The sequence below is a fragment of the Lysobacter sp. A286 genome (assembly GCF_054052105.1).
The window spans coordinates 227,228-283,808 of the sequence record NZ_JBSVRJ010000001.1 but is presented as its reverse complement, the minus strand read 5'-3'; the positions used below and the strand labels follow the sequence as shown (position 1 = coordinate 283,808).

Here is a 56,581-nt window from a genome sequence, read left to right as displayed (position 1 = left end):
CCGATGCGGGTGCCCGGAGCAAACTAGAAGCCATCATCCATCCACGGGTACGCGCCTGGCTGCATGCGCTATGCGAGGCTGCCGACGGGCCCTATGCGATTGCCGCGATCCCGTTGCTGGCCGAAGGCGGCGGGCGCACGGCGTATCCCTGGCTGGACCGGATCCTGGTGGTGGACGCGCCGGTGCAGGTACAGCGCGAGCGCCTCATCAAACGCGATGGCGTGGACCTGGCGCTGGCCGAGTCGATGATTGCGGCGCAGGCCACCAGGGCCCAGCGGTTGGCGATTGCCGATGACGTGATCATCAACGACGGACCGCTGGACGCACTAGACGCGCATGTGGAAGCGCTGGACCGACGCTATCGAGTGCTGGCAGCCGAGAGATAGCCGATGGTGTAATTGCGGGGCGGCGCATTGTTAATGCGCCATGGCACAGCCGACCGGCGCTAAACGGTTCCCGTCGGCCAAAACGCGCGGATGGCGGCGATGCCCTGGGCGCCGTGTAGGCGGGCGGCGGCGAGGTCATCGGGGCCGAGGCCGCCGATGCCGTACAGCGGCAGGCTGACGTGCTCGCGCAGGCGGGCAAAGCCGTCCCAACCGATGCCTGCGGCGCCGGGATGGCTGGCGGTGGGCTTGATGCTGCCAAGGACGGCGAAGTCGCAACCGAGTACTTCGGCGGCGCGGAGGTCTTCAATGGTGTGGCAGGACGCGGCGAGAAGGGCGCCGTCGGCGACCGGGCGGGTTGTCGCGGACGATAGTTGCGCCGCGCGCAGGTGCAGGCCAATGCCAAGCGCGCTCGCCAGTGCGGCATCGCCGTTGACCAGCACCTCCGCACCGGCGGCAAGACAGCGCGCTGCCGCCGTGGCGGCCAGTTCCGGCCAGCGCTTGGGATCCGCACTCGGCGCGCGCAACTGGACCCGGCGAATGCCCTGGGCGAGTGCGCGATCCAGCGCATCCAGCCATTCCTCTTCTGCAAGTGCTGGCATCGTTGGGCCGATATCCGGCGTCACCAGATACAGCTCCGGCTGCAGCAACGCGGCGACGACCGGGCGGTCGGCAGGCGGCATCGGATAGCTGGACAGTTTGTGCGGGGGGACCCAGGCCAGCGCCTGGCCTTCGCAGCCACGGGGGCGTCCGCGCCACTGGACGATCTGGCGGACGTCCAGGGTCAGCCGCTTGTCGGGGTAGATCTGCGGGACCTTGATCAACGCCGCGCCGACGTCGACCTGGATACCGAGTTCCTCGTCCAGCTCGCGCGCGAGAGCGGCTTCGGCCGATTCACCGGGGTCGACCTTGCCGCCGGGAAACTCCCACCGCCCGGCCAGGTCACGACCTTCGGTGCGCCGGGTCAACAGGATCCGGCCACGGGCGTCGCGGATGACGCCCGCGACGACCTGGACGACGCGCGATGGAGGGTCGCCGGTCATCGGGTCAGGGAGGCGGCGTCGCTGGATTGGCGCGCGCCCTCATGGTCGCGCGCGCTTGGTGAAGGCTCGTCAGGCCAGCTGTCCATGGCAATGCTTGTATTTCTTGCCGCTGCCGCAGGGGCACGGTTCGTTTCGACCGACCTTGGGCAATGCCGGATCAGCGGCCTGACGCGCCAGACCCGGGCCACCGGCCTGGGCGATGGCGGCCTGTGCCTGCTCGGCCTCTTCATCGGCGCCGTAGCCACCCGCCGAAGCATGCTGGAACTGCATGTTCCGGGCCTGCGCCTCGGCCTGCGCACGCTCCTGGGCTTCCAGCGCGGCGACTTCCTCCTCGCTGCGGATGCGCACCCGCGCCAGCATCGTGATGACCTCGCGCTTGACCTTCTCCAGCATGTCGCTGAACAGGATGAACGCCTCGGACTTGTACTCCTGCTTGGGCTGCTTCTGCGCGTAACCGCGCAAGTGAATGCCCTGGCGCAGGAAGTCCATCTGCGCCAAGTGCTCTTTCCAGCTCTGGTCGAGGACGTTGAGCATGATGTGCTTCTCGAGCATGCGCGTGGTATCGGGACCCAACTGCAACTCGCGCTCGGCAACGTGGGCAGCCACCTGCTCGCTGACGTACTCGGCGATGGCCTCGGCATCGATCTCGGCGTTGTCGCGCACCTTGCCCTGTACGTCCACCCGCAGGTTGAAGTCGTTGACCAGCGCGGTTTCCAGCCCCGGCAGGTCCCACTGCTCGTCAATCGAGTTGAGCGGCACGTAGCGCGACACCAGTTCGGCAACCACGTCGTCGCGGATGTTGTCGATGTTTTCCTTGACGTCCTGCGCCTCCAGCAACTCGTTGCGCTGGCCGTAGATCACCTTGCGCTGGTCGTTGTTGACATCGTCAAAATCCAGCAGGTTCTTGCGGATGTCGAAGTTGTGCGCCTCGACCTTGCGCTGCGCGCTGGCGATCTGCTTGGACACCAGCGGGCTTTCGATGATGTCGTCTTCCTTCAGGCCCATCCGGGTCATGACCCGCTGCACCCAGTCGGCAGCGAAGATGCGCATCAGGTTGTCTTCCAGCGACAGGTAGAAGCGCGACGACCCCGGGTCACCCTGGCGTCCGGCGCGACCGCGCAGTTGGTTGTCGATCCGTCGCGACTCGTGGCGCTCGGTACCCACGATGTGCAAGCCGCCGGCGGCCTTGACCGCGTCATGGCGTTCCTTCCATTCGGCCTTCAGGCGCGAGCGGGTGACCTCGTCGACCGGCTCGCCGGTCTCGGCCTCGATCTGCTCGATCTCGTTCTCCCACGACCCGCCCAGCACGATATCGGTACCGCGACCGGCCATGTTGGTGGCGATGGTGATCGCGCCGGGCCGGCCGGCCTGGGCAACGATGGTCGCCTCACGCTCGTGTTGCTTGGCGTTGAGCACTTCGTGGTCGATGTCGGCCTCGCGCAGCTGTTGGCTGAGCATTTCGGAGACCTCGATGGAGGTGGTTCCCACCAGCACCGGCTGGCCTTTCGCGTGCGCTTCCTTGATCTCGGCCGCTACCGCGCGGTACTTGCCGGCGCGGTTGAGGAACACCGCATCGGCACTGTCCTTGCGCTGCACCGGACGGTTGGGCGGGATGACCACGACCTCCAGCGAGTAGATGCTCTCGAACTCGAACGCCTCGGTGTCCGCAGTACCGGTCATGCCGGCAAGCTTGTTGTACATCCGGAACAGGTTCTGGAAGGTGATCGACGCCAGGGTCTGGTTGTCGCGCTGGACCGGCACGCCCTCCTTCGCCTCGACCGCCTGGTGCAGACCGTCCGACCAGCGCCGCCCGGCCAGGGTGCGGCCGGTGAACTCATCGACGATCACCACCTCGCCATCGCGGACGATGTAGTCCACGTCACGCTGGTAGATCGCATGGGCGCGCAAGGCGGCATTGAGGTGATGGACGATGGCGAGGTTCTGCGGCGAGTACAGCCCGCCCTCCTCCTCGTTCGCATCGAGGATGCCGGCATCGCGCAGCAACTGCTCGGCGTTCTCCTGCCCGGTCTCGGACAGGTGCACCTGCTTGCCCTTTTCGTCGACCCAGTAGTCGCCTTCGCCTTCCTCTTCCTTCTGCCGTGTCAGCGACGGCACGATCCGGTTGGTCTTGATGTACAGCTCGGGGGAATCTTCGGCAGGGCCGGAGATGATCAGCGGCGTGCGCGCTTCATCGATCAGGATCGAGTCGACCTCATCGACAATCGCGAAATTCAGGCCGCGCTGGTGGCGGTCCTCCTTCGACAGCGCCATGTTGTCGCGCAGGTAGTCGAAGCCGAACTCGTTGTTGGTGCCGTAGGTGATATCGGCGTTGTAGGCCTCGGCCTTGTCGCCGTGCGGCATGCCCGGGTAGACCACCCCGACCGACAGGCCCAGGAAGTTGTACACCTTGCCCATCCACGCCGAGTCGCGCCGGGCCAGGTAGTCGTTGACGGTGACCAGGTGCACGCCATCGCCACTGAGGGCGTTGAGGTAGACCGGCAAGGTGCCGACCAGGGTCTTGCCCTCACCGGTGCGCATCTCGGCGATCTTGCCCAGGTGCAGGACCATGCCGCCAACCAACTGGACGTCGTAATGACGCATCCCCAGCACCCGGCGGGAGGCTTCGCGACAGACGGCAAATGCTTCCGGCAGGATCTGATCGAGGGTGGCGCCATCGACCAGGCGCTGCTTGAACTCGGGGGTCTTGGCTTGCAGCTCGGCGTCGCTGAGCTTCTCCATCTCCGGCTCAAGCGCGTTGATCTTGATCACGGAGCGTTGCAATTGGCGCAGCAGGCGGTCATTGCGGCTGCCAAAGACGCGAGTAAGCATGTTGTTGAGCATTGATTGGTCCAGAACGAATCAGGCGAGCGCGACACCACGGAAGCAAGATTGCATCGCGAAAACGAAAACAGGGCGCTGGGCACCCTGTCATGGCAAAGCCTATTCTAGCGTGGGGGCGCGCAGACGCCTATCAAGGGGCCAATGGCGATCTCAGCCCCGCAGCGGAGAACGCTGGGCGAGAAACTTCTTGGGGTTGACCACCCGGCCGTCCTGCCAGACCTCGAAGTGCACGTGGGCCCCGGTGGAGCGCCCGGTGGAACCGGCCTTGGCGACTTGCTGCCCGGCGCGGACCAGCGCACCCACCTTGAGACTCAGCTTGGAGTTGTGGGCATAACGGGTCACGTAGCCGTTGCCGTGGTCGATCTCCACGGTGTTGCCGTAGCCGGAGCGGCGACCGGAGAAGCTGACCACGCCATCGGCCACGGCCATCACCGGATCGCCGACATTGGCTTCGAAGTCAATGCCCTTGTGGAGCGCGCGGCCGCCACGGATCGGGTCGGCCCGATAGCCGAAGTTGGAGGTGATGTAACTGTCGATCGGCTCGCCCGAAGGCACCGAGTTCATGTCCAGCTGGCGGTTGAACAGCAGCGACTCCAGTACCGACAGCTGCTCACCGGAGGCCTGGAACTGCGCGCCCAGGTCTACCAGGCCTTGGTTGAGCTCGCTCTTGGGCATGTCCTGGACGATGCCGCCGCCACCAATACCCACCGGCTTGTTGAAGTTGAACTCGCCATCCTGCAGTTGACCGATGCGGGTCAGGCGCTCACCCAGGGCATTGAGCCGGTTGGCCTCGGCCTGCAGTTCGCCCAGCCGGGCCGCCAGGGCGTTGATCTCGCGTTGCGCCTCGGCCTGGGTGGTCTGCAATTGCGTCTGCTGCACATCCACCTGGTGGCGCAATGACAGGTTGCCGGCAACCCCGGCACCAATGCCGAGCGCCAGACCACCGCCCAGCAGCAACGCGGCGCTCGGGCCGGGGCGTTGCAACGCCTGTCGGGTCACGCCGTCCAGCAGGCGTTGCGCCATTGACGCCCACCTGCCACGCGATTTGTTTACGATGTCTTGATAGGTCATAGGTCCAATGTCTGATTCCCGATCCAACCCGCCGCGTCGTCCATCGACTCCTGTTGCAGCGCTTGATGCGCTGCTGGCAGAGCCGGCTGGCGACCCGATTCGTCGTGCCCTCTGGCTCGACGAGTTGGACCGTCGTTTACGCCCCCTCCTGCCGCCCCCGCTTGCCGCGCATGCGCGACTGGCGAATTACGAGCGCGGCAGGCTCGTGTATTTGGTTGACTCCCCGGTGTGGCGGACGAAATTGCGTCTACTTGCTCCGGAACTGTTGGCGGGTGCCCGATCAATTGGGCTGGGTGTGACCGAGTTCACCATCAAGACGAGCCTCATATCCAGTGCGCCCCCCCAACCAGCGCCCCGGAAACCGGTCACCATGTCCGCCGCTGCACACCAAGCGTTGCAGGCCGCGCTGGCGTCGTTGAAGCCTCCCAATCCGGACAAGCCCGACGACGCCGGATGAGCACTTGTTCCCGCTGGCATGGTGTATGCCGTGAAGATCAAGTGAGCACCGACGTCGCATGCTAAAGCTCCGAAACCCTCAATTTGTTAAGGATTCAGAAGTAGTTTGTATATAAGTCGTTATTTCGACGTCATGGGTTCACTTCCGTGACGACGCGCACGGCGCACTCGCGCCCGCGTGCAACTCGTCCATCACCATCAACCGCAACGTCGCTGAATCCCGCTCCCGAAACCGGAAGCCTTGCGAGGTAGTGCGATCACACCAGTGATGGAATGCCGTAGGCCACCGATACGGCCTCTGGTTCCTCAGCGCCGGGGTAGCTGACGATCTCCCAGGCGGCTTGTTCAGCCAGCAACGCGCGCACCAGCTTGTTGTTCAGCGCATGGCCAGACTTGAAGCCCTCATAAGCCCCGATGACCGCATGGCCCGCCAGGTACAGGTCACCAATGGCATCAAGGATCTTGTGGCGGACAAATTCGTCGGCGTAGCGCAGCCCGTCCTCGTTGAGGACCCGGAACTCATCCAGCACGATGGCGTTGTCCATCGAACCGCCCAGCCCGAGGTTGCGCTCGCGCATGTATTCCAGGTCGGTCATGAAGCCAAAGGTGCGGGCGCGGCTGACTTCCTTGATGTAGTTGCTGGTGGAGAACTCGACTTGCGCACGTGACTGCGAATCGGGGATTGCCGGGTGGCGGAACTCCACGGTAAAGCCGACCCGGAAGCCCTCATAGGGTTCGAACCGGGCGGTCTTGTCGCCATCACGCACCTCGACCGGGTGCTTGATGCGGATGAACCGCTTGGCCGCGTCCTGCTCGGCAATGCCGGCGGACTGCAACAGGAAGACGAACGGACCGGCCGAGCCGTCCATGATCGGCACTTCCGGTGCCGACAGGTCGATGTAGGCGTTGTCGATGCCCAGGCCTGCCAGCGCGGACATCAGGTGCTCGACCGTCTGCACGTTGGCGGGGCCAAGGCTGAGTCCGGTGCACAGGGTGGTCTCGGTGACCAGATCGGCGCGCGCGGGGATCTCGACCACCGGATCCAGGTCGATACGACGGAATATGATCCCGGAGTCAACCGGGGCCGGGCGCAAGGTCAGGAAGACCTTCTCGCCACTATGCAGGCCTACGCCGGTGGCGCGGGTGACGTTCTTGAGGGTGCGCTGACGCAGCATGGGTATAGGGCAGGCCTTGTGACGGAATTATTGCAGCGCGCAAGATTAACACGCAGTCCCGCTACCTCCGGTCAATCCGGGGGCTGGGCTGGCCCAGGAGCCGGCCGAGGAAAATGACCGGTCACCGCCCGTCGGGCAGGTGACCGGTCCAAACGTCCCGCGCAATCAAGCCACGGGACCAATCGAACTGGACATTGGCGTTACTTTTCGGGTCAGCAGGCCCGATCAATCAACGTGATCAATCTGCCTGCCGGCGCAGGAATGCCGGGATATCCAGATAGTTGGTGTCGTTGCCGAATTCCGCCGCGGCCGGAGCCGAAGACGGCATCTCGGAGTGCGACTGGGCGGAACTGCTGCCACGCAGGCTGCCGCCGAAGCTCGGCATTGCCGGTGAGACCGCATCGTCCATCGGGAACTCCGGCTCGCCGGTACTGCCGTTGCGTACCAGTTGGATCGGCGGACGGTTGCCCTCGCCCGGACGGGTCTGGCGCACGACGGCGCGGTTCAGGCCGGTCGCGACCACGGTGACGCGGACCTCGTCCTGCATGTCCGGATCCAGCACGGTGCCGATGACCACGGTCGCATCCTCGGACGCAAACGCCTCGACGGTGCGGCCGACTTCGTCGAACTCGGCCATGGTGAAGTCCGGGCCGGCGGTGATGTTGACCAGGATGCCGTTGGCGCCGGACAGGTTGATGTCGTCCAGCAGCGGGTTCTGCACCGCCGCCTCGGCCGCCGCCTGCGCACGGTCGTCGCCGCGGGCGGAGCCGCTGCCCATCATCGCCAGGCCCATCTCCGACATCACGGTGCGCACGTCGGCGAAGTCAACGTTGATCAGGCCGGGACGCACGATCAGGTCGGCGATGCCCTGCACGGCGCCCAGCAGCACGTCGTTGGCGGCACGGAAGGCCTGGATCATGGTCGCGTTTCGGCCCAGCACGGTGATCAGCTTCTCGTTGGGGATGGTGATCAACGAGTCGACATGATGGCTGAGCTCCTCGATGCCCTTGAGCGCGACCTGCATGCGTCGGCGGCCTTCAAACGGGAACGGTTTGGTCACCACCGCGACGGTCAGGATGCCCATCTCCTTGGCCAGCTGCGCGACCACGGGGGCAGCGCCGGTGCCGGTACCGCCACCCATGCCGGCGGTGATGAACACCATGTCGGCGCCCTCCATCGCGTCCATCAGTCGCTCACGGTCTTCCAGTGCGGCCTGGCGGCCGACCTCCGGATTCGCGCCTGCGCCCAGGCCCTTGGTGACGTTGGTGCCAAGTTGCAGCTGCAACTTCGCACCGCAGTTCTTGATTGCCTGCGAGTCGGTGTTGGCGGTGATGAACTCCACCCCATCGACGTTGTTGCTGACCATGTGGGCAACCGCGTTGCCGCCGCCACCCCCGACGCCGATCACCTTGATGATCGCATTGGGGGCCATGTTTTCTACCAGTTCAAAGTGCGCCATGTCCGTGTCCTCGTATGTCTAGTTATGTAGTGCTGGGTGTCGCGTGGTGCTGCGTCTTGCGGGGGAACTCAGAACTGGCCGCGATACCAGTCCTTGAGCTTGTTGAAAATTGATCCGGCCCGGCCGGTATTGATCACCGGCCGGCGCGGGTTTTCGATCTGGCTGCCCATCAGCAGCAGGCCGACGCCGGTGGCATGGACGGGATTGCCCACCACCTCGCCCAGGCCGGTGACGTGTTGCGGGATGCCGACGCGAACCGGCATCTGCAGCATTTCCTCGGCCAGCTCGACCACGCCTTCCATCTTTGCGGCGCCGCCGGTCAGGACCATGCCGGCCCGGACGTGCTGCTCGAAGCCGCTGCGGCGCAGTTCGGCCTGGACCATCTCGAAGATTTCCTCGTAGCGCGCCTGCACCGCCTGAGCCAGTGACGCCCGCGGCATCCGGCGCGGCGGGCGGTCGCCCACCGACGGCACCTGGATCGACTCCTCGGCCGTGGCCATCTGGGCAAGCGCACAGGCGTAGCGAACCTTGATCTGCTCCGCATCCGGCGTCGGTGTGCGCAGCATGTGGGCGATGTCTTCGGTGACCTTGTCGCCGGCGATGCCGAGGCTGGCCGAGTGGGCGATCGCGCCCTGCACGAACACCGCGATGTCGGTGGTGCCGGCACCAATGTCGACCAGCACCACGCCCAGCTCGCGCTCGTCACTGGTCAGCACCGCGTTGCTGGACGCCAGTACACCCAGGATCAGGTTGTCCACCTGCAATCCGCAGCGCTGCACGCACTTGCTGACGTTGGCCGCGGCCGATTGCGCGCAGACCACAAGATGGGCATGCACCTCCAGGCGCACGCCGGTCATGCCGACCGGGTTGCGGATGCCTTCCTGCGAATCGTCGAGCACGTAGTCGCGCGGGATCGCATGCAGGATCCGCTGGTCGGCCGGGATTGCGACCGCCTTGGCGGCTTCCAGCACCCGGTCCAGGTCGCCGAAGGTGACTTCACCGTCACGGATCGGCGCGATGCCCTGCGAATTGCGGCATTGCACGTGGCTGCCGGAGATCGATGCATACACCGAGCGGATCTCGCAGCCGGCCATCAGCTCGGCTTCCTCGATCGCGCGCTGGATCGACTGCACGGTCGACTCGATATCGACCACCACGCCGCGGCGCAGCCCGCGCGATTCGTGCGAGCCGATCCCGATCACCTCGATCGGGTTGTCCGGCCCGCTGTATCCGGGGGTGTACTCGCCCACCAGCGCGACCACCTTGGACGTGCCGATGTCGAGGCCGACGATCAATGATTTGTCACCCTTGCGATTCATGTGTTTCCCTGCTTGTCCGCGGCCGGGTCGCGCGGGGTTGATTGGTTGCTCGCGGCCCAGGTCAATGCGAAGCCATTGGTGTAACGAAGGTCGGCGCGGACCAGCGCCTGCTCCTGTTGCCCGAGCAGCTGTGGCATCAGGCGCACGAAGCGTTCGATCCGGGCATGGGCCTGGTTGCGCCCGAGCACCACCTGGGCCCCGTTGCCCAGACCCAGGGTCCAGCTGCCGCGCGGATCCAGCAGCACCACGCGGACGTCCAGCCCGATCGGGCTGAACAAGCTGCGCGACTCGTTGTAGAGCGCCACCACGTCCTTGATCCGGGACTCGGGGCCATCCAGTTGCGGCAGGCCTTCGGGTATCTCGATGCCTGCGGCCGGGAACAACCGGCCATGCTCGGACAGCAACTGGTCCTCGCCCCATCGCGCATACGGCACGTGCTCGATCACCTGCACTTCCAGTACGTCCGGCCAACGCTTGCGAACCTCGGCGTGCTCGACCCACGGCAGCGCGGCAATTGCGGCGCGCGCATCATCAAGACGCACGGCAAAGAACCCCTGGCGTGCATACGGCAGTACGGTCTGGCGCAGCAGCGCCTCGTCCACGCGCTCAAACTGGCCGGTCGCGCGCAACTTGGTCAACGGCCACTGGTCCGCGCCCACCCAGCCGTTGAGCACGGCCGCGACCGGCAGCACGACCAGCGCTACCGCGAGCAGCCAACCCAGCAGGCGCAGCAGCGCATTCACCGGTGCGAGCCCTCCTGCATCGATGACTCCAGCACGCGCCAGCACAGCTCTTCGAAGTCGATCCCGACCTGGCCGGCCGCCTTGGGCACCAGCGAGTGGCTGGTCATCCCCGGCGCGGTATTCACTTCCAGCAGGTGGAACGCGCCGGTGCTGCGATCGCGCATGACATCCACCCGTCCCCAGCCCTGACACCCGGCGGCTTCGAAGGCGGCCAGTGCAATCCGGCGGATCTCGTCTTCGGCATCGTCCTCTAGGCCGGGACACAGATACTGGGTGTCATCGGCCACGTACTTGGCGTTGTAGTCGTACCACTCGCCCCTGGGCACGATGCGGATCGACGGCAGCGCGTAATGGGTACGGCCATCGCCAAGGATGCCGACCGTCAGCTCGTCGCCGACCACCATCTGCTCCATCAGCAACTCGCCCGGATAGCGCGCCGCCAGCTCCACCGCCTCGTCCAGGCCGGCTTCGTCCAGCACGCGCGAGATGCCGACGCTGGAGCCCTCGCTGGACGGCTTGATGATTACCGGCAGGCCCAGCTCGCGCGCCGCGCGGTGCACGTCCTCGCGGCTACGGCCGGCACCTTCGGCCAGGCACTGGTAGCGCGGCGTTGGCAGCCCGACGCTGAGCCAGACCTGCTTGGTGCGGATCTTGTCCATGCTCAACGCCGAGCCGAGTACGCCGGAGCCGGTGCAAGGCACGCCAAGCGCCTCCAGCAGGCCCTGCAATACGCCATCCTCGCCACCGCCCTTGTTGCCGTGCAGGATGTTGAATACCCGGTCGACCCGGCCGTTGCGCACCGCGTCGACCAGTGCCGGGATGCCGTCGATCGCGAACGCGTTGATGCCGCGCGCCTGCAGGGCTTCCAGTACGTTGCGACCCGAATCCAGCGAGACCTCGCGCTCGGCACTGGTGCCGCCCATCAGGACCGCGACGCGGCCAAAGCCGACCGGGTTCGTTACCCGCGGCGGGGGCAATGCGGTACTCATGGTTGGCCCTCCCGTGCATCCATAGGCTCGGCGTTGACGAAACCGTGTGTCGCAATCTGCTGGGCGGCCTGGCCGATGTCGCCGGCACCCATCAGCAGCAGCAGGTCGCCGTCCTCGAGTACGTCGCCCAGCACGCTGGGCAGTTCGTGTGCGGCGCCCACCACCACCGGATCAACCCGGCCGCGTGCACGGATCGCTCGCGCCAGCGCCTTCTCGTCGGCACCGGCAATCGGCTGCTCGCCGGCGGCGTAGACCTCGGTCAGCACCAACGCATCGACGCTGGACAACACCGCTGCGAACTCATCGAACAGGTCGCGGGTACGGCTATGGCGATGCAGCTGGAATGCGACCACCAGCCGCTTGTCCGGCCAGCCGCCGCGGGCAGCGGCAAACACCGCCTCCAGCTCCCGGGGGTGGTGGCCGTAGTCATCGACCACGGTGACCATGCCGCCCTTGGGCAACGGGGTCTGGGAGAGCAGGTTGAAGCGCCGGCCAATCCCGGCGAACCCCTCCAGCGCGCGGCTGATCGCGCTGGGTTCGACGCCCAGCTGCCAGCCCACCGTCGCCGCGGCCAGGGCGTTGAGCACGTTGTGCTCGCCCGGCAAGGCCAGGGTCACCGGGCAGCGCGCACCATCGGGCAGGCACAGCTCGAAGTGCATCCGCGCACCCTGCTGGGTGACGTTCTCGGCGCGCACGTCGGCGTCGGCGGACAAACCGTAAGTCATCACGTGGCGCGGGGTGCGCTCGGCCAGCGCGGCGACTTCCGGATCATCGATGCACAACACCGCCAGTCCATAGAACGGCAGTCGCAGCATGAACTCGCCGAATGCGGCCTGGACGTTGGCGAAGTCGCCGCCGTAGTTCTCCAGGTGATCCGCGTCAATGTTGGTGACCACCGCGATCTGCGGGCTCAGGCGCAGGAAGCTGCCGTCGCTCTCGTCGGCCTCGGCCACCAGCCAGTCGCCGCTGCCCAGCCGGGCGTTGGCGCCGGCGGCGAGCAGCTGGCCACCGATCACGAACGTCGGGTCGATACCACCTTCAGCGAGCACGCTGGCGGTCAGCGAGGTGGTGGTGGTCTTGCCATGGGTGCCGGCGACGGCGATGCCGCGCTTGAAGCGCATCAACTCGGCCAGCATCTCCGCACGCGGCACCACCGGGATGCGTTGCGCGCGCGCTTCCAGCAATTCCGGGTTGTCGGCCTTGATCGCGCTGGAGACCACCACGCAATCGGTGCCCAGCACGTTGGCGGCGGCATGGCCGCGGTGCACGGTGATGCCCAGGCCGGCCAGCCGACGGGTGACGGCGTTGTCGGCCTGGTCCGATCCTGATACCTGATAGCCCAGGGTGCTCATGACTTCAGCGATACCGCTCATGCCGGTGCCGCCGATGCCGATGAAATGCACCCGCGGAAAGGCCTGGGCGAGATCGCCGCTGTGTTGCAGGCGGCGGCGCACGGTAGTGCTCATGCAGCGGGCTCCTGTTGGGAATGATTCGAGTCGGGATCCGATTGCCGCTGCACGATGTCCGCGACCCGCGCCGCAGCATCGGGCCGGGCCAGCGCGCGCGCGGCCTGGGCCAGGCGCAACAGGTCCGCGCGATTGGCAAGGTCCTGCAGGGTGTCCGCCAGGCGCGTGGCCAGGTCATCCGTGCCTTGCGGCAGCAGTTGCGCCGCGCCCCGGTCGACCAGGTACTGCGCGTTGCGGGTCTGGTGGTCGTCGACGGCTTGCGGGAACGGCACCAGCACGCTGCCCACGCCAACCACGCACAGCTCGGCCAGGGTCAACGCGCCGGCGCGGCATACCACCAGGTCGGCCCAGCCATAGGCATCGGCCATGTCGGCGATGAACGGCTCGACGCTAGCGGCGATCCCGGCATCGGCATACCGGCGCTCGGCATCGGTCTGTTGCTGCGCTCCGCACTGGTGGCGGACCTCGAACCGGATCTGCTCGCGAACCCGGCCCAGCGCCTCTGGCACCGCATTGTTGAGGGCACGCGCGCCCTGGCTGCCGCCCAGCACCAGCAGCCGCAATGGCCCCTCGCGACCGGCAAAGCGATGCTCGGGGCCGGCCACCGCGGCAATCTCGGCGCGCACCGGATTACCCACGACCATCTCGTTGGCGAACGTATCGGGAAAGCCGGTCATCACGCGCGCGGCCAGCCGAGCCAGTACCCGGTTGGTCATGCCCGGCGCGCGGTTTTGCTCGTGGACCAGCAACGGCACACCGGCCAACCTGGCAGCCAGGCCACCCGGACCGGCCGCGTAGCCACCAAAACTGATCACCACCCGCGGCTTGCGCGTACGCAGCACGGCGGCGGCCGCACGCACGGCGCCAGCCACCTTGTATGGCGCGACCAGCAAGGTGCGCAGTCCCTTGCCTCGGACACCGCGCACCGCGATGGTGTCGATCTGGATACCGTGCTCCGGCACCAGGCGCGTCTCCATACCGCCCTCCGCGCCCAGCCACGTCACCGGCACACCGCGATCAAGCAGCTCCCGCGCCACGGCCAGTCCCGGGAAGATGTGTCCTCCGGTGCCGCCGGCGAGGATCATCACCGGATGTGATTGCAGGGCCGCATTCATGCCAGGCCTCCGAAGGTCGGCTCGACGCGACCGCGTAGGCGGCTGGTGCCGCGAGCGGTGCTGGCCGTGACTTTCCCAACCGGTACCGATGCGGGCGCGCGGACGCTGGCGGTCGACGGCTCGGAACCGTCCGCCGTCGCGGCGCTCGACTTCTCGCCGCGCAGGCGCGCGACCTGGCGCTCGGCGCGGTCCAGTTCATAGGACACCCGCAACAACAGACCCATGGCCGCGCAGGTCATCAACACGCTGGAGCCGCCCGACGAGACCAACGGCAACGTCAGGCCCTTGGTCGGCAACAGGCCCAGGTTGACGCCGATCGAGACGAAGCTTTGCAGGCCGATCCACAAGGCGATGCCGAAGGCGCAGTAGCCGGAGAAATGACGACGCATTTCCACGCACTTCAAGCCCAGCCACAGTGCCCGTCCGACCAGCAACGCGTACAGACCGATCACCGTGCATACGCCGACGAAGCCCAGCTCTTCCCCGATCACCGCGAGGATGAAATCGGTGTGCGCTTCGGGCAGGTACGACAGCTTCTGCACCGAGCCGCCGAGACCGACGCCGAACCATTCACCGCGACCGACCGCCATCAAGGCGTTGGTCAACTGGTAGCCGGAGTTGAACGGATCCGCCCACGGATCCAGGAACGAGGTCAGCCGCCGCACGCGGTAGGGCTCGGCGATCGCGACCGCCGCCAGCGCCGGCAGCAACACCAGCACCGGGCCGAACATCCGCGGCATGTTGACCCCGCCCAGCACCAGCATGCCGCCGGTGATCGCCAGGATCAGCGCGAGCGAACCGAAGTCGGGCTGGAAGATCAACAGCACCACCATCAGCAACGCCACGCCAAGCGGCTTCAGCATCGCAGTCCAGGTGGCGGTTACTTCATCGCTGTAACGCTTGAGATAGCTGGCCAGCCAGATGATGTAGAGCAGCTTGACCGCCTCGACCGCCTGGAAGCTGGACACCCGCAGGTTGATCCATCGGCTGGCGCCGTTGACCTCGTCGCCGATACCGGGAATGAACACCGCGACCAGCAAGCCGAAGCAGGCCAGCAGCAACCATTGATTGAGGTTCTCGACCGTCTTCAGCTCGGTGCGCATCAGCCACAACCCCAGCCCCGCGCCGATCCCGAGGAAGGCAACGTGCCGGACCAGGTAGTGGAACGGGCCAACGCCGTAGTCGATCGCGATCGCGATGGAGCTGGAACCGACCATCACCACGCCCAGGCACGCAAGCGCGCACACCACCGCGAGCAGCCAACGGTCGTAGTGACCGTTGATCGCGTCGAGGCGGGTTGCCTGGTGCGTGGTGTCGTTCATCAGCGCACCTTCAAAGTCGCCAGGCCGACCAGCACCAGCACCACCGAGATGATCCAGAAGCGCACGATCACCCGCGGCTCCGGCCAGCCCTTGAGCTCGAAGTGGTGGTGGATCGGCGCCATCTTGAACACGCGCTTGCCGGTGAGCTTGAACGAGGCGACCTGGATCATCACCGACAGCGTCTCGATCACGAACACGCCGCCCATGATCACCAGCACCAGTTCCTGGCGGACGATGATCGCCACCGTTCCCAGCACCGCGCCCAGCGCCAGCGCGCCGACATCGCCCATGAACACCATCGCCGGGTAGGTGTTGAACCACAGGAACCCGAGCCCGGCCCCGGCAATCGCCGCGCAGATGATCACCAGCTCACCTGCCCCAGGCACCGGCGGGATCTGCAGGTACTCGGAGAACACCGCGTTGCCCGAGACGTACGCGAACACCCCCAGTGCACAGGCGACCAGCACGGTCGGCATGATCGCCAGACCGTCCAGCCCGTCGGTCAGGTTGACCGCATTGGAGAAACCGACAATCCAGAAGTAGGCAACCACGACCAGCCCGACCCCCATCGGGAAGGCCAGTTCCTTGAACATCGGGATGTAGAACGTGGTCGCCGCAGGCACGTCGGCGGTGAGGTAGAGGAACACGCCTGCCGCCAGTCCGAAGATCGATTGCAGCAGGTATTTCCAGCGCGATTTCATGCCGTTGGGATCGCGCTTGACGATCTTCATCCAGTCGTCGTACCAGCCGATCGCGCCGAACGCGACCATCACCGCCAGCACCACCCAGACATAGCGGTTGCGCAAGTCGCCCCACAGCAACACCGAGGCCAGCACGGTCAACAGGATCAGCCCGCCACCCATGGTCGGGGTGCCGGCCTTGGAGAAATGCGACTTGGGCCCGTCGGTCCGGATCGGCTGGCCGCCCTTGTACATGGCCAGTTTGCGGATCACTGCGGGCCCCCACCACAACGACAGGGCCAACGCGGTGAGCGCGCTCAGGATGCCGCGGAACGTCAGGTAATTGAACAATCCGAACAGGCTGTCCAATTGTTCCAGCCAGCGAGCCAGTTCAAGCAGCATCGATGTTGTCCTCCGGACCTTGTGGGCGTTGTCCATACAGCAACGCGGTCACGATCTTGTCCATCGCGCTGCCGCGCGAACCTTTCACCAGCACGCGGATCGGCGTTGCGGCCGGTGTTGCCGCTCCGGCCACCGCGCCGGCCTGCGCCAACGCGCGCCGCAATGCCGTGGCCAGCGCGTCGTGATTCGGGTACTCGTCACCGCCGTCGCCAAATGCGCGCGCTGCCGCGGCACTCAGTTGGCCAAGCGCGAACACACGTGTGATGCCGGCCGCCTTTGCATGGCGCCCGGCCTGGGCGTGCATGGCTTCGGCGTCGACGCCCAGCTCACGCATGTCGCCCAGCACCAGCCAACCCTCGCCCGGCGCTTCGGCCAGCGTGTCGATGGCGGCGGCCAATGAGCCGGGGTTGGCGTTGTAGCTGTCGTCGATCAACACCGCGTTGTTGTCGAGGCCGCGGGTGACCAGCCGCCCGGCAACCGGCTCCGCGGCGTCCAGGCCCTGCGCGACCATCTCCAGGGACACGCCCAGCCCGATCGCCAGCGACGCGGCGGCCAACGCGTTGCGCACGTTGTGGCGTCCGTGCAGCGCCAGCGTGATCGCCACCTCGCCGTCGGGAGCGACCAGGGTGAAGTGCGAACCTGCCGCGTTCACCGCAATGTCGCGGGCGCTGATATCGGCGCTGGCATCAAGGCCGAAACGGATCAACCGGCGCCCGTGCGCGCGCTCGGCAAAATACGGTGCAAAGGCATCGTCGGCGTTGATCACCGCCACCCCATCCAGTGGCAGCGCATCGTAGATTGCCGCCTTGGTGTCGGCCACGCCCAGCAGGCTGCCCATCCGTTCCAGGTGGGCGGGGGCAACGTTGTTGACCAGGGCGACGTCGGGACGGGCGATCGCGGCCAGGTAGGCAATGTCGCCTGGCTTGCCGGCACCCATTTCATAGATCGCGAACTGCGCATCGTCCGGCGCGTCGATGACCGCCAGCGGCAGGCCAATTTCATTGTTGTGGTTGCCCGGGTTGGCATGGGTCGAACCGGCCCGCCTCAGGATCTCCAGCAACAAGGCCTTGACGCTGGTCTTGCCGTTGCTGCCGGTGATAGCCACCACCCGGGTGCTGCGTGCGCGTTGCAGGGCACCCGCCAGTTCACCCAGCGCGCGTTCGGTATCTGCGACCAACACCTGCGGGATGGCCACATCGACCGGGCGCGATACCAGCGCCGCGGCGATGGCATTCGACGCCGCAGCGGCCAGATGATCGTGGCCATCGAAGTGCTCGCCCTTGAGCGCGACAAACAGGTTGGCTCCCGTCGCCGGCAACGCCCTGGTGTCGGTGACGATCGCGTCGATCACCAGGTCGTCGCCCTGCAACCGGCCCCCGCTCATGCGTGCGATATCGGACAGCTGGAGACGCTTCATGGGCGATCCCCCAGTGCGGCCCGCGCCACCAGGGTGTCGTCGAAAGGGTGTCGCACGCCGGCGATTTCCTGGTACGGCTCGTGACCTTTTCCCGCCACCAGCACGATGTCGTCCGGCCCGGCCTCGCCCACCGCCCGCGCGATCGCCGCGGCGCGGTCGCGCTGCACGATGACGGCGCCGGGGTTGGCGAAACCGGCCATGATCTCGGCGACGATCGCATCGCCGTCCTCATCGCGCGGATTGTCGTCGGTGACGATCACCACGTCGGCGTGCGCCTGGGCAATGGCCGCCATCTGCGGCCGCTTGCCGCGGTCGCGTTCACCGCCGCAGCCAAACACGCAGACCAGGCGCGCAGCGGCGTGGGCCTGCAACGAGACCAGCGCCTGCTCCAGCGCGTCCGGCGTGTGGGCGTAGTCAATCACCACCAGGGGCTGACCGGCCGCGCCGCCGAGCCGGTTCATCCGGCCGTGAACCGGTTGCAGCCGAGACAAGGTGCCGGCAATGGTGGCCGGCTGCTCGCCCAACGCGAGCAAGGCGCCGGCGACGGCAAGCAGGTTGTCGACGTTGAATCGACCCAGCAGCGGTGAACGCACCGGGTGGCATTCATCGCCGGTCGGCGTGCGCATGGCCAGCTCGAATGCAATCCCGGCGTTGTCCAGTTGCAACGCCTGCGCCTGCACCATCGCGTCGGGATTGCCGCGTGAACTCAGTCCGATGCCCCGCAGCCCTTGCGCCAGGGCCTCATGCATCACCCGGCCGTAGGCGTCGTCCAGGTTGATCACCGCGGCGCGCAATCCCGGCCACGCAAACAGCAGCGCCTTGGCCGCGCCATACGTCGCCATGTCGCCGTGATAGTCGAGGTGGTCGCGGCTGAGGTTGGTGAACACCGCCACGTCGAAATGCACCGCATCCACGCGGCCCTGGTCGAGCGCGTGCGAGCTGACCTCCATTGCCACCGCCTGCGCACCGGCGTCGTGCAGTTCGGCCAGCAGCGCATGCACCTGCAGCACCAGCGGCGTGGTGAAGCCGGTCGGGACGACCTGCCCGCCTATGCCAACCCCCAGCGTGCCGATGCTGGCGCCGCGCCGGCCGAGCAGCTCCCAGGCCTGAGCGAGCAGTTGCACGACGGAGGTCTTGCCGTTGGTGCCGGTGACGCCAACCGTGTCCATGCCGGCGCTTGGATAGCCGTGGAAGCGGTCGGCCATTGCGCCCATCCGTGCACGCAGGCCCGGCACCGCAATCGCATCGGCGGGCGCCGGAATGGCTTCGGATGCCGGCGGCTCGAACAGGATCGCGCTGGCCTTGGCCGCCCGTGCCTGCTCGACAAACTTCAAGCCATGGGTGCCGAAGCCGCCGATCGCCACGAAAGCGTCACCGGGCCTGATCGCCCGGCTGTCCTGGACCAGGCCACTGATGATCCGGTCCGGTGCGATACCGGCGACGTCCGGCAACAGCTCGGCCAGCGGCATGCGGCGAGGCGGCTTGCGACGAGGTGTATGAGCGGCGGTCACCGTGCACCTCCCTGGCGTGATGACACTGCCGGCGACGTTGCGGACACATCCACCGGGTCGGGCAAGTCGGACTGCGAGGCGACGGTCACGGTGGGGTCGGGCAACACCGGCGCGTCCTCGGCCAGCTTGCCGCCATTGGCCTTCAGTCGCTTGGCGCGCGCCGCCGATTGCGCGGCCAGCCAGGTCTCGATGTCGTCCGGTGGCACGTCCATCAGCCGCAAGGCGCCTTCCATCACCCGCTTGAACACCGGTGCCGCAGTCGCGCCGCCGCCATAACCATGGCCGGCGCTGGCATCAGGCTCATCGATGATCACCACCATCGCGAAGCGCGGATTTTCCACCGGCACCACGCCGGCGAACAACGCCACATACTCGTCCGAATACCCGCCGCTGGCGCTGAACTTGCGCGAGGTGCCGGTTTTGCCGGCGACGTGGTAGCCCAGGATCGCGGCGTTGGTCGCGGTGCCGCCGGTCTCGGTCACCGTCTGCATCGCCCTCAGCACCTGATGCGCGATCTCCGGCTTGACCGCCTGCTCCGATTCATTGCGCTGGCCCTTGACGAACGTCGGTGCGATCACCCGGCCACCGTTGGCCAGCGAGGCGTAGGCCACCGCAATCTGCAGCGGGGTCGCCGAAAGCCCATAGCCGTAGGCCATGGTCGCCTTGGTGGTGCCGCTCCACTGCCGGGGCGCGGCCAGCAGGCCGGACGCCTCGCCGGGAAAGCCGCTGCCGGGCTTGCTGCCGTAACCAAAGCGATGGATGACGTTGTAGAAGTAGTCGTCGGGCATCGCCAGCGCCAACTTGGCCGCACCGACGTTGGAGCTTTTGGTCAGCACGCCGGTGACCGTCAGCGCACCGTAGTTGCGATAGTCGTTGATGGTGTAACGGCCGTTGCGCATGTAGCCCGGCGAGGTGTCGACGATGGTGGTCGGGGTGACCCTGCCGCTGGACAGCGCCGCGGCGATGGTAATCGGCTTCATCGTCGAGCCCGGTTCCACCACGTCGGTAAGGGCACGGTTACGGCGGGCATCACCACGTCCGCCGTCCAGCTGATTGGGGTTGTAACTGGGCAGGTTGGCCATTGCCAGCACCTCGCCGGTATCCACATCCAGGATCACCACCGAGCCGGCCGACGCCCGCGCCTGCTCGATCCCGCGGCGCAACTCACGGAACGCCAGGTACTGGATCCTGCGGTCGATCGTCAGGGTCAGGTCATGGCCGGGCTGTGCCGGCCGGATCAGGTCGACGTTCTCGATGATCCGGCCCTGGCCATCGCGGATCACCCGCTTGGAGCCCGGCGTGCCACTCAGCCAGTCGTCGAACGCCAGCTCCAGGCCTTCCTGCCCACGATCATCGATATTGGTGAACCCCAGCACATGCGCCATCGCCTCGCCCTGGGGGTAGAAGCGACGGAACTCGCGCTGCGAGAACACGCCGGGGATCTCGTGGCCCAGGATCTGGCGCGCCCGGCTCGGATTGATCCGGCGCTGCAGGTACATAAACTCCTTGTCCGCACGCTGGCTGAGCTTGCGTGCCAGCTCGTCGGCCGGCACGCCCAGCACCTTGGCCAGCTCGGGAATCCGGTCGGGGTATTGCAACAGCTCCTGCGGGTTGGCCCATACCGATTCCACCGGCGTCGACACCGCCAGCGGTTCGCCATTGCGGTCGGTGATCATGCCGCGCGAGGTCGCAATGGGGATCTCGCGCAGCGCGCGCGCGTCGCCCTGGCGGACGTAGAAATCGTTGTTGAACACCTGGACATCAAGCGCGCGGCCGACCAGCGCGATCGAACACAAACCAAGCGTGCCGCCCACCAGCGCCATGCGCTTGCGGACGTTGTAGTGCGTTCGGCCACGCGTGGCGGCGCCATCACCGCGACCGAGGTAGGCCTGCAGCCAGGCCCAGCGCGAACGCTCACGCGACGACTGTGCACCCCGCGCGCGCCGGCCATTGGCCCTCATGGCCGGATCACCACGATTTCCGCGCCTTCGGGGAGCTTCATCCCCAGTCGATCACGCGCAATCTGGTCGATACGATTGCTCTCGGCCCAGGTCGCCTGCTCCAGTTGCAGACGGCCAAAATCAATGTCGAGCTCGTCGCGCGCCTTCTCCAACTGGCTGAGCTGGACGAACAGCACCCGGTGGCGATGACGCGCATGCACCACCGCAAGGGCCGACACCAGGTTGGCGACCACCAGGACGATCAGCAGCAGGCGCAGCGTCATGCTGCCTCCTGCACGGGAAGTTTCTCGGCCACGCGCAACACCGCCGAGCGCGAGCGCGGATTGGCCGAAGTTTCGTCAACCTCGGCTTTCCGGGCACCGCCGATCGCCAGCAGGACCGGCGTGAAATCGACCTCCGGCATGCGCCGGTTGCCAGGCGGAGCTTTGGCGTGGCGGTTGATGAACTGCTTGACGATCCGGTCTTCCAGCGAATGGAAGCTGATCACCACCAGCCGGCCGCCGGGCTTGAGCCGCCCCAGCGCCGCGTCCAGCCCGGCCTCCAGGTCGGCAAGCTCGCGGTTGATGAAGATGCGGATCGCCTGGAAGCTGCGCGTGGCGGGATGGATTTTGTCCTTGCCGCGCGGCATCACCGAGGCGATCAGCTCGGCCAGCTGGGCGGTGCGGAGGATCGGCTGTTCCTCACGCCGGGCGACGATGGCGCGCGCGATCTTGCGCGACTGGCGCTCCTCGCCATGGGTCCACAGCACGTCAGCGATCTCGCGTTCATCGGCCATGGCCAGCCATTGCGCCGCGCTCAGGCCCGTATCGGGATCCATGCGCATGTCCAGCGGGCCATCCTTGCTGAAACTGAAACCGCGCTCGGCGACATCCAGTTGCGGCGATGAGACGCCCAGATCGAGGAGGATGCCGTCCAGCGCCCCATCGCCCAGAGCCGCGCCCGCACCGGGCGCGCCCCAGTGCGCCATGTCGGCGAAGCTGCCACGGAAGATCGCCACCCGCGGGTCGTCGCCAAAATCGCGCTCGGCGACCGCGATCGCATCGGGATCCTTGTCCATCAGCAGCAGCCGTCCGGCTGGCCCCAGCCGCTCGAGCACACCGCGCGCGTGACCTCCACGGCCGAACGTGCCATCCAGGTAAGTGCCATCCCCACGCACCTGCAGGCCATCCAGCGCCTGCCGATACATCACGGGAAGGTGGCCGGAAGTCGCTGCGCGCTCCATGCCACCGCCCGTCATAGCTGCAGGTCGAGCAGCTCGTCACTCAGATCGTCATCAGAAATTGTCTGATGGATCTGTGCGTGATGCGCCTGCTCGCTCCACAACTCGAACTTCTCATCCATCCCCAACAAGATGGCCTTCCGCTCGATTCCCACCGCGGCGCGATGGCTGGCCGGAATGGTGATGCGGCCATTGCCATCCAGCTCCACGAAGCTTGCCGCACCGACCAGTTTCAGCTGCATGGAGCGATTGACCTTCTTCGCCCTGGGCAGCTTGTTGACCTCTTTGCTGATGCGCTCCCATATCGCTACCGGGTACAGATACAGGCAGCCGGACTCGAACGGGTTGTAGGTGACGACCAACCGGTTGCCACAATCACGCGCAACAAGGTCCCGATGGGCGGTGGGAATCGCCAATCGGCCCTTGTCGTCAATAGTGATGGCGGTCTCGCCCTGGAACATTGCACACCTTCGCGTTGGCCCGCCTCTGCGGACGGTTCGCCTGTCGGACAACCGGGGCTGGAATCCGGCTGCAACCATCGAAAACCACAAAAAACCCGGTTTTCCCTCTGATGACCACCTTATGCACCACCCTTGGGGTTGTCAACAAAATTCCCGGCGTATTTCGCCTGTCGGATCAATGGCTTGCGCAACACTTCATAGTCTTGGTCAAGAGTTATCCACTAACCCTTGTTTCGTCTCATATTTTGAGACTGACGGGTTCAAGACAGATGTGAAATTCGGTTCAGGAAACCGGCCGGCCGGCCACCGCAGCGCGCGCCGGGCAGCGGGATGTGCGCCGCGGAAGCGGCGTGGTGTGGAAAAAAGTGGCGGAGCCGGCCGATAAGCCGGGTTCTGTCTTGGACAGTCATTCCTCTAGGCGCATCGTCACCGATACGCTCGAGCAACCTACCCGGACCCGACGCGGGCAGCGCCATTAGGTCCCTATTTGGTCTTGCTCCCGGTGGGGTTTGCCATGCCGGTCTGTTGCCAGACTCGCGGTGCGCTCTTACCGCACCGTTTCACCCTTGCCACGCATCCCGAAGGACCGTTCGGCGGTCTACTCTCTGTTGCACTTTCCGTCGGCTCGCGCCGCCCAGGAGTTACCTGGCACCGTGCCCTGTGGAGCCCGGACTTTCCTCGGCACCGCCGCGGGTAAACCCGCTGCGATGACGCGACTGTCTGGCCGACTCCGCCACGCGCAGTTTAGCGGTTGCGCGATGGTTGCGGGGGGATTGCTCGATGTTCGGGCGGTGTCTGGTTCAGAGCCAAGAGCGGGCTTCGGGAGGGTCGTGGCGCAGGAGCTGTGCTTCGGAGGGTTCGGCGTGCAGGAGGCGGCCGGCGGGGGGATTGCTCCAGCCCTTCATCAGGGCATCCTGCCCTGAGGCGGGCCGCGGGCCATCCATGGCCCGCTTTTCCGCAATCCCCCCACCGTCCACCTCCTTCCTGACTTTGCTGACTTCGGGAAAGGCGAAGAGCACGCGTCGGGGCGTTTCGCCACATCCACGAGAGTGCATTTTTGTAGGGTCTCCCAAGTCAGGAGCTCCTCGCCGCTCCAGGGGCTCGGAACGCCACGACTCGGTATCTACAACGGGGGGGAGTCGCTTCGCGCGGATCGTCTACGACCAACCCGCTCTCACTGAAACAAGGCCGCGACATCCCAGACCCCGTGCGGCGTCCTGTCCGGGCATTGCGGAGAGTGCGCCATGGATGGCGCACGGCGGTGAGTGCGGCCATGGATGGCCGCCCGAACCGAGTAGCAATGCCCGGACAGGGCGCCGCCCCCACCGAAGCCCACACACTCCACCGCTGTTGCTGCTGTTGCTGCTGTTGCTGCTGTTGCTGCTGTTGCTGCTGTTGCTGCTGTTGCTGCTGTTGCTGCTGTTGCTGCTATCAATCCGAACCCGTCGCGCCATATAACGCCTTGCGCGACGCGCCACTCAGATCGGCGGCCAGTTTGGCTGCGGTCGAGGGCGGCAGATGCTCGGACAGTTTCAGGTACAGCCGCCGACCCTCGACCAGCTTCGCCTCGACGTCGTCGCCCAGTCCTTCCACGACCAGCACGAACTCGCCCTTGCGCTGGTTGGCATCGGCTTGCACCGCCGCCAGCAACGCCGCCAGGTCGCCATCGAGCACCGTCTCGAACAACTTGGTCAACTCACGCGCCAACACCGCTGGACGCCAGGCACCGAACGCGGCAACGAAGTCGACCAGCGATTCCTCGATCCGGTGCGCGGACTCGTAGAAGATCAGCGTGCGTGTCTCGGCTGCCAACCGCGCCAGCCGCTCGCGCCGCGCGCCCACCTTGGCCGGCAGGAAGCCCTCGAACGCGAACCGGTCGGAGGCAATGCCGGCCACGCTCAACGCCGCGATCGCCGCACAGGCACCGGGCACCGGCGACACCCGCACCCCGGCCGCGCGCGCGGCGCGGACCAGGCGAAAGCCCGGGTCGCTGACCAGCGGGGTGCCGGCATCCGATACCAGCGCCAGCGATTCGCCGGCCTGCAGGCGGGCGACCAGCTGATCCGCCTGCGCCTCCTCGTTGTGCTGGTGCAGCGCCAGCAATGGCCGCTCAAGCCCGAAGTGCGACAGCAACTGGCGGGTATGCCGGGTGTCCTCCGCGCAGATCGCATCGACCTGCCCCAGCACCTCCAGCGCGCGCGCGGAAATATCACCCAGGTTACCGATCGGGGTGGCGATGACGTGCAGGGTGCCGGGCTTGTGCATCATCACGATGGTAAGGATGCCGGCGTCTTTGCACCACTTCCCGGCATGGCCGGTAGAATCGTCAAGGTCCCCACTGGAACGCCGCACCGCGGCGAGCGCATGCCGATGAGCACACACCTCCGACGTCCCCGGCGCACCTGGCTGTTCGCCCTGACCATCATCGCCGTCCTGTTGGGCGGCTGCGTTTCGATGTCCCCGCAAACCTCGACGCGGACCGGGCAGGACGCCATGCATCCACTGGTCGCACAGGCGGGTGAGTTGCTCCGGGCCGGCGCTGGCAACCCGCAGATTGACGCACTGCTGGCCCAACTGGACGACGACACCCTTGCCAGCCAGGCGGCTGCGCTGGCGGTCGGGGACCCGCTCTACAACCACCTCGCACGCGCACTGCTCAGCCGCGGACTGGCGCTGCCAAGGCCGCTGGACCGCGGCCGTTGGCAGTTCGATGCAAGCAACCGCCCTGCGGCCGACGACCGCGACGGCTACCGGCCGCCGGTGAAGCTCGGCGTGTTGTTGCCATTGTCGGGAGGCATCTCGGCCGCCGCCGCGCCGGTGCGCGACGGTTTCCTCGCCGGCTATTACGCGGAATCCCGGCGCCGGCCGGAAGTGGCGTTCTACGATACGCACGGCACGGCCGGTGGCGCGGTGGCGGCCTACGACCAGGCCGTGGCGGCGGGCAACGATTTCGTGGTCGGACCATTGTCGCGCACCGGTGTCGACGCCTTGTTCCGTCGCGCCGCCCTGCCGGTACCGGTGCTTGCGCTCAACCATGGCGAGGTCGCACCGCCGGCAGGCAATGCCAGCTTCTCGTTGTCACCGGAAGACGAGGGCATCGCCGCCGCCGACCTGCTGGTCAAGCGCGGCGCAAAACGCGTCCTGGTGGTGGCCGATAGCGACGACCAGGCGCGCCGCTCGGTCGCGGCGCTGCGCGAGCGGCTGACCGGACAAGGCGTGGTGGTGACCGATGTACTCAGCGCCGGGGTGGCCGACCTGACGCCGTTTGTACAGAAAGAAGGCGGTGTCGACGCGATTTTCCTTGCCCTGCGCGGCAGTGCCGCACGCGAACTGATGCCGCGGCTGGCCATGGCAGGACTGGCTGGGAAGCCGATGGTGGCAACGTCGCAATTGATTTCCGACACCGGCGAGACGGACCAGGACCGGGTCCTGGATGGCATCGCGTTCCCCGGCGGCACCTGGACCAGCGGCGGTCACGTGCCCGGCCTGCCGTCTGCGGCCAGTGCCGCAAAAACCGTGTCGACCGCACGCGGCGGTGCGGCTCGGCTGTTCGCCTTCGGCTACGACGCCTGGCTGCTCACTGCCTACCTGGATCGCCTGTCGCAATCGGCCGATGCCTACGTCGCCGGCGCCACCGGTGCGCTCAGCATCGACGCCTCCGGCAATGTCCAGCGCGTTCCTGCCTGGCTGACCTTCAGTGGCGGGATCGTCGTACCGCTGGGCAATGGCAACCGTTACTGACCGGCGCCAGCGCGGTGCCGCGGTGGAAGCCGCGGCCCGCGACCACTTGCAGCAATCGGGCTTGCGTCCGGTTGCCGCCAACGCCAGTTACCGCCTGGGCGAGATCGACCTGGTGATGCTGGACGGCGACACCCTGGTGTTCGTGGAGGTGCGCTACCGCCGCGATGACCGCTTCGGTGGTGGGGCCGCCTCGGTCGACTGGCGCAAGCAGCGCAAGCTGGTACGCGCCGCGCAGATGTTCCTGCTGCGCCACCCCCGTTATGCCGATGGCCCGTGCCGGTTCGACGTGGTCGAGGCCGATGGCGACCCGGAATCCCCGCGCCTGAACTGGCTGCGCGATGCATTTCGCGCCGACGATTGCTGAGCCGATAGCGCGATGCCCACGCCATTGCCGCCCGAACTGCATGCTGAAATGACCGACTTGCTGGGCGCGGCGTGGCTCACCGACGACAGCGAACGACTTGCCTACGCCTACGACAACTCGCGGCAACTGGCGTTGCCCGACGCGGTCGCCCTGCCCACCTCGGCGGCGCAGGTGGTCGCGCTGGTTCGTGCCTGTCGCCGCCACCGGGTGCCGGTGATTGCCCGCGGGCGCGGCACCAATACCACCGGCGCGGCGGTGCCGGTCCATGCCGGCGTGGTGGTCTCGTTCGAGCGCATGGACAAGATCCTCGACATCCGTCCCGGCGACCGTTGTGTGGTGGTCCAGCCCGGGGTCCTCAATGGCGACCTGCAAGCCGCGCTCGCCCCGCACGGGCTGTTCTGGCCGCCCGATCCGACCAGCGCCGCATTCAGCACCGTCGGCGGCAACCTGGCCTGCAACGCTGGCGGGCCGCGCGCGGTGAAGTACGGGGCCAGCCGCGACAACCTGCTCGCCCTGACCGCGGTCACCGGCGCCGGTGAGCTGATCCACTGCGGCACCCAGACCACCAAGGGCGCTACCGGATACGACCTGCAACGGCTGCTGGTGGGCAGTGAAGGCACGCTGGCGCTGATCGTCGAAGCGTCGTTGCGACTGACCCCGGCACCGACCGCACAGCGTGCCCTCCGCGCGATCTACCGCGATGTGTCCAGCGCCGCGCAGGCGGTGGCCCGCTTGATGGCGCAGCCGGTCACGCCGTCGATGCTGGAATTCATGGATGCGCAGGCGGTGCGGCTGGCACGCGACGTCGGTGGCGCCGACTTGCCCGATGATGCCGGCGCACTGCTGATGATCGAAGCCGACGGCGACCCGGCGCATTTGCCGCACGATATCGAAGCGCTGAAGGACGCCGCTCGGGGTGAAGGCCTGGTCGCCCTGGACGATGCGGCCGACGAGGCGGCGCGCGCGCAATTGTGGGCGGCGCGCAAGTCGTTGTCACCAGCGCTGCGGACGCTCGCGCCCGGCAAGATCAACGAGGACGTGGTGGTCCCGGTATCGCGCATCCCCAAACTGGTCGATGGCGTGCAGCAACTGGCGCGCGATTGCGGGCTGCCGATTGTCTGTTTCGGTCATGCCGGCAATGGCAATCTGCACGTCAACCTGATGTATGACCCGGCCGACCAGGATCAATCCACGCGCGCCAACGCCACAATGGCCAAGGTGTTCACGCTGGCGATTTCACTCGGTGGCACGCTGTCGGGCGAGCACGGCATCGGGCTGGCCAAGCGCGACTTCATGCCACAGGCGATCACGCCGCCGACGTTGGCACTGATGCGCGCCATCAAGTCCACCTTCGACCCCGACGGCATCCTCAACCCCGGCAAGCTGCTGCCGCCATGAGCGCAGCGGCGACACCAGGCACGGGCCTCACCACGGACCCTCCCGGCGACGACGCCAAGCTGGATCGGCTGCTGGTGGACATACGCGCTTGCAGGATCTGCGAGGCCTCGTTGCCGCTCGGGCCACGCCCGGTGCTGGCCGCCAGCCAGAGCGCGCGGGTAATGGTGGTGGGCCAGGCACCGGGACGCAAGGTGCACCTCAGCGGGGTGCCGTGGGATGACGCCAGCGGGCGACGCCTGCGTGAGTGGCTGGGAATCGATGGCTCGACCTTCTACGACCCGGCCCAGGTCGCGATCATACCGATGGGCTTCTGCTACCCCGGCAAGGCCGGTTCCGGCGATGCTCCGCCGCGCCCCGAATGCCGCGCAACCTGGCATCCGCGATTGCTGCCGCTGCTGCCCAATATCGAACTGACGGTCCTGATTGGCCAGTACGCCCAGGCTTACTTTCTTGGAGGGCGACGCGGAAACAGCCTCACCGCGACCATGCGCGACTGGCGCGACTACCTGCCGACCGAGCTGCCGCTGCCCCACCCCAGCCCGCGCAATGTCGCCTGGTTCAAGGCCAACCCCTGGTTCGAAGGCGAAGTGTTGCCGGTCCTGAAACAGCGCGTGCGCGAAGCGTTGTCGTTTTAGAAGTGCGTATAGCCGGTGCGCGGCGGATGCCACTGCCGGCCATCGGCCTCCAGCGCCAGCACGCCCTCGCCGGCGATCACCCGGCCAATGCGGGTGATCGTGGTTGCCGTCTGTGCCGCCAGCGCATTGATCGATTCGCGCGCGCTCACCGGCGCGCTGAAACACAGTTCGTAATCGTCGCCGCCACCCGCCTGTATGTCCCACCGCTGCGGCAGGTCGAATGCCCGGGCCAGTGCGGATGAGCTCGGCAGGGCATCGAGCTCGATCTCGGCGCCGACGCTGCTGGCGCGGCAAAGGTGCCCGAGGTCGGCGAGCAGGCCATCGGAAATATCGATTCCCGCGTGGGCAAGGCTGCCCAACCGCCGGCCGATGGCGACGCGCGGCGTCGGTCGATCCAGACGCGGACGCAGGGATTCGATCGCCTGCGCACGCTCGCCTTCCTGTGCCGTTGACCGATCCGATGGCTCACGCGCGGCAGTGTTGGACTCATCGTCGCGCTTCAACAGCAACGGGCCTGCGCCTGGCAGCAACAACGCCAGCGCCGCTGCCGCGTCACCGAGGGTTCCCGTCACCCAGAGATCGTCGTCCACTTGCGCGCCATCGCGACGCAGCGCGCGGCAGGGCTCGACCAGCCCATGCGCGGTGACACTGACCGACAGCGGCCCGCGCGTGGTATCGCCACCAATCAAGGCAACTCGGTGCTCAGCGGCCAGCGCCAGGAACCCGTCCAGGAAACCATCCAGCCAGGCCGGATCATCGGACGGCATCGACAGCGACAAGGTGCACCAGGCCGGGGTTGCCGCCATCGCGGCCAGATCCGACAGGTTGACTGCCAATGCCTTCCAGCCGACATCGACGGGGGCGGTATCGAGCGGAAAATGGACTCCGGCATTCAGCGTATCGGTACACACCACCAGCTGGAAACCGGCCGGCACCTGGATGATCGCGGCATCGTCGCCGATGCCCAGCACCACGTCATCGCGGCTCTGGGCCCGGGAGCGGATGCGATCAATCAGGTCGAACTCGGCCATGCGCGTGTTGGCTCAGTCAGGCTTGCGCCGTGATGCGTTGACCTCGACCGCGCGCCACTGCGCCGCGGCATGATCCAGCACGCCGTTGACGTAGGTGTGGCCGTGCTCGGCGCCGAAACGCTTGACCGACTCGATCGCCTCGTTGATCACCACCCGGTACGGCACGTCCGGGCGATGTTGCAGCTCGTAGGTGGCGATCCGCAGGGCCGCCAACTCGATCGGATCGACCTGGGCGATATCGCGATCCAGGAAGGGCGTCAATGCCTGGTCCAGCTCGACGCGATGCTTGTCCACGCCGTGCACCAGCTCCTCGAAATAGGCCAGGTCAGCGACCTCACGGGCTTGCTCGTGGGCGAACTGGGTCACCACTTCGCGCGCGCTGGAGCCGGACATCTGCCAGGCATACAACGCCTGCAATGCACGCCGCCGTGCACGCGAGCGACCCACCGCGTCGATACCTCCCGGCCGGCGACGGTGGTTCATGCCAGTCGCTCCATCAGGTTCGCCATCTCCAGTGCGGCCAGTGCCACTTCCTCGCCCTTGTTGCCGTGGCTGCCGTTGGCGCGCTTCTCCGCATCCTCGTGCACCTCCACGGCCAGCACGCCGTTGCAAACCGGCACGCCGTGATCCAGTGCGACCCGCATCAGACCCTCCGCGCAGCCATCGGCGACCTGCTCATAGTGGCGGGTATCGCCGCGCACCACGCAACCCAGCGCGACAATCGCCGCGTAACGCCCCGCGGCGGCAATACGCGCGGCGGCCACCGGGATCTCCCACGCGCCCGGCACCCGGATCACGTCGATGGCCTCCTCGGCCACGCCGTTGTCGGAGAAGGTCTTGCGTGCGCCCATCACCAGGGTGTCGGTGATGCGCGGATTCCAGCGACTGGCAATGATTGCGAAACGCGCGCTTTCAGGGCTGCGCAGGTCGCCTTCGATATGGGGCATGTCAGGGGAAGCCTTGGAGGGGGAGGGGAAATGCCGGGGTCTGGCGAGACCGCAGTTTACCGCGCGGGCGCACCGGCTACATCGACTCCACGTACTCGACCACTTCCAGCCCGAAGCCGGCCAGCCCGACCTGCTTGCGCGGCGTGCCCAGCACCCGCAGCTTGCCCAGCCCGAGGTCGGCCAGGATCTGGCTGCCGGCGCCATTGCGCCGCCATTCGGTCAGGCCCTGGCCGGCGCCGGGACTTATCTCCTGCATCGGCGCGTCGGCCGCCTGCGGTTCGGCGCGAATGCGCGCCAGCAGCGCGGGGGTATCGGCATGGTCGGCCAACAGCACCAGGGCGCCGCGATCCTGCTCGGCGATCGCGGCGAGCACATCGCCGACGGCCGGCCCAAAGTCCGCGCGCCGCCAATGCAGCACGTCGGCCAGCGGGTTGTTCATGTGCACCCGCACCAGGGTCGGGGTGGCCGGATCGGGCTCGCCCCGCAACATCGCAAAATGCAGCGCGTGGCTGAGCCGGTCACGGTAGGTCAGCAACTGGAACGGGCCATGGTCGGTCTCGATCGGCCGGCTGTCGACCCGCTCCACGGTGTGCTCGGTCTCCAGCCGGTGCCGGATCAGCTGCTCGATCGAACCGATCTTCAAGCCGTGCTCGGCGGCGAACTTTTCCAGCTCCGGTCGGCGCGCCATGGTGCCATCGGCATTGAGCACCTCCACCAGCACCCCGGCCGGCTCCAGACCGGCCATCAGTGCCAGGTCGATCGCCGCCTCGGTATGGCCGGCGCGGTTGAGCACGCCGCCGGGCTGGGCCTGCAGCGGGAAGATGTGGCCCGGCTGGACCACGTCGGACGGCGTCGCGTCGGGGCGGACGGCCGTGCGGACGGTGTGGGCGCGATCGTAGGCGGAGATGCCGGTGGTGACGCCTTCGGCGGCCTCGATGCTGACGGTGAAGTTGGTGTGGTGCTGGGAGGTGTTGTCGCGCACCATTGGCGGCAGACCGAGCTGGACGCAGCGCTCGCGGGTCAGCGACAGGCACACCAGGCCACGCGCGTGGGTGACCATGAAGTTGATGTCGGTCGGCTTGACCAGCTCGGCGGCCATGATCAGGTCACCTTCGTTTTCGCGATCCTCGTCATCGACGATCACGACCATGCGGCCGGCACGGATTTCTTCCAGCAGTTCGGGGACGGTGGCAAAGCTCATCGGGGTGGTTCCTGTGGTGTGGGCCGGCGGCAGGGAGGCGCCGCGGGCCCGTGATCGTCGTTTCCGCAAGGGGCGGAAACCGGTGGTGGCAGCAAAGACGGAGGGCAGCTCGCGACGTCAGCTTTGCTCGCGTCCTTGCAGCAAACGCTCGACGTAACGGGCGACCAGATCGACTTCCAGATTGACCGCGTCGCCAAGCCGGGTGTCAGCGAAGGCAGTGTGGGCAACCGTGTGCGGCACCAGCGCGACCTCGAAACCGTCCGCATCGACCTCATTGACGGTCAGGCTGACGCCGTCGACGCAGATCGAGCCCTTCTTGGCGATATAACGCAGCACGGCTGGCGGTGCGGTGAACCGCCAGCGTTGCGCGCGCGCATCTGGCGAGATCGTCGCGACCGCGCCGACCCCATCGACGTGGCCGCTGACCATGTGGCCGCCAAGCCGGTCGGTGGGGCGCATCGCCCGCTCCAGGTTGACCGGCGCGCCAATGGGCAACTGGCCCAGTGTGGTCAGCGCCAGCGTCTCGTTGGATGCGTCGGCCTGGAACACGCTGTTCTGAAGCCCGCTGACGTCAAACTCGACCACGGTCAGGCAGGTGCCGTTGACGGCGATGGACTCACCCAATGCCACCTGCTCGAATGGCAGCGAGCCGACCTCGATGACAAGGCGTGCGTCACCGCCCCGGGAATCCCGTGCGGCCAGGCGGCCGACACCTTCGATGATGCCGGTGAACATCAGCGTGACTCCCCGGCAAGGCCACCCGGCAGGGTCGCCAGAACGCACCGCAACATCGGACACTTCAATGACATGGACATGGCTCGTTTCCCGCATCAATGGATGGCGAAAAACGCCACAAGGCAATGGCTTACGCATGGCCCCAAGGCCTGGCGTACGCCGTCTTCTTTCATCCGGACTATGACCGTCGGCTCCGGCATTCGACCGGATCTGCTGACCCTGCGGCAGCTGGCTGCAGGCGCTCGCGGGCTTGTCACCACGGCCGTCATGGCCAGGTAACCTACCGCCGGTGGGGAGTTGCACCCCGCCCTGAAGACGTTTACGTGTGGTGCCACCACAGTGGCGTGACGATTCTACCAGCCCGCGGGCGCCACGATTGTCCGATCCGTGGAACGCTGTGGCGGCAATCCGCGCCGCTGATCCGTCCCGGCGCCGTCAAGCCTGGCTTGCGGGGCTTGGTTTACGGGCCTGTGTCTGGTTGCAACAGGACCCGGATGTCCTCGCCCAACTGGCGCGATTCAACCACGCGCATCTGCATGCGCTCGGCCATCGTCTCGATGTTGAGTCCATCAAACAGCGGTCGCGCCTGTGATCCCAGCAGCACCGGGGCGACATAGAGCAGCAGCTCGTCGACCACCCCGGCTTCCAGGAAGGCCGCCGCCAGGGTTGCCCCGGCTTCCACCTGGACTTCGTTGACACCTCGCGCGGCCAGCAGCTTCAGCACCGCGAGCAGGTCGAAGCGGCCGCTCTCGACCGCAACCGTCGCCAGCTCGGCATCGATACCGCGGCCGAGCTTGGTATTGGGCGCATGGATGTACAGGGTCGGCGCGTCACCGTCGCGCACCCGGCCGCGGGCGATCGTGGCCAATCCGGGGTCGAGCACCACCCGCAATGGCGGGACGAAGGCGACGCCCTCGTCCAACCGCACCGTCAACGACGGGTCGTCCGCCAACACGGTACCGGCACCGGTCACCAACGCCCCGGCACGGGCGCGCCAATGCTGGACGTCCAGGCGTGAAGCCTCGCCGCTGATCCACTTGGATTCGCCACTGGCCAGCGCGCTGCGGCCATCCAGGCTGGTGGCCAGCTTGACCCGCACCCAGGGCCGGCCACGCACGATCCGTGACAGGTAGCCGCGGTTGAGTTCGCGCGCCAGGGCTTCCATCAAACCGTGCTCGACCTGGATCCCGGCGGCCTGGAGCTTGTCGAAACCGGCGCCATCGACCTGTGGGAACGGGTCGCGCATCGCCGCCACCACCCTTGCCACCCCGGCGGCGACCAACGCGTCCGCGCACGGCCCGGTGCTGCCCGTATGCGCGCACGGTTCCAGGGTCACGTAAACCGTGGCGCCCTTGGCCCGGTCGCCGGCGTCCTGCAGCGCCAGTACCTCGGCATGCGCCTCACCGGCGCGCTGGTGGTAGCCCTCGCCCACCACTTCGTCACCCTGGGTGATCACGCACCCGACCATCGGATTGGGCCGGGTGGTGTAAGCGCCGTGCTCGGCCAGGCGCAGGGCGCGCGCCATCATCAGGTGATCGGTTGCGGTGAATTCGGGCATGGACGGTGGATTCCTCTTGCAGGAGTCGGAAGGTCTGCGGTCAGGGGCGCTGGCGGGCGCGAGCGCGGATGCGACAACGTGCCGCCATCAGCGCTTGCGGGATTTTGTTGCCGTGTCGGTGTCCCCACCCAGCAGTGGCAACTGGTCTGCGCCGGAATTGTCGCTCTCGAGTCGATCCAGTTCATCGCGGAAATCCGCCACGTCCTGGAACGCGCGATAGACCGAGGCAAAGCGCACGTAGCCGACATGGTCGAGCTTGCGCAATTCACCCATCACGAACTCGCCCACCCGCAGCGACGACAACTCGCGCTCGGTGGTGCGGCGCAGTTGGTGGACCACCGCGCGCACCGCCGTCTCGATCTGCTCTTCCGCCACCGGCCGTTTTTGCAATGCGCGGTCGAAGCCACCGCGCAGCTTGCGTGCGTCAAAGGATTCACGACGGCCATCGGACTTGATGATCACCGGCAACTTGAGCTCGACCGTCTCCAGGGTGGAGAAGCGCTCACCGCAGGCCTCGCAAACGCGGCGACGGCGGATGGTCGCGCCGTCGTCGGACACCCGCGAGTCGATGACGCGGGTATCTACGTGTTGGCAGAAGGGACAGTGCATGGCGGGCGGGGGTTAGCCGGGTTGCCCGGTCGTGCGGGGGCGGCGGGTTGAAACCCGACCTACGGGGGACTGGCCATGAGGGGTCGAGACCCGCCCCGGGGGTGCGGGGTGGGTGCGCGTCAGGCAGCGGTCAACCATAGACGGGGAATTGCGCGCATTGCGTGGTCACGTTTTCGCGCACGGACTTGATCAGGTCCTCGTCATTCGGGTTGTCTAGGATGTCGCACATCCAGTTGGCCAGCGCGACACAGTCCGGCTCGAGGTAGCCACGTGTGGTCACCGCCGGGGTGCCGATGCGCAGGCCGGAGGTGATGAACGGCTTTTGCGGGTCGTTGGGTACCGCGTTCTTGTTGACGGTGATGTGCGCCTTGCCCAACGCGGCTTCTGCGTCCTTGCCGGTAATCCCCTTGCCGATCATGTCGATCAGGATCAGGTGGTTCTCGGTGCCGCCCGAGACCACCTTGTAACCGCGATCGATGATGACCTTGGCCATCGCCTTGGCGTTTTTCACCACCTGGGCCTGGTAGTCCTTGAACGCCGGCTCCAGTGCCTCCTTGAACGCCACCGCCTTGGCCGCGATCACGTGCATCAGCGGGCCACCCTGCAGACCGGGGAAGACGATGCTCTGCAGCTTCTTGACCAGTTCCTCGGTCGGGTTGCTGGCAATGATGATGCCGCCGCGCGGGCCGCGCAGGGTCTTGTGGGTGGTCGAGGTCACCACGTGCGCGTGCGGCACCGGGTTCGGGTACACGCCGGCGGCGATCAGACCGGCGACGTGGGCCATGTCGACGAAGAAGATCGCCCCCACCGCATCGGCAATCTCGCGCATCCGCGCCCAATCCACCACCTGCGAGTACGCGCTGAAGCCGCCGATCAACATCTTCGGTTTGTGCTCGCGGGCCAGCCGCTCCATCTCGTCGTAGTCGATCAACCCGGACTCGTCCAGGCCGTACGGGACGACGTTGAACAGCTTGCCGCTGATGTTGACCTTGGCCCCGTGGGTGAGGTGGCCGCCATGCGCCAGGCTCATGCCCAGGATGGTGTCACCGGGCTTCAACAGTGCGAAGTACACCGCCTGGTTGGCCTGCGAGCCCGAATGCGGCTGCACGTTCGCGTAATCAGCGCCGAACAACTCCTTCAGCCGGTCGATCGCGAGCCGCTCGGCCACGTCGACGTATTCGCAGCCGCCGTAGTAACGCTTGCCGGGATAGCCCTCGGCGTACTTGTTGGTCAACTGGCTGCCCTGGGCTTCCATCACCCGCGGGCTGGCGTAGTTTTCCGAGGCGATCAGCTCGACATGGTCTTCCTGGCGGCGATTCTCGTTCGCGATGGCCTGGGCGAGTTCCGGGTCAAATCCTTCAATACGTGCATCGCGCGCAAACATTAGCCACTCCAGCTCAGATGAAGAAGGGAAGGCCCCGAGTTTAGCCCCGACCCGGCGCCGGAACCACGGGCGAACGGGTTGTCGGTGGGACGTGCACCCAAACCAACTGCCCGCTGACCCGCCCGCTGCAGGAAACTCCCGCATCCGGGATAATGGCCGGCTATCGATCCTTTCCGGCCCCTGCCCTCGCGCAGGGCGCCGCCGTCTGCCTGCGGAGCCCCCGAATGTCGCAATACATCTACACCATGAACGGCGTCAGCAAGACCGTTCCGCCCAAGCGCCAGATCATCAAGGACATCTCCTTGTCGTTCTTCCCCGGCGCCAAGATCGGCCTGCTGGGCTTGAACGGCTCGGGCAAGTCGACGGTGCTGAAGATCATGGCCGGCGTCGACCCCGACTTCACCGGCGAGGCGCGCGCGGCCAAGGACATCAAGGTCGGCTACCTGGCCCAGGAACCCCAGCTCAACCCCGAGCACACCGTGCGTGAAGCGGTCGAGGAAGGCCTGGGCGAGGTGATCAACGCCCAGGCCGCATTGGACAAGGTCTACGAGGCCTACGCCGACGAGAACGCCGACTTCGACAAGCTCGCCGCCGAGCAGCAGCGCCTGGAGGCGATCCTCGCCACCGGCGATGCGCACACGCTGGAGCACCAGTTGGAAGTCGCCGCCGACGCGCTGCGCCTGCCGCCGTGGGAAGCCATCATCGGCAAGCTGTCCGGTGGTGAGAAGCGCCGCGTCGCGCTGTGCCAGCTGCTGCTGCAGAAGCCCGACATGCTGCTGCTGGATGAGCCGACCAACCACCTGGATGCCGAGTCGGTGGAGTGGCTGGAGCAGTTCCTCGCCCGCTACAGCGGCACCGTGGTCGCGGTCACCCATGATCGCTACTTCCTGGAAAATGCCGCCGAGTGGATCCTGGAGCTGGATCGCGGCAAGGGCATCCCGTGGAAGGGCAACTACACCGCTTGGCTGGAGCAGAAATCCGAGCGACTGAAGCGCGAGGAGTCCGGCGAGAAGGCCCGCCAGAAGGCGCTGGCCAGGGAGTTGGAGTGGGTGCGCAGCAACGCCAAGGGCGGCCGCACCAAGGGCAAGGCGCGCATGGCGCGGTTCGAGGAGCTCAACTCGGTCGAATACCAGCGCCGCAACGAGACCAACGAGATCTTCATCCCGCCGGGCGAGCGGCTGGGCAACTCGGTGATCGAGTTCAACAACGTCTCCAAGTCGTTCGGCGACCGCCTGCTGATCGACGACCTGAGCTTCATCATCCCGCCCGGCGCGATCGTCGGCATCATCGGCCCCAACGGCGCCGGCAAGTCGACCCTGTTCAAGATGATCACGGGACAGGAAACCCCGGACAAGGGCGAGATCACCCGCGGCCCGTCGACCAAGGTCGCCTATGTCGACCAGAGCCGCGACACGCTGGAAGGCGACCACAACGTGTTCCAGGAAATCTCTGGCGGCGCGGACATCCTCAACATCAACGGGGTCGAGATCCAGTCGCGCGCCTACCTGGGCCGCTTCAACTTCAAGGGCCAGGACCAGCAGAAGCTGGTCGGCACGCTGTCGGGCGGTGAGCGCGGTCGCCTGCATCTGGCCAAGACCCTGCTGCAGGGCGGCAATGTGCTGCTGCTTGATGAGCCATCCAACGATCTGGACGTGGAGACCCTGCGCGCGCTGGAAGACGCGATCCTGGAGTTCCCCGGCTGCGCGGTGGTGATCAGCCATGACCGCTGGTTCCTGGACCGCATCGCCACCCACATCCTCGCGTTCGAGGGCGACTCGCACGTGGAGTACTTCCAGGGCAACTACCGCGAATACGAGGACGACAAGAAGCGCCGCCTCGGCGAGGAAGGCGCCCAGCCCAAGCGCCTCCGGTTCAAGGCACTGAAGTGAGTTTGCGATGACCTTCATGCAGGCCCTGAAACACCGCTGGTCCGACGCCGACTCACTGGTCTGCGTCGGTCTCGATCCGGAGCCGGCGAAGTTCCCGGCGCAATTCGCCAACGATCCCGATGCGGTGTTCAACTTCTGCCGCGGCATCGTCGATGCAACGGCCGAATACGTCTGCGCATTCAAGCCGCAGATCGCCCATTTCGCCGCTCTGGGCGCGGAGGACGCGCTGGCGCGGCTGATCGCCCACATCCACGCCCACCACCCCGGCATCCCGGTGATCCTGGACGCCAAGCGGGGCGATATCGGCAGCACCGCACAGCATTACGCCAGCGAGGCGTTCGACCGCTACCGCGCCGACGCGGTGACCGCCAACCCGTATCTGGGACGCGACTCGCTGCAGCCGTTCCTGGATCGCGCCGACCGCGGCGTGGTGATCCTGTGCCGCACGTCCAACCCCGGCGCGAGCGACCTGCAGGACCTGCTCGTCACCGGCAACGGCCGCGAGCGCCCGCTGGAGCGTCCGCTGTACCAGCACGTCGCCGAAACCATCGCACGCGACTGGAACGGCCACGGCAATTGCGCACTGGTGGTCGGCGCGACCTGGCCGGAACAACTGCGCGAGGTGCGCGCGATCGTCGGCGAGATGCCTTTCCTGGTCCCCGGCGTCGGTGCCCAGGGCGGCGATGTCGAGGCGGTGGTGAAAAACGCGAAGACCGCCGACGGGACCGGCCTGATGGTCAGTTCCTCGCGCGCGGTTCTGTATGCCTCCCCCGGTGACGACTACGCACAGGCCGCCGCCACCGTCACCCGCGCCTTGCGCGACCAGATCAACCGGTATCGCTGAGCCGCGCCTGCGGTTTATTGCCGGAAGGCTTCGCGCGCGGCGTCAACGATCTCCATTGATCAGTTGGGCAATCAGTTGCCGGGTCAAGACCTGCAGGAAGTGCAGCCAGATCGCCAGCCAGACGGCCGCGCGCGCCAGTACGCCGCGGCGGGGCGCCTCGAACTTGCGGAAGTAGCGCCACAGGCCGCGGTGCTTGTGCCACTCGACGAACACCGGCCGCGACCGGCTCGACACGCCGCGCACGTGAACCACGCGGACCTGGTTGGCGACGGCAATGGTTGCGCCAAGCCCGGCGATCCGGCGGCACAGATCCAGGTCCTCGGCATGCAGGCGGTAGTCCTCGTCGAATCCTCCAATCTGCTCGAACAGGCGGCGCGACAGGAACATCAACGCCCCGGAGATCGCCGCCACCGGCTGCAGCACCTGGGCGTCGTCTGCCGGGATCGCCATGTCGGCGCCTCCGGAGCTGCGGTTTGTGCGGTTGAACCAGCCGGCCAGCATGGCGCCGAAATCGGCGGCGTGGCGACGCGCAGCAGGGTCACGCACTCCATCCTCGCCGACCAGGTCAGCGCCCAGCAGGATGTGTCCGGGAGTGGTTGCGTCGATCGCCAACGCCCGCAGGCGGGAAAGCGTGTCGTGCTCGACCATCGCGTCGGGATTGACGAAGGCCAGCCACTCGCATCCCGGCGCGCGGCTGGCGACATCCGCCGCGCCCTGGTTGCAGGCCACCCCGAATCCGGGGTTGTCCGGGTTGGCGATGAATCGCACGCGCGGGTCGGCGGTGGCGTGGCGCTGGATGATCTCCAGGCTGCCGTCGTCGGACAGGTTGTCCACTACCCGGATCGCAGCGACGCCGATGGCCGCGCGCAAGCGGCCCAGGCAGTCGTCAATGGTCGACGCGCTCTGGTGGGTCACTACGACCACGGCAATGTCGGCAGCCGGCATGGTGGCAGCGGGCACTGGATTGGTCACGTTCGATCCTGCCCGGTGGATGCATCCACCATCGCGTCGGGCGGCGGAAACAGATCGGCCTGTGGCACCGGTGGCCCAATCGAAGCCAGCAACTGGCCCAGCTGCTCGCGCGCGCCGTGCAGCGGATCGCGCATCAGGAAAGCGGCCAGTCGCGCATGCCAGTCCGGCCAGCGCGCCGCGAGGCGATCCATGTCGCCCTCGAACGCCGCGCCCTCTGCCGGGCGGGCGACGAACGCCGACTCGCACAACACATTGCGCCAACCCAAGCCGGACAGTCGCAACGACAAGTCGATCAGGCCGGCATACCAGGATCCGTAACTGGCCACGTCCAGCCCGCCGGCACGCTGGCGCGCGCTGCCGCGCAACACCACGGCGTGACTGATCGCGGCAGGCAGCTCGGGATGAATTTCAGGCATCCCCGCGGCAGCGCGTCCCAGCCGCTCGGGATCGGCCGGCATGGGATCGATCTCGCCGATCCGCGGCCAGGCCGCCGCCTCGCCGGCGTTACTCCAGGCACTGACGGTGGCGATTGCGCCGTCGCTGCCCAGGCAGGCGGCCATTGCATCGAGCCAGCCGGCCACTGGCACCGCATCGGCGGCGAGCACGGCGACGTCGGCATCGCCGCAAGCGGCCAGTATCTCGTCCAGGTGCGCCAGCTCGCCGATGCTGCGCTGGCGACGGGTGTAGTCGGCCTTCAACGCGGTGCGCGACATCCAATGTTCGATGATCGCGTAGCCGCGCGGACCCGCCAGGGCGTCGTCAGCCAGCCAGACCCGGGTCCCCGCCGGGGTCGCCGCCTCCAATGCTGCCAGGCTGGCGTCGAGCGCGGTGTCGTCGGCACCGACCGGAAACACAACGATGGGCAGTTCAGCCATGGGGCGCGTCCGGCCCGAAAGTGAAGGTCCAGGTCACGGCTTGGGCTGACGGTACAACGGCTCCAGCGCGCGGAACTGGCGGCCGTACTCGTCGGTCATCTCGCGCGCCTCCTGCGGGTTCCTGATGATGGTCGGGGTCAGCAGGACGATGGTTTCCTCACGATGGGTCGTGGAACTCTGGGTGCCAAACAGGCCACCGATCACCGGGATCCGGCTCAGGCCCGGGAAGCCCTTCGAGCCGCGCGTCACGCCATCGCGGATCAGGCCGGCCAGCATCACCGTGTCGCCACTCTGGATCGCCGCCTCGGTCTTGAGCTTGCGGGTGTCGATCCGCACGTTGCCGTACTTGTCCGGGTCACCGCCGGGCGCGCTGACCTCCTGCACGATGTCCAGGAACACCATGCCGTCCTGGGTCACCCGCGGTCGGACCTTGAGGATCACGCCGGTGTCCAGGTACTCGACCTGGCTGTAGCTGTTGTCGCCGCCCAGGCCGGGGTTGACGGTGACCGAGGACACCGGGATCCGGCTGCCGACGTTGAACTCCGCCTGCGCGTTGTTGCGCACCACCACCGAGGGGGTCTGCAACATGTTGACGTCGGTTACCGAGTCGAGCGCGCTGATGACCGCGGCGGCATTGCGCCCCAGGAACGTCCACGCCATTCCGGCGGGACTGCCACTTCCCGCGTCGCCCTGCACGCTGCCGGCCAGGGTGCTCCAGGTATCCCGGCCGACGGCACTCGGCAAGCCGGCGTCGGTCACGGCGCGCTCGAAGAACCAGTTGACGCCGTACTCCAGCGCGCCACTGAGCTGCACCTCGACCACCTGCGCCTCGATATGGACCTGCATCGGCATCACGTCGAGCTGGACGATCACGTCCTTGATCGACTGCCAGGCTTGCGGGGTCGAGCGGATCAGCAGCGCGTTGGTCTCCTCCACCGCGGACACGCCGACCTTGTCGCCCTGAATCTCCAGGCTGACGCTACCATTGCCGCTTTGCGCCGCATCCAGCGACATCTCACCGCCGCCGGAACCACCACTGCGCCCGCCTCTGCCGCTGCGTCCACCCCTGCCGCCGACGTTCGCGTTGTTGCCCAGTACTACGCTGGAGCCGGAGTCGCTGGACGATATCTCCGCCGATTGCAGCCCCGGCATCAGCGAAGGCCCGTCGCCGCCGCCCGAGCCCGCCGATGAACCGCCAAACACCTCTGACAGACGATCGGCCAGGTCACGCGCCTTGATGTACTTGAGCTGGTAGGTGTACAGCTGCACCGAACCGCCCGCGCCATCGATGCGCTCAAGCCATTGCTGGATCTGGTCGAGGTATTCCGCCTGCGGGGTGATCACCATCACCGCGTTGGCACCCTCCAGTGGCATGAAGCGGAACATCCCGGCCACCGGCGATTTGCTGCTCTCGCCGAACACTTTCTCCAGATCAGCGACCACCCGGTCAGCCTTGCCCGATTGCAACGGGAACACGCCCACCGACATGCCCGACAACCAGTCGACGTCGAAGACCTCGATCGTGCGCAGGTAATTCTGCAACTCCGCGCGGGTACCGCCGACACTGATCACGTTGCGCGACGCATCGGTGCCGATGATCGCGCCGGGGCGCGCATACGGCTCGAGGATCTTCTTCATTTCCTCGGCAGCGACATAGCGCAGCGGCACCGTGCGGACCTCGAAACCGCGCGCGTTGGCGGCGCTGCCGGTACGCGGGGCGACGGTGCCGGCCAGCGCCTGGTCGGCCGGCACGATGTTGTAGCGGCCGCCGCTGTAGACCATGCGGGCGTTGTTCCAGCCCAGCACCTGATCGAGCAGGCTGATCGCCTCGGCCGGGCTGACCGGGTTCGGCGTAGCCAGGGTCACGGTGCCCTGCACACCGGGCGCGATCACGTAGTTCTGGCCCAGCATGTCGCCAAGGATCGCCTTGGCCACCGCATGCAGGGACTCACCTTCGAAGTTGAAGGTGGCCTGCCCGCTGGTGCCACCCGCATTGGGTCGCGGTGCCGCTGCGGCGGAACGGTTGATGACCTGGCCGGTGCCGCGGTGGATCCGGGGCTGCAATCCGGTCTCCGCATCTTCCGGCGACTGCACTGGCACGCCATCAACCACCGTGGCCGGGGAGGTTCCCGCGGTGCGTATCTGCACCCCCGCCGCCCCGGTCGGGTTCGGCGGCCCGTCACGGCGGACGTTGGGCACCGCCGTGCTGGCACATCCCGCCACCAGGCCGGCGACCATCAGGCAGGCAATGACCAGGCGAATCACGGCCGACCCCGACCGCGTGGAGGACAAGCGAGCCGGCGACGATGACGAGTGATCGGTGGGGCGTTGCTTCATTGCATTCACTCTAGCGGTTGTTGGCCGGTGGTTTCAGTTCGGGTGGGTTGCGCAATTTCTCACGTCGCGCCTGGATGCGCTGACGGATCGCATCCATCTGCGCCGCATCGGTGGCCGGTGGGTCGGCAGCGGTACCCAACGCGTCCTGCGCGGTGCCATCGGGCGAGGCTGGTGCGGGTGACTGCCCGCGGACCGGTGCTTGCGGGTCATCGGGGAAGACCGGCTCCGGGGCGTCATCCGCGCGCCGCAAGGGGGTTTCAGCCGGTGCCGGCGAGGGCGCGCGACGCTGACCCTCGGCAGCCCCATCGGACCTGCCCAGAACGGTTGGCGGCGAGCCTCCCACGCCGTCGAATACCCGAAGCGGCAAGGTGCGGCGCCCTTCCGGCCCCTCGAATACCGCGCTGCGCTCGTCCAGCTCGACCAGGCGCCAGGCGGGATGGGGCTCGGGGCCGTGCTGGAGTCGAACCCGGAACGAGGCGCTGCCGTCCGGTGGCTGCAGGATTGCCAACTGCAGCCGGGGCGTGAGCAGCACACTGGTCAGCACGTAGTTGAAGCCCTGCGTCTCACCCTCACCATCGCCGTTTTCCAGGAAAAACGGCTGCGGGGTGCGATCGGGCGAGAACAACGGGCGTGCGGCAATGGCTTCATGCTCGCCCGGGGCGGCCGGCCGGGGCGCCGGCGCAGCGGGCAGTGGCGGCAACGGCGCCAGCACGCCGGATGCGTCATCCAGCGGCGCGACACGCCCTCCCATCCCGGCCACGGCCAGCGCCCAGGCCAACACGGCGCAACCGGCGACAGCGGCCAGCAGCCGGGTTCGCGGGCCGGCGTCATCAATCCGCATGGCTCACCCCGGCGGCAGCGTCGGATACCACCGGCGACGCGGGAGGCGCCAGATAGCCATACAGGTCGAACGACACGTCCAGCCCCCCGGCACCGCTGGGCGTACCGCGACTGAGGAAGCGGCCGCGGGCCAGGATATTGAGGTTGTCGACGAACAGCCTGGGGGCGCCGCTCTCCAGGAGATCGAGCGCCTTGGCCAGCTCGGGGGTCCCGCACAGCAACCGCACCTGCACCGTCACCCGGGTATAGGACTCGCGGTTATCGGAGTCGAGCGGCGAGCGATTGGTGATGGCGCAACTGCGATTGCCCGGGCTGGCCTGGAGCACCACCGTCTCCAGTCGCTGGATCAGGCTCGCCGTCGCCAACTCCGGGTTGGCCTCGGGCAGGAATCCCGGAAGCTGCTTCTGTCGTGCCTGCACCTGCTCCAGTCGGCGTGCGACCTGCGGCGCCTGTTGCAGGTGTGCGCGCAGGCGCAGTTCACGTTGTTGCAGCGACTCGATGCGCTGGTTCGCGTCGGCCATGGGAACCGTCCACCACGGGTGGATCAACAACGCATAGACAATGCCCAGCACCACCACCAGCAGCGCCAACGCCAGCCAGCGGTCCCGGCCACCCAGGCGTTCAGCGATCCGGCTTGGCAGCGCCATCGGCGAGCTCCCCGGGCGTTGGTGGTGTTGGCGCGGGCGGCGCGGCGACCGCCAGTTTCGCGGTCAGGGTAAAACGATCACGGCTGCTGCCGGGATCGGGTTGCAGGGCGCCGGCCAGCGCCGGCGAGCTCCACGCCTGTGCCCCTTGCAACTGGCCGATCAGGGCCGCCGCCTGGCCACTCAGGCCGATCAGCAACAACTGGTCGTCATTGATTGCGAGCTTTTCCAGGTAGGTATGGTCGGGCAGCCGCACGGTCAACTCGTCCATGATCTCGATCGCGGTGGGCCGCCGGGCCCGGGCCTGGTCCAGGAACGCCTGGCCTTCCACCAGGCTGGCCAGTTGATGGCGCTGGGCGGCGGCCTGACGCCCTGCATCGGCCTGGGCGGCCATTGCCTGCTCCAATGCGTCGGCCGCCGTGCGGCGGTTATCCAGCAATTGCCACAGCAGCGCTGCCACGGCAACCAGCGTGACCGCCGCCAACGCGGCGTTCCAGATCGCCCACGGATCGCGATGAAGCCGACGTTGGGCCACCGGCAGCAGGTTGACTCCCAATGGCACGCCGTCGTCCGCCGCCACGTCGACCCCGGCCAGGGTCGAGGCCAGCGCACCCAGCCGGTCCAATGCCGGCTCCAACACCTGCCGCGGGACGACCACCAGTTCTACATCGAGTTGGCCATCGCTTTCGCGCCGCCCCGCTACCCGGGCATCGAACGCGACCGCATCGGCACGGAATGGCGTTTGTCGATCAATCTCGAAACCCACCACATCACGCAGCCGGTCACTTGCCGCGGCGGGCAGGACCAGGCGGCGACGCAGGCTGGTCGCTGGCGCCAGCAACAACCAGCGCGGCAGGTCGTCCTGCCCGCGGCCCAGCAGCCGGTCCAGCGGATCGGATGGGCCGGAGATATCCGCCAGCGGCACTCGCGCCAGGTCACGCAGCTCATCACCCTGTTGCAGGCGCAGTTGCAGGTCGTCGCCATCCACGTGCAGCAGCAGCCGGCCACGATCGAAGCCCAGTGCCTGGCGCAGCCGCGGCGGCAACCATTCCGCCAGTGAGCGCCCCCACCAGCGCCAGAGCCCGGCAACACCCGGGGCCAGGCGCGTGCCGAAATCGCCCAGGCGACTGCCGGTACTGGAAGCGATCTGGCTCATTTTGACGAGGCTCCCTGTCTTCGATCCAACGCGTCCAAATCCGACGCGCCCCAATGCGACATGCTCCAATACGACATGTCCCAATCCAGCACGGTGTAGGCCATCCCGGGCAAGCGGCCCGCGCCCGTGCGCACCACGACCCGCAACCCGGACTGCCGCCCGTTGGCGAGCCGGGCGCGGCTGTCAATACTATACGTACCGCCGGGGCGTGCGCCGATGCCGATGTTGACCCCCGCCTGGCGCTGCGCGGGACGGCCGCGTTGCCCCACGATGGCCGCACCGTCCAGGCCCAATGCGTTCAACACCGGCTGCGATGCGAATGCAGGATTGGGGTGCGGCAGCCCGCCATGCACGGTCACATGGGGCGACAAACCGGCATACAGAGTCGGCGTGAAACCCAGTACCTGCTCCAGCTCGGTGATGCTTTCGAAAGGGGCGTCCTTGGCGCCATAGCCACGACCCGCGGACGCGTAATCCTGGTCCTCCGCGCCGCCTGCCACCTGGGTCAGGCTGCCAGGATCGCGCCAATCGATGATCGCCGCCGCCAGCTGCGAAGCCTCGACCCGATCGCTGCCCAGTTCGTGCAACAGTCCCGCCAGCAACGGCGCGCCGGCCTGGTTGAGGTCGATCTTGCCGCTCTCGTCGACGATCCGGATCTCGACCTGCGCGCCGGCATAGCTCCATGGGTACAAGCGGCCATCGGGCACCCATTGCAAGCGTGGGTCGGTGGCCTGCAACCGGCTGATCGCGTACTCCACGCCGGCGCGGGCCGAGCCATCGGCCGCCAGTCCGCGCACCAGTACGCGTCCCTGCATGTGCTCCACCCGGGCCACCATTGCAAACGAGCCGACCAGCGCGGTCAACAGCACGATCAGCCATAGCACCAGCAACAAGGCCGCCCCGCGGAGGGCGGACTTCGCGGCCCGTCGCGGCCTCACGCCAGACCTGTCGGGCACCCTCACCAGCCTGCACCCGGCGCGATACCGGCAACGGCCCCCGCCTGGGGCAGTGCGACCACCAACGTCGGCCATTTGCGTCCGTCCGCGTCGGTGAACTCCACCTCGACCAGTCGCGGCAGTTGGCCGGCGTGGTCCCAGCTGTCTTGCCAGTCGCCCAGGCCCGGGCGATCGGGATCCATCCCGCGGTAGCGGAACGCGACCGCGCCCAGACCGTCGGCCAGCAACTCCGCAGGCCGCTGTTCGGGATCCTCGATGGTCTGCCCCGCCACGACGATATTGAGCGCCAGCACGACCCTGACCTGCTGCGGGTCGGCCTCGACACGGAAGTCATGCAGGTACGGACCGCCCCGGCCGAGGTAATCGGGCAAGTTGGCGACGAATCGTATCCGCCCCGGTTCACCGATGAAGTACCGCGGCAACGCATCGTCTTGTCCGGTGCTGAAGGCAAGCGGCCGGGCCGCCGCCAGCCGCTTGCGCAGGAAGCCTTCCACCGCGCGCACCTGCTCGCTGCGTTGCGCCAGCAGCTCGCCGCGGGTCGTGGTCTGGCTGGCGGCCGACAGGGTGGCGAAGGCCAGCGCCAGCCCCGCGGCCAGCAACACCGTCGCCAGCAACACTTCGATCAGCGTGAACCCGGCCATCCGCCGACGCCGGGCGCCGGTTGGCACCACGTTTGTCTGCCGCGTACTCGAGTGCGGCGCGCGCGGCCCCGGCATGCGGAGCGCGCTCATGGCCATCCGTCCGCCGGCTCGGCCGCCACCAGCCGAAGGGTGCGCATCTGCAGGCGTTCGCGTGGACCACCGTCGCCCCAGGTCACATCCAGCACCACTTCAAGCAGTTGAGGACCGGAAAGCGCGACGGGCATCTTGGCCAGCGCCGGGTCACGCCAAGCGGCCACCTGCAACGACCAGCGATAGCGGCCGTCATCGAACTCGCCATGGCGCTGGCCCGGTTGCACCGGCTCCACGACCCCGACCGTGTCCAGCAGCGATTGCGCGTGCAGCGTCGCGCGCCCCGCATCGCCGGACCAGCGCACCTGCGAGGTTGCCCCCGACAACGTGCCCAGCAGCAAGGTCAACGCGACGGCCAGCAGCGCGAACGCGACGATCACCTCGATCAAGGTGTAACCGCGTTGCCGACGGCCGCGCGGGACGCAACCGCCCCGCATGCGGCACTGATGGCCGGAACGCCCGGCCATCAGTCACCCGGCCCCGAGCGTTCCACGGTGACCTGCCCGGTCAGCCAGGCCACGTCGATGTTCCATTTCGCGCCATCACGACCCAACTGCACCCGGCCGCCGGTCGCCGCCCCGTCCGGGAAAAACAGCACCGCGCCCTCGCGCTCACTGGGCTGTGCCTCACGCGCGCCGATGAACCGTACTTGCAGGGCCGCAGGGATCTCGCCGTGGTGGTCGCCCGGTCCCTGCCAGGTACGCGCTTGCGGGTCGATCACAAAGCGTTGCGGCTGCCCGGTGACGATCGCCCGCGACTGCGTGTAGCGCAGCTCGGCGGCGACCTGCTTGGCCGCCGAACGCAACTGGGCACCCTTCATCCCGCCGCTGAACGCCGCCATCGCCAACAGGCTGGCCGCCGCGATCAGCGCGACCACCAGCAGCATCTCCAGCAACGAGACGCCTGCCTGGCGCCACCGCATCCCGGTCACCGGCGAAGCGGCCTGGACCGCCCACGGTGTGCCACGTCACTGGTAGTGAATATCGCCATCGACGCTACTACCGCCGACCTTGCCATCCTTGCCCAGGATCGTCAGATCGAAATCACCACTCTCGCCCGGCACGCGGTACTCCATCGGATGGCCCCAGGGATCATTCAGCTCGGCTGACTTGGCGTACGGCCCCAGCCATCCGGGCGCGTCACCGGGCTCGGTGACCAGCTCGTCCAGCGCCGCCGGCAGCCGGCCGGTGTCCATCTGGAATGCCTCGACCTTCTGCGCCACGGTCATCACCTGCGACTTGGCCAGGTTGGCCTTGGCGCGATCGGCGCCGCCGAGCACGCGCGAACCGACGAAGGTCAGCACCGCGCCGATCAGCACGATCACGATGATGATCTCGATCAGGCTCATGCCGGCCTGTTTTGCGGCGGAAGGGGCACGGAAATTCCGGGGCCGGAAGTTTCGGGTCAGGGAACGGCTGTTGTGCATTGCGGAGGTCCTGTGTGGGTTCAATGGTGTGCTTTGCTCGTCTGACTTACCCGATCTGGTTGGTGAGGTCGTACAGCGGGGTCAGCACCGCCATCACCACCATGCCAACTACGCCGGCCAGCACCACGGTGACGATCGGCACCAGCGCCGCCAGCATCCGGTCCAGTGCCAGCGAGGTCTGATGTTCGAACGTCTCGGCGGTCTTGACCAGCATCGCATCAAGCTCGCCGGATTCCTCGCCGACCTGGATCATCTGCAGCGCCAGGCGCGGGAAACGCTTGCCACGACCGAGCGCGGTCGACAGCGCGACACCGTTCTTGACCTCCTCGCTGGCGGCGCTGACGTCCGCGGCCAGGACCCGGTTGTCCATCACCTTCTGCGCGATACCGAGCGCGCCCATCAATGGCACACCATTGCGCACCAGCGTGCCCAGCGTACGCGCCAACCGTGCGGTCTCGACCTTGGCGACCAGTCCACCAAAGAAACGGCGGCGCAGTACCCAGCCGTCGAGCGCCTCGCGAAACACCGGGTCCCGGCGCTTGCGATCGATCCACAGCAGCAGCAACGCCGGCACCACGATCAGGAAAATCCACCAGTCGCGCACGAACAAGCCAACGCCCAGCACGATCCGGGTGAAGAACGGCAACTGCGCATCCAGGCTTTCGTACATCAGCGCGAACTGCGGCACCACGTAGCCGAGCAGGAACAGCAGGCTCAGCCCAACCATCACCAGCAGGATGGCCGGATAGATCAACGCATTGATCACCCGCCCCTGCATCGCCCGTGAGCGCTCCAGGTAATCGGCCAGTCGCGCCAGGGTCTCGTCCAGGCTGCCACCGGCCTCGCCGGCCCGGACCATGTTGACGTACAGCCGCGAAAACGTGCCGTGCTGGCGCTCCAGCGCGGTCGACAACGACATCCCGCCGCGCACCGCGTCACGCACGTCACTGACCACGCGCCTGGCCGCCTCGTCCTCGGGCAACTCCAGCAGGATCGTCAGCGCGCGGTCCAACGGTTGGCCCGCACCGAGCAGCGTCGCCAGTTGCTGGGTGAACTGGACCAGCCGCTCACCGGCAAACGGCCTGGCCTGGAACAGCCCCTGCCAGAGCGACGCCCCGCCCCCCTCGCTGGCCAGCCGCGTCTCGACCGGCAGATGCCCCTGCTCCTGCAGGCGCGCAGCCACCTCGGCATTGCTGGCAGCCTCCATCTGGCCGTCCAGCATGTCGCCGCGCGCGTTGATCGCCTTGTAGTTGTAGAGGGGCATGGGGTTGATTCCCGCCGTCATTCCCGCGAAAGCGGGAACCCAGCGACTTCGGCCTCCGCGCCGGTTATCTGCGGCCAAAGATCATTCCAGTAGGGATTGGTTTTCTCGATCAGTTGCATCTTCCAGTCCCTCCGCCACTTCTTGATCCGTTTCTCGTGACTGATGGCGGCCTCCATGGTGTCGTGCATTTCGTACCACACCAAGTGTGTGACGCCGTGCTTTTCGGTGAAGCCCTTCATTACGTGATTTCGATGCTCCCAAATCCGATTCACGAGATTGCTGGTTACACCGACGTACAAAATCCCGTTGCGAGCGCTGGCCAAGAGGTAAGTGGCAGGCTGTCGTTCCATGACGTTCCTGTGCGGGTAGTGGCGATGAGGCACTGGGTTCCCGCTTTCGCGGGAATGACGGAGTGTCCTGACGCCGGACGGATTCCCGCCTGCGCGGGAATGACGGTGTGGGTTGATGTCGCAGGGGCTCCCGCCTTTGCGGGTATGACGGTCGAAACGGGGATGACCATCTCATGCATCCTCGGTCACGCGCAGCACTTCCTCGATGGTGGTCAGGCCGGCCAGCGCCTTGATGATGCCGTCCTCGTACATGGTGCGCATGCCGGCGTCGCGGGCGATGCGCTCGATCTCGCCCATGCCGGCGTGGCGCATGACGGCACGGCGCAGGTCGTCATTCAGGACCATGAATTCCATGATCGTGGAACGCCCCTTGTAGCCCGTCGGTGCCAGCGGCGAGGCGACCGGACGGTACAGATGGATGTCGCCATCGGGTTGGTAGCGGCGCAGGCCGAACTTCTCGATCTGCTCCGGCGAAGCCGGGTAACGCTCGGCGTGGGTCGGCTCCAGTTTGCGCACCAATCGCTGGGCCAGGATGCCGTTGACGGTCGAGGTCAGCAGATAGTCCTCCACGCCCATGTCGAGCAGACGGGTGATGCCACCGGCGGCGTTGTTGGTGTGCAGCGTGGACAACACCAGGTGACCGGTCAGCGCCGACTGGATCGCGATGCGCGCGGTCTCCAGGTCGCGCATCTCGCCGATCATGATGATGTCCGGATCCTGGCGCACGATCGAGCGCAACGCCTGGGAGAAATCCAGCCCGATCTGCGGCTTGGCCTGGATCTGGTTGATGCCCTCGATCTGGTACTCGACCGGATCCTCGACGGTAATGATCTTGACGTCGGGTGTGTTGAGATTGCTCAGCGCGGCGTACAGCGTGGTGGTCTTGCCCGAGCCGGTCGGGCCGGTCACCAGCAAGATCCCGTGCGGTTGCTGCAACACGTGCTGGAACTGCGGCAGGAACTCGTCGGTGAAACCCAACTGGTGGAAATCCAGCACCACCGACTCGCGGTCCAGCAGGCGCATCACCACGCTCTCGCCATGCGCGGTCGGCACCGTGCTGACACGCAGATCCAACTCCTTGCCCTGCACCCGCAGCATGATCCGGCCGTCCTGCGGCAGCCGGCGCTCGGCAATGTTGAGCTTGGCCATGATCTTGATGCGGCTGATCACCGCCGCGGTCAGGTTGACCGGCGGGCTCTCGCCGTCGATCAGCACGCCGTCGACGCGGTAGCGCACCTTGAGCCGGTTCTCGAACGGCTCGATGTGGATGTCGGAGGCGCGCAGCTCGACCGCACGCTGGATGACGAGGTTGACCAGACGGATCACCGGCGCCTCGGAGGCGAGGTCGCGCAGGTGCTCGACATCGTCCAGGTCGCTGCCCTCGCCCTCGGCGGTCTCGATGATCGCACCCATCGCGCTGCGGCCCTGGCCGTGCCAGCGCTCGATCAGCTCGTCGATTTCCGAGCGCAATGCGACGCTGGCGCGGACCTCGCGGCCGGTCGCCAGTCGCACCGCGTCGAGGGTGTAGGTGTCCTGCGGGTCGGCGGCGATCACCTCGACCATCTGGTCGGTTTCGGCCACCGCCACGATCGCGAATTGCTTCATGAACTTGGTGGTCAGTTGCACGCCGTCGGGCGGCAGTTCCGGTACTGTCTTCGTGCTCACCAGCGGCAAGCACAGCACCGTCGCCACGGTCTCGGCATGGTCGCGCTCGGACACCAGCCCGAGCCGGGTCAGCAGGGCGAGCAGGCTACCACCGGTCTCGGCCTGCAGCCGGCGCGCGCGGCCGAGGTCGGCTTCCTTGAGCCGGCCTTTCGCGAGCAGGGCGTCGACGATCGGTTCGTCGACAGGATTGCTGCCGATGCCGTGACCATCCGTGCCGCCCGCGAGTGTGTCTGCAGCTGCGCTCACATCACTCTCCGAGTCCTTCAACGGCTGACTTTAGCAGGTCGGTTGCGGTGGCCATCGGCTCGTGGCTCAGTCGGTTTCCAGGAGGTGGAACTTCGCTGCCGGGCAAGAAACGACAGGGAGCAAAAGCCCGGCGTCGGGTGGAAGCGGCGCCCTGTCGGGGGCTATCGACGTTTGGTCATCCAGAAGCTGGCACCGCCCCGGTAGCGCTGGCCAGCAATCTCATGGACTGCCTTCAGTTCGGACTGAAAGTGATGGTCCGCGTACGCAGCACCAAACAACACTTCGTATGAGTCCGAGTCCATCAACAGCGCGCGCAGCAAATATTGCTCATTCCATGAGCGCCGCTCATTGACCACCCAGTGCTCCGGATACTCGAAGGGGAGGAAAATGTCATGCACATGGACGATGACCCCCGGTGCCAAGCGCGGCAAGACTTCGAAGAACAGGTGATTGACATCGCTGCCAGTCTTGGCCACATGAGACGAGTCGATGAACAGGATATCGCCCCCTTCCAGCCGGTCGAACACGGTCATTGGAACCTGCTGCACCGGGAGTCGGTGGAGCGCTATCTCCCCACCCATACCGAGGAGGAATTCGCGAGGAAACGGCTCGATGCATTCGATCGAACTACGCCCGCCGAGGAAACGGCGATTGACATCGCACATGAGCAGCGTCGAGTAGCCGGACCCCACTTCCACGATCCGTCGCGGCGTGTAGTGGCGCAGGATGCAGAACAGCAACCTGGCATCCAGGCCGGAAAACTGATCATTATCCATTTGAAACCGGTTTTCAGACCTGTCCCCGGAACCGTCGATATAGTCGAAGTCACCTAGATGCGGCCGTAGAATTTCGGAGATGGTCTTGCGCTGGGTTTCGTGTGCAAAGTCCACGTTGGGGATTGGGCGCGGATGGCCGCTTGGCCAGAGTGTCGATGCGGAGTGACGTGCCTGCGCCGGGTCCACCACCGGTGAGTAGAAGTGACCGTCCTCGAAGTACGGCATTGCTCCCTGATCGAGACATCGACCAATCCACGAACGCAGCCTCGGGAACCGAGCCATCAGTCGCTGGGCACTGAGCTGGATCAGCCGGTTGACTCGGGAAACAACCTTCATCGGTTCGCCCAGGTTCCTTTCAAATTCCCCAATCCGCCCATCCGTAAACGGGCAGTATCAATTTCCTGGCAGAGTTCAATCGATTCGACACCCGCCGAGCCTGAAGAACACAACACCAGCGACTCAGTCGACGAACACCCGTGCGTTGCGGAACATCCGCAGCCATGGGGAATCCTCGCCCCATTCGCGCGGGGCCCAGCTCAGGTTGGCGGTGCGCAGGGTGCGCTCGGGGTGCGGCATCAGGATGGTGGCGCGGCCGTCGGCGCTGGTGACGGCAGCGATCGCGTCGGCCGAACCGTTCGGGTTGGCCGGATACAGGCTGGCGGAGGAGCCGTCGGCGTCGACGTAGCGGGCCGCGGCGTTGGTTGCGGCGCGGTCGGACGGGTTGTCGAAGGCGGCGCGGCCCTCACCGTGGGACACCACCACCGGGATCCTTGATCCGGCCATGCCGCGCAGGAACAGCGACGGCGATTCGACCACTTCCAACAGGCTCAGGCGGGCTTCGAACTGCTCGCTGCGATTGCGCAGGAAACTCGGCCAGTGCTCGGCGCCGGGGATGATCGGCTTGAGCTGGCTGAGCATCTGGCAGCCGTTGCAGACGCCCAGGGTGAAGCTGTCGTCGCGGGCGAAGAACGCTGCGAACTGGTCGCGCAAGGCGCTGCGCTCGAGGATGCTGGTGGCCCAGCCGCGACCGGCGCCGAGCACGTCGCCGTAGCTGAAGCCACCGCAGGCAGCCAAGCCCTTGAAGCCGTCCAGCACGACGCGCCCGGCGATCAGGTCGCTCATGTGCACGTCGAACGCCTCGAAGCCGGCACGGTCGAAGGCCGCCGCCATCTCGATCTGGCCGTTGACGCCCTGCTCGCGCAGGATCGCCACCTTCGGTCGAGTACCAAGGTTGATGTACGGCGCCACGATGTCCTCGGCCGGGTCGAAGCCCAGTTTTGGCATCAGCCCCGGCGCGTTGAAGTCGCGTGCGGCGCTGCGCTCCTGGTCGGCGCAATCGGGGTTGTCGCGCAGCTTCTGCATCGCATGGCTGGTCGACCACCAGGCATCGAACAACTCGTCCCAACGCCATTCGACCAGGGTCCCGGCTTCCTCGCTGATCCGGATCACCGGGGCCGTGGTTGGCCGTGCAATGCGCTGAGCACAATCGATCAGGCCGTGATGTGCGACCAGGTCGGCGAAATCCGCCCGGTCCTCGGCGGCAATCTGGACCACCGCGCCGAGCTCTTCGTTGAACAGGGTGCGGAACGGATCCTCACCCCAGCCATCCAGGTTGATCTCCAGGCCCAGGCGCGAGCAGAACGCCATCTCGCACAGCGTCGCGAACGCGCCACCGTCGGAGCGGTCGTGGTAAGCCTGCAACAAATTGGCCTCGCGCGCCTCGCGGATCAGCTCGAAGAAGTCGCGCAGGCGCTTGGGCTCGTCGAGGTCCGGCACGCCGGCATCACGGCGACCGTCCTCGGACGGCTGTCCGGCAAACGCCGGCAACCGGCTTACCTGGGAACCTGCGCCACTGCCGTCGTTGCCAGCCACCGCGTTGGGATGCACCTGGGCCAGCACCGAGCCGCCAAGACGCTGCTTGCCGGCGCCAAGACCGATCAGCCACAACTCCGAATCTTCCTCGCGAGCAAGCAAGGGAGTCAGTTGTTGGCGCACGTCGACCACCGGTGCGAACGCGGTGACGACCAGCGACACCGGCGAAACCGATTTTTGCGGCCCGCCCTTGTCGTGATCGCCATCCGCCTGCCACTGCGCCTGCATCGACAGCGAATCCTTGCCGACCGGGATGCTCAGTTCGATCTGCGGGCACAGTTCCAGGCCCACCGCGCGGACCGCGTCGAACAGCAACGCATCGTCGCCGTCGTGCCCGGCCGCCGCCATCCAGTTGGCCGACAGCTTGACCCGGTTGAGTGATTCCACTGGCGCCGCGCATAAATTGGTGATCGCCTCGCCAACCGCCATCCGAGCCGCAGCGGCCGAGTCGAGCAATGCCAGTGGCGCGCGCTCACCGATCGCCATTGCTTCACCAGTGAAGCCATCAAAACCGGCGAAGGTAATCGCGCAATCTGCCACCGGTACCTGCCAGGGCCCGACCATCTGGTCGCGCGCAGTCAAGCCGCCGACACTGCGGTCGCCGATGGTGATCAGGAACTGCTTGGAAGCCACGGTCGGATGCGCCATCACCCGCAGCGCGGCGTCGCGCAGGTCCAGCCCGCTCCAGTCCAGCGCCGGCCACGGCGCGTCGTCGGGCCGATGGGTGTCGCGCTGCATCTTCGGCGCCTTGCCGAACAACAAGTCCATGGGGAGATCGATTGGCCAAAGGCTGTTGGCCCCTTCTCCCGTTTGCGGGAGAAGGGAATCTGCTGCGGCTTCGCCGTAAACGGTTTCTATGGTCGCGCCATACCCGACCACCAACCGCTCCTCGGCGGTGGCATGACCCACCACGGCGAACGGGCAGCGCTCGCGCTCGCAGATCGCGGCGAACTCGGCTACGCGGTCGGCCGGCAGGCCCAGCACGTAACGCTCCTGCGACTCGTTGCACCACAGTTGCATCGGCGACAGCGAGGGGTCGTCACTGGGCACCTTGGCCAGGTCGATCACCCCGCCCAGTTGCGAGTCGTGCAGCAATTCGGGG

At 67.0% G+C, this 56,581-nt stretch carries 51 protein-coding genes, 1 other RNA gene and 1 riboswitch (2 of these 53 cut by a window edge); of the genes, 8 read left to right on the top strand and 44 right to left on the bottom strand.

Going from position 1 to position 56,581, the window contains the following annotated elements:
- A protein-coding gene (coaE, locus tag ACW7G0_RS01325) for a dephospho-CoA kinase (RefSeq protein ID WP_456987163.1) crosses the window boundary here: on the top strand, positions 1-386 show its 3' portion. 229 nt of this gene lie to the left of the window's left edge; 386 of the gene's 615 nt are visible here — the last part of the coding sequence; the start codon falls outside the window, past its left edge; its stop codon occupies positions 384-386.
- 59 nt (positions 387-445) lie between these two features.
- Here the strand turns inward: coaE and ACW7G0_RS01320 are convergent, their stop codons facing one another.
- From ACW7G0_RS01320 to ACW7G0_RS01310, 3 genes are all read right to left on the bottom strand, one after another.
- Entirely contained in the window at positions 446-1,426 is a 981-nt protein-coding gene (locus ACW7G0_RS01320; RefSeq protein ID WP_456987161.1) for a Nudix family hydrolase, read from the bottom strand.
- A gap of 69 nt (positions 1,427-1,495) precedes the next feature.
- On the bottom strand, positions 1,496-4,267 hold the full coding sequence (secA, locus tag ACW7G0_RS01315; protein ID WP_456987160.1) for a preprotein translocase subunit SecA: 2,772 nt from the start codon (positions 4,265-4,267) through the stop codon (positions 1,496-1,498).
- Positions 4,268-4,417: 150 nt separating this feature from the next.
- Positions 4,418-5,338, bottom strand: a complete 921-nt coding sequence (locus ACW7G0_RS01310; protein WP_456987158.1) for a M23 family metallopeptidase — start codon at positions 5,336-5,338, stop codon at positions 4,418-4,420.
- Between the two features lie 7 nt (positions 5,339-5,345).
- On the opposite strand from ACW7G0_RS01310, the gene ACW7G0_RS01305 reads away from it, so the two are divergent.
- Positions 5,346-5,795 carry a DciA family protein gene (locus tag ACW7G0_RS01305; RefSeq protein WP_456987156.1) on the top strand — a complete coding sequence of 150 codons (450 nt, stop codon included), beginning with the start codon at positions 5,346-5,348 and terminating at the stop codon, positions 5,793-5,795.
- A gap of 256 nt (positions 5,796-6,051) precedes the next feature.
- Here ACW7G0_RS01305 and lpxC read toward each other — a convergent pair whose 3' ends face one another.
- The 17 genes from lpxC to rsmI all read right to left on the bottom strand — a co-directional run bounded on the left by lpxC (position 6,052) and on the right by rsmI (position 25,298).
- The gene (lpxC, locus tag ACW7G0_RS01300; protein ID WP_456987154.1) at positions 6,052-6,969 is read right to left on the bottom strand and encodes a UDP-3-O-acyl-N-acetylglucosamine deacetylase; all 918 of its coding nucleotides are present in this window, start codon (positions 6,967-6,969) and stop codon (positions 6,052-6,054) included.
- A 238-nt stretch (positions 6,970-7,207) separates the two neighbouring features.
- The gene (gene ftsZ / locus ACW7G0_RS01295) at positions 7,208-8,428 is read right to left on the bottom strand and encodes a cell division protein FtsZ (protein WP_456987152.1); all 1,221 of its coding nucleotides are present in this window, start codon (positions 8,426-8,428) and stop codon (positions 7,208-7,210) included.
- A 68-nt stretch (positions 8,429-8,496) separates the two neighbouring features.
- Positions 8,497-9,747 (bottom strand): cell division protein FtsA, encoded by a 1,251-nt coding sequence (ftsA, locus tag ACW7G0_RS01290; RefSeq protein WP_456962370.1) that lies wholly within the window; start codon positions 9,745-9,747, stop codon positions 8,497-8,499.
- The gene (locus ACW7G0_RS01285) at positions 9,744-10,490 is read right to left on the bottom strand and encodes a cell division protein FtsQ/DivIB (protein ID WP_456987150.1); all 747 of its coding nucleotides are present in this window, start codon (positions 10,488-10,490) and stop codon (positions 9,744-9,746) included. The genes ftsA and ACW7G0_RS01285 overlap by 4 nt, the downstream gene beginning before the upstream one ends.
- A complete protein-coding gene (locus ACW7G0_RS01280) occupies positions 10,487-11,479 on the bottom strand; it encodes a D-alanine--D-alanine ligase (protein WP_456987148.1) in 993 nt (330 codons plus the stop codon). Before ACW7G0_RS01280 ends, ACW7G0_RS01285 begins: the two co-directional genes overlap by 4 nt.
- Positions 11,476-12,933 (bottom strand): UDP-N-acetylmuramate--L-alanine ligase, encoded by a 1,458-nt coding sequence (murC, locus tag ACW7G0_RS01275; RefSeq protein ID WP_456989416.1) that lies wholly within the window; start codon positions 12,931-12,933, stop codon positions 11,476-11,478. The genes ACW7G0_RS01280 and murC overlap by 4 nt, the downstream gene beginning before the upstream one ends.
- A gap of 8 nt (positions 12,934-12,941) precedes the next feature.
- The gene (gene murG / locus ACW7G0_RS01270; RefSeq protein WP_456987146.1) at positions 12,942-14,060 is read right to left on the bottom strand and encodes an undecaprenyldiphospho-muramoylpentapeptide beta-N-acetylglucosaminyltransferase; all 1,119 of its coding nucleotides are present in this window, start codon (positions 14,058-14,060) and stop codon (positions 12,942-12,944) included.
- Positions 14,057-15,382 (bottom strand): putative lipid II flippase FtsW, encoded by a 1,326-nt coding sequence (ftsW, locus tag ACW7G0_RS01265; protein WP_456987144.1) that lies wholly within the window; start codon positions 15,380-15,382, stop codon positions 14,057-14,059. The genes murG and ftsW overlap by 4 nt, the downstream gene beginning before the upstream one ends.
- On the bottom strand, positions 15,382-16,464 hold the full coding sequence (gene mraY, locus ACW7G0_RS01260) for a phospho-N-acetylmuramoyl-pentapeptide-transferase (protein ID WP_456962375.1): 1,083 nt from the start codon (positions 16,462-16,464) through the stop codon (positions 15,382-15,384). The genes ftsW and mraY overlap by 1 nt, the downstream gene beginning before the upstream one ends.
- The gene (locus tag ACW7G0_RS01255) at positions 16,454-17,881 is read right to left on the bottom strand and encodes a UDP-N-acetylmuramoyl-tripeptide--D-alanyl-D-alanine ligase (protein WP_456987143.1); all 1,428 of its coding nucleotides are present in this window, start codon (positions 17,879-17,881) and stop codon (positions 16,454-16,456) included. Before ACW7G0_RS01255 ends, mraY begins: the two co-directional genes overlap by 11 nt.
- Complete coding sequence (locus ACW7G0_RS01250; protein WP_456989415.1) at positions 17,878-19,350, bottom strand: UDP-N-acetylmuramoyl-L-alanyl-D-glutamate--2,6-diaminopimelate ligase; 1,473 nt, start codon at positions 19,348-19,350, stop codon at positions 17,878-17,880. Before ACW7G0_RS01250 ends, ACW7G0_RS01255 begins: the two co-directional genes overlap by 4 nt.
- A 38-nt stretch (positions 19,351-19,388) precedes the next feature.
- Positions 19,389-21,215: a peptidoglycan D,D-transpeptidase FtsI family protein gene (locus ACW7G0_RS01245; protein WP_456989414.1), complete on the bottom strand. Its 1,827-nt coding sequence runs from the start codon at positions 21,213-21,215 to the stop codon at positions 19,389-19,391.
- Between the two features lie 134 nt (positions 21,216-21,349).
- Positions 21,350-21,616, bottom strand: coding sequence for a cell division protein FtsL (gene ftsL, locus ACW7G0_RS01240; protein WP_456962377.1), 267 nt, complete (start codon positions 21,614-21,616; stop codon positions 21,350-21,352).
- Positions 21,613-22,575 carry a 16S rRNA (cytosine(1402)-N(4))-methyltransferase RsmH gene (gene rsmH, locus ACW7G0_RS01235; RefSeq protein WP_456987141.1) on the bottom strand — a complete coding sequence of 321 codons (963 nt, stop codon included), beginning with the start codon at positions 22,573-22,575 and terminating at the stop codon, positions 21,613-21,615. Before rsmH ends, ftsL begins: the two co-directional genes overlap by 4 nt.
- A gap of 11 nt (positions 22,576-22,586) precedes the next feature.
- On the bottom strand, positions 22,587-23,033 hold the full coding sequence (gene mraZ, locus ACW7G0_RS01230; protein ID WP_456962379.1) for a division/cell wall cluster transcriptional repressor MraZ: 447 nt from the start codon (positions 23,031-23,033) through the stop codon (positions 22,587-22,589).
- A 366-nt stretch (positions 23,034-23,399) separates the two neighbouring features.
- Positions 23,400-23,765, bottom strand: an RNA gene (rnpB, locus tag ACW7G0_RS01225) — RNase P RNA component class A.
- Between the two features lie 699 nt (positions 23,766-24,464).
- A complete protein-coding gene (gene rsmI / locus ACW7G0_RS01220) occupies positions 24,465-25,298 on the bottom strand; it encodes a 16S rRNA (cytidine(1402)-2'-O)-methyltransferase (RefSeq protein ID WP_456989413.1) in 834 nt (277 codons plus the stop codon).
- Positions 25,299-25,403: 105 nt separating this feature from the next.
- Here rsmI and ACW7G0_RS01215 point away from each other — a divergent pair, with 105 nt between their 5' ends.
- Genes ACW7G0_RS01215 through ACW7G0_RS01200 form a run of 4 tightly spaced genes read left to right on the top strand, consistent with a single transcriptional unit; the run spans position 25,404 to position 29,171 of the window.
- Positions 25,404-26,774, top strand: coding sequence for a penicillin-binding protein activator (locus ACW7G0_RS01215; RefSeq protein ID WP_456987139.1), 1,371 nt, complete (start codon positions 25,404-25,406; stop codon positions 26,772-26,774).
- Entirely contained in the window at positions 26,758-27,138 is a 381-nt protein-coding gene (locus ACW7G0_RS01210; protein ID WP_456962381.1) for a YraN family protein, read from the top strand. The genes ACW7G0_RS01215 and ACW7G0_RS01210 overlap by 17 nt, the downstream gene beginning before the upstream one ends.
- 12 nt (positions 27,139-27,150) lie before the next feature.
- On the top strand, positions 27,151-28,536 hold the full coding sequence (locus tag ACW7G0_RS01205; RefSeq protein ID WP_456987138.1) for an FAD-binding oxidoreductase: 1,386 nt from the start codon (positions 27,151-27,153) through the stop codon (positions 28,534-28,536).
- Positions 28,533-29,171 (top strand): uracil-DNA glycosylase family protein, encoded by a 639-nt coding sequence (locus tag ACW7G0_RS01200; protein ID WP_456987136.1) that lies wholly within the window; start codon positions 28,533-28,535, stop codon positions 29,169-29,171. The genes ACW7G0_RS01205 and ACW7G0_RS01200 overlap by 4 nt, the downstream gene beginning before the upstream one ends.
- Here ACW7G0_RS01200 and thiL read toward each other — a convergent pair.
- The 8 genes from thiL to glyA all read right to left on the bottom strand — a co-directional run bounded on the left by thiL (position 29,168) and on the right by glyA (position 36,636).
- On the bottom strand, positions 29,168-30,202 hold the full coding sequence (gene thiL, locus ACW7G0_RS01195; protein ID WP_456987135.1) for a thiamine-phosphate kinase: 1,035 nt from the start codon (positions 30,200-30,202) through the stop codon (positions 29,168-29,170). The two genes, ACW7G0_RS01200 and thiL, sit on opposite strands and share 4 nt — an antisense overlap.
- 12 nt (positions 30,203-30,214) lie before the next feature.
- Complete coding sequence (gene nusB, locus ACW7G0_RS01190) at positions 30,215-30,685, bottom strand: transcription antitermination factor NusB (protein ID WP_456987134.1); 471 nt, start codon at positions 30,683-30,685, stop codon at positions 30,215-30,217.
- The gene (ribH, locus tag ACW7G0_RS01185) at positions 30,682-31,149 is read right to left on the bottom strand and encodes a 6,7-dimethyl-8-ribityllumazine synthase (RefSeq protein ID WP_456962386.1); all 468 of its coding nucleotides are present in this window, start codon (positions 31,147-31,149) and stop codon (positions 30,682-30,684) included. Before ribH ends, nusB begins: the two co-directional genes overlap by 4 nt.
- 76 nt (positions 31,150-31,225) lie before the next feature.
- Positions 31,226-32,350: a 3,4-dihydroxy-2-butanone-4-phosphate synthase gene (gene ribB, locus ACW7G0_RS01180; protein WP_456987132.1), complete on the bottom strand. Its 1,125-nt coding sequence runs from the start codon at positions 32,348-32,350 to the stop codon at positions 31,226-31,228.
- A gap of 117 nt (positions 32,351-32,467) precedes the next feature.
- A complete protein-coding gene (locus ACW7G0_RS01175; protein ID WP_456987131.1) occupies positions 32,468-33,085 on the bottom strand; it encodes a riboflavin synthase in 618 nt (205 codons plus the stop codon).
- Between the two features lie 157 nt (positions 33,086-33,242).
- Positions 33,243-33,406, bottom strand: a riboswitch (FMN riboswitch).
- A gap of 139 nt (positions 33,407-33,545) precedes the next feature.
- Positions 33,546-34,643 carry a bifunctional diaminohydroxyphosphoribosylaminopyrimidine deaminase/5-amino-6-(5-phosphoribosylamino)uracil reductase RibD gene (gene ribD / locus ACW7G0_RS01170; RefSeq protein WP_456987129.1) on the bottom strand — a complete coding sequence of 366 codons (1,098 nt, stop codon included), beginning with the start codon at positions 34,641-34,643 and terminating at the stop codon, positions 33,546-33,548.
- Between the two features lie 87 nt (positions 34,644-34,730).
- On the bottom strand, positions 34,731-35,252 hold the full coding sequence (gene nrdR / locus ACW7G0_RS01165) for a transcriptional regulator NrdR (RefSeq protein WP_456962390.1): 522 nt from the start codon (positions 35,250-35,252) through the stop codon (positions 34,731-34,733).
- Between the two features lie 130 nt (positions 35,253-35,382).
- A complete protein-coding gene (glyA, locus tag ACW7G0_RS01160; protein WP_456987128.1) occupies positions 35,383-36,636 on the bottom strand; it encodes a serine hydroxymethyltransferase in 1,254 nt (417 codons plus the stop codon).
- Between the two features lie 224 nt (positions 36,637-36,860).
- On the opposite strand from glyA, the gene ettA reads away from it, so the two are divergent.
- Positions 36,861-38,525 carry an energy-dependent translational throttle protein EttA gene (gene ettA / locus ACW7G0_RS01155; RefSeq protein ID WP_456987126.1) on the top strand — a complete coding sequence of 555 codons (1,665 nt, stop codon included), beginning with the start codon at positions 36,861-36,863 and terminating at the stop codon, positions 38,523-38,525.
- A gap of 7 nt (positions 38,526-38,532) precedes the next feature.
- Positions 38,533-39,369 (top strand): orotidine-5'-phosphate decarboxylase, encoded by an 837-nt coding sequence (gene pyrF / locus ACW7G0_RS01150; protein ID WP_456987125.1) that lies wholly within the window; start codon positions 38,533-38,535, stop codon positions 39,367-39,369.
- 42 nt (positions 39,370-39,411) lie between these two features.
- On the opposite strand, the gene ACW7G0_RS01145 is transcribed toward pyrF, so the two are convergent.
- The 16 genes from ACW7G0_RS01145 to purL all read right to left on the bottom strand — a co-directional run.
- A complete protein-coding gene (locus ACW7G0_RS01145) occupies positions 39,412-40,314 on the bottom strand; it encodes a glycosyltransferase family 2 protein (protein WP_456989412.1) in 903 nt (300 codons plus the stop codon).
- Between the two features lie 23 nt (positions 40,315-40,337).
- Positions 40,338-41,216 carry a glycosyltransferase gene (locus tag ACW7G0_RS01140; RefSeq protein WP_456987124.1) on the bottom strand — a complete coding sequence of 293 codons (879 nt, stop codon included), beginning with the start codon at positions 41,214-41,216 and terminating at the stop codon, positions 40,338-40,340.
- Positions 41,217-41,249: 33 nt separating this feature from the next.
- Positions 41,250-43,454 (bottom strand): type II secretion system secretin GspD, encoded by a 2,205-nt coding sequence (gene gspD / locus ACW7G0_RS01135; RefSeq protein ID WP_456989411.1) that lies wholly within the window; start codon positions 43,452-43,454, stop codon positions 41,250-41,252.
- 109 nt (positions 43,455-43,563) lie between these two features.
- Positions 43,564-44,394, bottom strand: a complete 831-nt coding sequence (locus ACW7G0_RS01130) for a type II secretion system protein XpsN (protein WP_456987123.1) — start codon at positions 44,392-44,394, stop codon at positions 43,564-43,566.
- The gene (gene gspM / locus ACW7G0_RS01125; protein WP_456987121.1) at positions 44,384-45,040 is read right to left on the bottom strand and encodes a type II secretion system protein GspM; all 657 of its coding nucleotides are present in this window, start codon (positions 45,038-45,040) and stop codon (positions 44,384-44,386) included. The genes ACW7G0_RS01130 and gspM overlap by 11 nt, the downstream gene beginning before the upstream one ends.
- Positions 45,015-46,193 (bottom strand): PilN domain-containing protein, encoded by a 1,179-nt coding sequence (locus ACW7G0_RS01120; RefSeq protein ID WP_456987120.1) that lies wholly within the window; start codon positions 46,191-46,193, stop codon positions 45,015-45,017. Before ACW7G0_RS01120 ends, gspM begins: the two co-directional genes overlap by 26 nt.
- On the bottom strand, positions 46,190-47,083 hold the full coding sequence (locus ACW7G0_RS01115) for a general secretion pathway protein GspK (protein ID WP_456987119.1): 894 nt from the start codon (positions 47,081-47,083) through the stop codon (positions 46,190-46,192). The genes ACW7G0_RS01120 and ACW7G0_RS01115 overlap by 4 nt, the downstream gene beginning before the upstream one ends.
- 68 nt (positions 47,084-47,151) lie before the next feature.
- Complete coding sequence (locus tag ACW7G0_RS01110) at positions 47,152-47,790, bottom strand: prepilin-type N-terminal cleavage/methylation domain-containing protein (RefSeq protein WP_456989410.1); 639 nt, start codon at positions 47,788-47,790, stop codon at positions 47,152-47,154.
- Between the two features lie 86 nt (positions 47,791-47,876).
- Complete coding sequence (gene xpsI, locus ACW7G0_RS01105) at positions 47,877-48,317, bottom strand: type II secretion system protein XpsI (RefSeq protein WP_456987117.1); 441 nt, start codon at positions 48,315-48,317, stop codon at positions 47,877-47,879.
- Positions 48,318-48,346: 29 nt separating this feature from the next.
- Positions 48,347-48,802 carry a type II secretion system protein XpsH gene (gene xpsH, locus ACW7G0_RS01100; protein WP_456987115.1) on the bottom strand — a complete coding sequence of 152 codons (456 nt, stop codon included), beginning with the start codon at positions 48,800-48,802 and terminating at the stop codon, positions 48,347-48,349.
- 45 nt (positions 48,803-48,847) lie between these two features.
- On the bottom strand, positions 48,848-49,306 hold the full coding sequence (gspG, locus tag ACW7G0_RS01095) for a type II secretion system major pseudopilin GspG (RefSeq protein WP_456987114.1): 459 nt from the start codon (positions 49,304-49,306) through the stop codon (positions 48,848-48,850).
- A 46-nt stretch (positions 49,307-49,352) separates the two neighbouring features.
- Positions 49,353-50,570 carry a type II secretion system protein XpsF gene (gene xpsF, locus ACW7G0_RS01090; protein WP_456987112.1) on the bottom strand — a complete coding sequence of 406 codons (1,218 nt, stop codon included), beginning with the start codon at positions 50,568-50,570 and terminating at the stop codon, positions 49,353-49,355.
- Between the two features lie 17 nt (positions 50,571-50,587).
- Positions 50,588-50,920 (bottom strand): GIY-YIG nuclease family protein, encoded by a 333-nt coding sequence (locus ACW7G0_RS01085; protein ID WP_456987110.1) that lies wholly within the window; start codon positions 50,918-50,920, stop codon positions 50,588-50,590.
- Between the two features lie 171 nt (positions 50,921-51,091).
- The gene (gspE, locus tag ACW7G0_RS01080; RefSeq protein ID WP_456989409.1) at positions 51,092-52,783 is read right to left on the bottom strand and encodes a type II secretion system ATPase GspE; all 1,692 of its coding nucleotides are present in this window, start codon (positions 52,781-52,783) and stop codon (positions 51,092-51,094) included.
- 209 nt (positions 52,784-52,992) lie between these two features.
- Positions 52,993-53,943, bottom strand: a complete 951-nt coding sequence (locus tag ACW7G0_RS01075) for a class I SAM-dependent methyltransferase (protein ID WP_456987109.1) — start codon at positions 53,941-53,943, stop codon at positions 52,993-52,995.
- A 123-nt stretch (positions 53,944-54,066) separates the two neighbouring features.
- A protein-coding gene (gene purL / locus ACW7G0_RS01070) for a phosphoribosylformylglycinamidine synthase (RefSeq protein ID WP_456987107.1) crosses the window boundary here: on the bottom strand, positions 54,067-56,581 show its 3' portion. It continues 1,502 nt past the right edge of the window; 2,515 of the gene's 4,017 nt are visible here — the last part of the coding sequence; its start codon lies beyond the right edge, outside the window; it ends in the stop codon at positions 54,067-54,069.

Excerpts from the sequence above, each read along its gene's own strand:
- ACW7G0_RS01320 (WP_456987161.1), bottom strand. The coding sequence starts at position 1,426 with ATGACCGGCGACCCTCCATCGCGCGTCGTCCAGGTCGTCGCGGGCGTC.
- secA (WP_456987160.1), bottom strand. The coding sequence starts at position 4,267 with ATGCTCAACAACATGCTTACTCGCGTCTTTGGCAGCCGCAATGACCGC.
- ACW7G0_RS01310 (WP_456987158.1), bottom strand. The coding sequence starts at position 5,338 with ATGACCTATCAAGACATCGTAAACAAATCGCGTGGCAGGTGGGCGTCA.
- ACW7G0_RS01305 (WP_456987156.1), top strand. The coding sequence starts at position 5,346 with ATGTCTGATTCCCGATCCAACCCGCCGCGTCGTCCATCGACTCCTGTT.
- lpxC (WP_456987154.1), bottom strand. The coding sequence starts at position 6,969 with ATGCTGCGTCAGCGCACCCTCAAGAACGTCACCCGCGCCACCGGCGTA.
- ftsZ (WP_456987152.1), bottom strand. The coding sequence starts at position 8,428 with ATGGCGCACTTTGAACTGGTAGAAAACATGGCCCCCAATGCGATCATC.
- ftsA (WP_456962370.1), bottom strand. The coding sequence starts at position 9,747 with ATGAATCGCAAGGGTGACAAATCATTGATCGTCGGCCTCGACATCGGC.
- ACW7G0_RS01280 (WP_456987148.1), bottom strand. The coding sequence starts at position 11,479 with ATGAGTACCGCATTGCCCCCGCCGCGGGTAACGAACCCGGTCGGCTTT.
- murG (WP_456987146.1), bottom strand. The coding sequence starts at position 14,060 with ATGAATGCGGCCCTGCAATCACATCCGGTGATGATCCTCGCCGGCGGC.
- ftsW (WP_456987144.1), bottom strand. The coding sequence starts at position 15,382 with ATGAACGACACCACGCACCAGGCAACCCGCCTCGACGCGATCAACGGT.
- mraY (WP_456962375.1), bottom strand. The coding sequence starts at position 16,464 with ATGCTGCTTGAACTGGCTCGCTGGCTGGAACAATTGGACAGCCTGTTC.
- ACW7G0_RS01255 (WP_456987143.1), bottom strand. The coding sequence starts at position 17,881 with ATGAAGCGTCTCCAGCTGTCCGATATCGCACGCATGAGCGGGGGCCGG.
- ACW7G0_RS01250 (WP_456989415.1), bottom strand. The coding sequence starts at position 19,350 with ATGCCGCTGGCCGAGCTGTTGCCGGACGTCGCCGGTATCGCACCGGAC.
- ACW7G0_RS01245 (WP_456989414.1), bottom strand. The coding sequence starts at position 21,215 with ATGGCGCTGGTGGGCGGCACGCTTGGTTTGTGTTCGATCGCGCTGGTC.
- ftsL (WP_456962377.1), bottom strand. The coding sequence starts at position 21,616 with ATGACGCTGCGCCTGCTGCTGATCGTCCTGGTGGTCGCCAACCTGGTG.
- rsmH (WP_456987141.1), bottom strand. The coding sequence starts at position 22,575 with ATGGAGCGCGCAGCGACTTCCGGCCACCTTCCCGTGATGTATCGGCAG.
- mraZ (WP_456962379.1), bottom strand. The coding sequence starts at position 23,033 with ATGTTCCAGGGCGAGACCGCCATCACTATTGACGACAAGGGCCGATTG.
- rsmI (WP_456989413.1), bottom strand. The coding sequence starts at position 25,298 with ATGCACAAGCCCGGCACCCTGCACGTCATCGCCACCCCGATCGGTAAC.
- ACW7G0_RS01215 (WP_456987139.1), top strand. The coding sequence starts at position 25,404 with ATGAGCACACACCTCCGACGTCCCCGGCGCACCTGGCTGTTCGCCCTG.
- ACW7G0_RS01210 (WP_456962381.1), top strand. The coding sequence starts at position 26,758 with ATGGCAACCGTTACTGACCGGCGCCAGCGCGGTGCCGCGGTGGAAGCC.
- ACW7G0_RS01205 (WP_456987138.1), top strand. The coding sequence starts at position 27,151 with ATGCCCACGCCATTGCCGCCCGAACTGCATGCTGAAATGACCGACTTG.
- ACW7G0_RS01200 (WP_456987136.1), top strand. The coding sequence starts at position 28,533 with ATGAGCGCAGCGGCGACACCAGGCACGGGCCTCACCACGGACCCTCCC.
- thiL (WP_456987135.1), bottom strand. The coding sequence starts at position 30,202 with ATGGCCGAGTTCGACCTGATTGATCGCATCCGCTCCCGGGCCCAGAGC.
- nusB (WP_456987134.1), bottom strand. The coding sequence starts at position 30,685 with ATGAACCACCGTCGCCGGCCGGGAGGTATCGACGCGGTGGGTCGCTCG.
- ribH (WP_456962386.1), bottom strand. The coding sequence starts at position 31,149 with ATGCCCCATATCGAAGGCGACCTGCGCAGCCCTGAAAGCGCGCGTTTC.
- ribB (WP_456987132.1), bottom strand. The coding sequence starts at position 32,350 with ATGAGCTTTGCCACCGTCCCCGAACTGCTGGAAGAAATCCGTGCCGGC.
- ACW7G0_RS01175 (WP_456987131.1), bottom strand. The coding sequence starts at position 33,085 with ATGTTCACCGGCATCATCGAAGGTGTCGGCCGCCTGGCCGCACGGGAT.
- ribD (WP_456987129.1), bottom strand. The coding sequence starts at position 34,643 with ATGCCCGAATTCACCGCAACCGATCACCTGATGATGGCGCGCGCCCTG.
- nrdR (WP_456962390.1), bottom strand. The coding sequence starts at position 35,252 with ATGCACTGTCCCTTCTGCCAACACGTAGATACCCGCGTCATCGACTCG.
- glyA (WP_456987128.1), bottom strand. The coding sequence starts at position 36,636 with ATGTTTGCGCGCGATGCACGTATTGAAGGATTTGACCCGGAACTCGCC.
- ettA (WP_456987126.1), top strand. The coding sequence starts at position 36,861 with ATGTCGCAATACATCTACACCATGAACGGCGTCAGCAAGACCGTTCCG.
- pyrF (WP_456987125.1), top strand. The coding sequence starts at position 38,533 with ATGACCTTCATGCAGGCCCTGAAACACCGCTGGTCCGACGCCGACTCA.
- ACW7G0_RS01145 (WP_456989412.1), bottom strand. The coding sequence starts at position 40,314 with ATGCCGGCTGCCGACATTGCCGTGGTCGTAGTGACCCACCAGAGCGCG.
- ACW7G0_RS01140 (WP_456987124.1), bottom strand. The coding sequence starts at position 41,216 with ATGGCTGAACTGCCCATCGTTGTGTTTCCGGTCGGTGCCGACGACACC.
- gspD (WP_456989411.1), bottom strand. The coding sequence starts at position 43,454 with ATGGTCGCCGGCCTGGTGGCGGGATGTGCCAGCACGGCGGTGCCCAAC.
- ACW7G0_RS01130 (WP_456987123.1), bottom strand. The coding sequence starts at position 44,394 with ATGCGGATTGATGACGCCGGCCCGCGAACCCGGCTGCTGGCCGCTGTC.
- gspM (WP_456987121.1), bottom strand. The coding sequence starts at position 45,040 with ATGGCGCTGCCAAGCCGGATCGCTGAACGCCTGGGTGGCCGGGACCGC.
- ACW7G0_RS01120 (WP_456987120.1), bottom strand. The coding sequence starts at position 46,193 with ATGAGCCAGATCGCTTCCAGTACCGGCAGTCGCCTGGGCGATTTCGGC.
- ACW7G0_RS01110 (WP_456989410.1), bottom strand. The coding sequence starts at position 47,790 with ATGGCCGGGTTCACGCTGATCGAAGTGTTGCTGGCGACGGTGTTGCTG.
- xpsI (WP_456987117.1), bottom strand. The coding sequence starts at position 48,317 with ATGCGGGGCGGTTGCGTCCCGCGCGGCCGTCGGCAACGCGGTTACACC.
- xpsH (WP_456987115.1), bottom strand. The coding sequence starts at position 48,802 with ATGCGGTGGCGCCAGGCAGGCGTCTCGTTGCTGGAGATGCTGCTGGTG.
- gspG (WP_456987114.1), bottom strand. The coding sequence starts at position 49,306 with ATGCACAACAGCCGTTCCCTGACCCGAAACTTCCGGCCCCGGAATTTC.
- xpsF (WP_456987112.1), bottom strand. The coding sequence starts at position 50,570 with ATGCCCCTCTACAACTACAAGGCGATCAACGCGCGCGGCGACATGCTG.
- ACW7G0_RS01085 (WP_456987110.1), bottom strand. The coding sequence starts at position 50,920 with ATGGAACGACAGCCTGCCACTTACCTCTTGGCCAGCGCTCGCAACGGG.
- ACW7G0_RS01075 (WP_456987109.1), bottom strand. The coding sequence starts at position 53,943 with ATGAAGGTTGTTTCCCGAGTCAACCGGCTGATCCAGCTCAGTGCCCAG.